At 70.5% G+C, this 56,924-nt stretch carries 52 protein-coding genes, 1 tRNA gene and 1 pseudogene (1 of these 54 running past the window's edge); 33 read left to right on the forward strand and 21 right to left on the reverse strand.

The window, feature by feature from the left end:
- The 6 genes from Sya03_RS28440 to Sya03_RS28465 all read left to right on the forward strand — a co-directional run.
- The coding region (locus tag Sya03_RS28440) for a tyrosine-type recombinase/integrase (protein WP_203941520.1) at positions 1–540 on the forward strand (540 nt) is incomplete at its 5' end.
- A gap of 171 nt (positions 541–711) precedes the next feature.
- Entirely contained in the window at positions 712–1,641 is a 930-nt protein-coding gene (locus tag Sya03_RS28445; protein WP_203941521.1) for a ParA family protein, read from the forward strand.
- Positions 1,642–1,648: 7 nt separating this feature from the next.
- Positions 1,649–2,320, forward strand: a complete 672-nt coding sequence (locus Sya03_RS28450) for a hypothetical protein (protein ID WP_203941522.1) — start codon at positions 1,649–1,651, stop codon at positions 2,318–2,320.
- A complete protein-coding gene (locus Sya03_RS28455; RefSeq protein WP_203941523.1) occupies positions 2,317–3,339 on the forward strand; it encodes a segregation and condensation protein A in 1,023 nt (340 codons plus the stop codon). Before Sya03_RS28450 ends, Sya03_RS28455 begins: the two co-directional genes overlap by 4 nt.
- Complete coding sequence (gene scpB, locus Sya03_RS28460) at positions 3,336–4,457, forward strand: SMC-Scp complex subunit ScpB (RefSeq protein WP_203941524.1); 1,122 nt, start codon at positions 3,336–3,338, stop codon at positions 4,455–4,457. Before Sya03_RS28455 ends, scpB begins: the two co-directional genes overlap by 4 nt.
- Positions 4,444–5,181 carry a pseudouridine synthase gene (locus Sya03_RS28465; RefSeq protein WP_203941525.1) on the forward strand — a complete coding sequence of 246 codons (738 nt, stop codon included), beginning with the start codon at positions 4,444–4,446 and terminating at the stop codon, positions 5,179–5,181. The genes scpB and Sya03_RS28465 overlap by 14 nt, the downstream gene beginning before the upstream one ends.
- On the opposite strand, the gene Sya03_RS28470 is transcribed toward Sya03_RS28465, so the two are convergent.
- Positions 5,178–6,101 (reverse strand): DMT family transporter, encoded by a 924-nt coding sequence (locus Sya03_RS28470; RefSeq protein WP_203941526.1) that lies wholly within the window; start codon positions 6,099–6,101, stop codon positions 5,178–5,180. The two genes, Sya03_RS28465 and Sya03_RS28470, sit on opposite strands and share 4 nt — an antisense overlap.
- Positions 6,102–6,927: 826 nt before the next feature.
- Here Sya03_RS28470 and cmk point away from each other — a divergent pair.
- The 3 genes from cmk (at position 6,928) to Sya03_RS28485 (ending at position 9,195) form a co-directional block, all read left to right on the forward strand.
- Positions 6,928–7,608 carry a (d)CMP kinase gene (gene cmk, locus Sya03_RS28475; protein ID WP_203941527.1) on the forward strand — a complete coding sequence of 227 codons (681 nt, stop codon included), beginning with the start codon at positions 6,928–6,930 and terminating at the stop codon, positions 7,606–7,608.
- Entirely contained in the window at positions 7,605–9,035 is a 1,431-nt protein-coding gene (gene der / locus Sya03_RS28480) for a ribosome biogenesis GTPase Der (RefSeq protein WP_203941528.1), read from the forward strand. The genes cmk and der overlap by 4 nt, the downstream gene beginning before the upstream one ends.
- A gap of 86 nt (positions 9,036–9,121) precedes the next feature.
- Positions 9,122–9,195: transfer RNA gene (locus Sya03_RS28485), tRNA-Pro, on the forward strand.
- A gap of 257 nt (positions 9,196–9,452) precedes the next feature.
- On the opposite strand, the gene Sya03_RS28490 is transcribed toward Sya03_RS28485, so the two are convergent.
- The 4 genes from Sya03_RS28490 to Sya03_RS28505 all read right to left on the reverse strand — a co-directional run bounded on the left by Sya03_RS28490 (position 9,453) and on the right by Sya03_RS28505 (position 11,572).
- On the reverse strand, positions 9,453–9,689 hold the full coding sequence (locus Sya03_RS28490) for a hypothetical protein (protein ID WP_203941529.1): 237 nt from the start codon (positions 9,687–9,689) through the stop codon (positions 9,453–9,455).
- Between the two features lie 4 nt (positions 9,690–9,693).
- A complete protein-coding gene (locus tag Sya03_RS28495) occupies positions 9,694–10,779 on the reverse strand; it encodes a hypothetical protein (RefSeq protein WP_203941530.1) in 1,086 nt (361 codons plus the stop codon).
- Positions 10,776–11,144, reverse strand: coding sequence for a hypothetical protein (locus tag Sya03_RS28500; RefSeq protein WP_203941531.1), 369 nt, complete (start codon positions 11,142–11,144; stop codon positions 10,776–10,778). The genes Sya03_RS28495 and Sya03_RS28500 overlap by 4 nt, the downstream gene beginning before the upstream one ends.
- Positions 11,145–11,374: 230 nt before the next feature.
- Complete coding sequence (locus Sya03_RS28505; RefSeq protein ID WP_203941532.1) at positions 11,375–11,572, reverse strand: hypothetical protein; 198 nt, start codon at positions 11,570–11,572, stop codon at positions 11,375–11,377.
- A 191-nt stretch (positions 11,573–11,763) separates the two neighbouring features.
- Between Sya03_RS28505 and Sya03_RS28510 the strand changes: the two genes are divergently transcribed.
- Positions 11,764–12,264, forward strand: a complete 501-nt coding sequence (locus Sya03_RS28510; protein WP_203941533.1) for a hypothetical protein — start codon at positions 11,764–11,766, stop codon at positions 12,262–12,264.
- Between the two features lie 342 nt (positions 12,265–12,606).
- Here Sya03_RS28510 and Sya03_RS28515 read toward each other — a convergent pair whose 3' ends face one another.
- A complete protein-coding gene (locus Sya03_RS28515; RefSeq protein ID WP_203941534.1) occupies positions 12,607–13,488 on the reverse strand; it encodes a helix-turn-helix transcriptional regulator in 882 nt (293 codons plus the stop codon).
- A gap of 136 nt (positions 13,489–13,624) precedes the next feature.
- On the opposite strand from Sya03_RS28515, the gene Sya03_RS28520 reads away from it, so the two are divergent.
- On the forward strand, positions 13,625–14,650 hold the full coding sequence (locus Sya03_RS28520) for a zinc-dependent alcohol dehydrogenase family protein (RefSeq protein WP_203941535.1): 1,026 nt from the start codon (positions 13,625–13,627) through the stop codon (positions 14,648–14,650).
- A gap of 713 nt (positions 14,651–15,363) precedes the next feature.
- Positions 15,364–15,873, forward strand: a pseudogene (locus Sya03_RS31925) (pentapeptide repeat-containing protein); the annotation flags it as partial.
- A gap of 165 nt (positions 15,874–16,038) precedes the next feature.
- Here the strand turns inward: Sya03_RS31925 and Sya03_RS28530 are convergent.
- Positions 16,039–17,328, reverse strand: coding sequence for a site-specific integrase (locus tag Sya03_RS28530; protein WP_203941536.1), 1,290 nt, complete (start codon positions 17,326–17,328; stop codon positions 16,039–16,041).
- A 101-nt stretch (positions 17,329–17,429) separates the two neighbouring features.
- Complete coding sequence (locus Sya03_RS28535) at positions 17,430–17,702, reverse strand: hypothetical protein (RefSeq protein ID WP_203941537.1); 273 nt, start codon at positions 17,700–17,702, stop codon at positions 17,430–17,432.
- 315 nt (positions 17,703–18,017) lie between these two features.
- On the opposite strand from Sya03_RS28535, the gene Sya03_RS28540 reads away from it, so the two are divergent.
- On the forward strand, positions 18,018–18,668 hold the full coding sequence (locus Sya03_RS28540) for a hypothetical protein (protein WP_203941538.1): 651 nt from the start codon (positions 18,018–18,020) through the stop codon (positions 18,666–18,668).
- Between the two features lie 390 nt (positions 18,669–19,058).
- Here the strand turns inward: Sya03_RS28540 and Sya03_RS28545 are convergent, their stop codons facing one another.
- Entirely contained in the window at positions 19,059–19,826 is a 768-nt protein-coding gene (locus Sya03_RS28545) for a hypothetical protein (protein ID WP_203941539.1), read from the reverse strand.
- Complete coding sequence (locus Sya03_RS28550) at positions 19,819–20,679, reverse strand: RNA polymerase sigma factor (RefSeq protein WP_203941540.1); 861 nt, start codon at positions 20,677–20,679, stop codon at positions 19,819–19,821. The genes Sya03_RS28545 and Sya03_RS28550 overlap by 8 nt, the downstream gene beginning before the upstream one ends.
- A 308-nt stretch (positions 20,680–20,987) precedes the next feature.
- On the opposite strand from Sya03_RS28550, the gene Sya03_RS28555 reads away from it, so the two are divergent.
- Complete coding sequence (locus tag Sya03_RS28555) at positions 20,988–21,179, forward strand: hypothetical protein (protein ID WP_203941541.1); 192 nt, start codon at positions 20,988–20,990, stop codon at positions 21,177–21,179.
- A 133-nt stretch (positions 21,180–21,312) separates the two neighbouring features.
- Here Sya03_RS28555 and Sya03_RS28560 read toward each other — a convergent pair whose 3' ends face one another.
- Entirely contained in the window at positions 21,313–22,110 is a 798-nt protein-coding gene (locus Sya03_RS28560; protein WP_203941542.1) for a hypothetical protein, read from the reverse strand.
- A gap of 306 nt (positions 22,111–22,416) precedes the next feature.
- Here Sya03_RS28560 and Sya03_RS28565 point away from each other — a divergent pair, with 306 nt between their 5' ends.
- The 3 genes from Sya03_RS28565 (at position 22,417) to Sya03_RS28575 (ending at position 23,387) form a co-directional block, all read left to right on the forward strand.
- Positions 22,417–22,596 carry a hypothetical protein gene (locus tag Sya03_RS28565; RefSeq protein WP_203941543.1) on the forward strand — a complete coding sequence of 60 codons (180 nt, stop codon included), beginning with the start codon at positions 22,417–22,419 and terminating at the stop codon, positions 22,594–22,596.
- Positions 22,597–22,687: 91 nt separating this feature from the next.
- Complete coding sequence (locus Sya03_RS28570; protein ID WP_203941544.1) at positions 22,688–22,987, forward strand: hypothetical protein; 300 nt, start codon at positions 22,688–22,690, stop codon at positions 22,985–22,987.
- 49 nt (positions 22,988–23,036) lie between these two features.
- A complete protein-coding gene (locus tag Sya03_RS28575) occupies positions 23,037–23,387 on the forward strand; it encodes a hypothetical protein (protein WP_203941545.1) in 351 nt (116 codons plus the stop codon).
- 131 nt (positions 23,388–23,518) lie between these two features.
- Here Sya03_RS28575 and Sya03_RS32005 read toward each other — a convergent pair whose 3' ends face one another.
- Genes Sya03_RS32005 through Sya03_RS28585 form a run of 3 tightly spaced genes read right to left on the reverse strand, consistent with a single transcriptional unit; the run spans position 23,519 to position 26,769 of the window.
- Positions 23,519–24,010, reverse strand: coding sequence for an ImuA'/RecA-like NTPase (locus Sya03_RS32005; RefSeq protein ID WP_503167692.1), 492 nt, complete (start codon positions 24,008–24,010; stop codon positions 23,519–23,521).
- Between the two features lie 6 nt (positions 24,011–24,016).
- Positions 24,017–24,568, reverse strand: a complete 552-nt coding sequence (locus Sya03_RS28580) for a hypothetical protein (RefSeq protein WP_203941546.1) — start codon at positions 24,566–24,568, stop codon at positions 24,017–24,019.
- 14 nt (positions 24,569–24,582) lie between these two features.
- Positions 24,583–26,769, reverse strand: coding sequence for a DNRLRE domain-containing protein (locus Sya03_RS28585; RefSeq protein WP_203941547.1), 2,187 nt, complete (start codon positions 26,767–26,769; stop codon positions 24,583–24,585).
- An 899-nt stretch (positions 26,770–27,668) separates the two neighbouring features.
- Between Sya03_RS28585 and Sya03_RS28590 the strand changes: the two genes are divergently transcribed.
- Positions 27,669–27,962 (forward strand): hypothetical protein, encoded by a 294-nt coding sequence (locus tag Sya03_RS28590; RefSeq protein ID WP_203941548.1) that lies wholly within the window; start codon positions 27,669–27,671, stop codon positions 27,960–27,962.
- A gap of 250 nt (positions 27,963–28,212) precedes the next feature.
- Positions 28,213–28,533: a DUF4253 domain-containing protein gene (locus tag Sya03_RS31930; RefSeq protein WP_203941549.1), complete on the forward strand. Its 321-nt coding sequence runs from the start codon at positions 28,213–28,215 to the stop codon at positions 28,531–28,533.
- A 5-nt stretch (positions 28,534–28,538) separates the two neighbouring features.
- Here the strand turns inward: Sya03_RS31930 and Sya03_RS28600 are convergent, their stop codons facing one another.
- Positions 28,539–29,654, reverse strand: a complete 1,116-nt coding sequence (locus Sya03_RS28600; RefSeq protein WP_203941550.1) for a M23 family metallopeptidase — start codon at positions 29,652–29,654, stop codon at positions 28,539–28,541.
- A gap of 393 nt (positions 29,655–30,047) precedes the next feature.
- Here Sya03_RS28600 and Sya03_RS28605 point away from each other — a divergent pair, with 393 nt between their 5' ends.
- The 9 genes from Sya03_RS28605 (at position 30,048) to Sya03_RS28645 (ending at position 39,459) form a co-directional block, all read left to right on the forward strand.
- A complete protein-coding gene (locus tag Sya03_RS28605) occupies positions 30,048–30,347 on the forward strand; it encodes a hypothetical protein (RefSeq protein WP_203941551.1) in 300 nt (99 codons plus the stop codon).
- Positions 30,348–30,429: 82 nt separating this feature from the next.
- A complete protein-coding gene (locus Sya03_RS28610; RefSeq protein WP_203941552.1) occupies positions 30,430–31,086 on the forward strand; it encodes a DUF8175 domain-containg protein in 657 nt (218 codons plus the stop codon).
- Positions 31,083–32,501, forward strand: a complete 1,419-nt coding sequence (locus tag Sya03_RS28615; protein WP_203941553.1) for a hypothetical protein — start codon at positions 31,083–31,085, stop codon at positions 32,499–32,501. The genes Sya03_RS28610 and Sya03_RS28615 overlap by 4 nt, the downstream gene beginning before the upstream one ends.
- A 2-nt stretch (positions 32,502–32,503) precedes the next feature.
- Complete coding sequence (locus Sya03_RS28620; protein ID WP_203941554.1) at positions 32,504–34,051, forward strand: SCO6880 family protein; 1,548 nt, start codon at positions 32,504–32,506, stop codon at positions 34,049–34,051.
- 4 nt (positions 34,052–34,055) lie between these two features.
- Positions 34,056–35,600 carry a putative type IV secretion/conjugal transfer ATPase gene (locus Sya03_RS28625; RefSeq protein WP_203941555.1) on the forward strand — a complete coding sequence of 515 codons (1,545 nt, stop codon included), beginning with the start codon at positions 34,056–34,058 and terminating at the stop codon, positions 35,598–35,600.
- Entirely contained in the window at positions 35,593–37,389 is a 1,797-nt protein-coding gene (locus Sya03_RS28630; protein WP_203941556.1) for a type IV secretory system conjugative DNA transfer family protein, read from the forward strand. The genes Sya03_RS28625 and Sya03_RS28630 overlap by 8 nt, the downstream gene beginning before the upstream one ends.
- A 148-nt stretch (positions 37,390–37,537) precedes the next feature.
- The gene (locus Sya03_RS28635) at positions 37,538–38,194 is read left to right on the forward strand and encodes a hypothetical protein (RefSeq protein WP_203941557.1); all 657 of its coding nucleotides are present in this window, start codon (positions 37,538–37,540) and stop codon (positions 38,192–38,194) included.
- Positions 38,194–39,183 carry a DnaB-like helicase N-terminal domain-containing protein gene (locus Sya03_RS28640; protein ID WP_203941558.1) on the forward strand — a complete coding sequence of 330 codons (990 nt, stop codon included), beginning with the start codon at positions 38,194–38,196 and terminating at the stop codon, positions 39,181–39,183. The genes Sya03_RS28635 and Sya03_RS28640 overlap by 1 nt, the downstream gene beginning before the upstream one ends.
- Before the next feature lie 15 nt (positions 39,184–39,198).
- On the forward strand, positions 39,199–39,459 hold the full coding sequence (locus tag Sya03_RS28645; RefSeq protein WP_203941559.1) for a hypothetical protein: 261 nt from the start codon (positions 39,199–39,201) through the stop codon (positions 39,457–39,459).
- A 176-nt stretch (positions 39,460–39,635) separates the two neighbouring features.
- Here Sya03_RS28645 and Sya03_RS28650 read toward each other — a convergent pair whose 3' ends face one another.
- The 3 genes from Sya03_RS28650 to Sya03_RS28660 all read right to left on the reverse strand — a co-directional run bounded on the left by Sya03_RS28650 (position 39,636) and on the right by Sya03_RS28660 (position 44,681).
- Complete coding sequence (locus Sya03_RS28650) at positions 39,636–41,363, reverse strand: ATP-dependent helicase (RefSeq protein ID WP_203941560.1); 1,728 nt, start codon at positions 41,361–41,363, stop codon at positions 39,636–39,638.
- 8 nt (positions 41,364–41,371) lie between these two features.
- Entirely contained in the window at positions 41,372–43,300 is a 1,929-nt protein-coding gene (locus Sya03_RS28655; RefSeq protein WP_203941561.1) for an ATP-dependent nuclease, read from the reverse strand.
- 610 nt (positions 43,301–43,910) lie between these two features.
- Entirely contained in the window at positions 43,911–44,681 is a 771-nt protein-coding gene (locus tag Sya03_RS28660) for a pentapeptide repeat-containing protein (protein WP_203941562.1), read from the reverse strand.
- Between the two features lie 92 nt (positions 44,682–44,773).
- Here Sya03_RS28660 and Sya03_RS28665 point away from each other — a divergent pair, with 92 nt between their 5' ends.
- From Sya03_RS28665 to Sya03_RS28675, 3 genes are all read left to right on the forward strand, one after another.
- Positions 44,774–45,055 (forward strand): hypothetical protein, encoded by a 282-nt coding sequence (locus Sya03_RS28665; RefSeq protein WP_203941563.1) that lies wholly within the window; start codon positions 44,774–44,776, stop codon positions 45,053–45,055.
- Complete coding sequence (locus Sya03_RS28670; protein WP_203941564.1) at positions 45,052–46,080, forward strand: hypothetical protein; 1,029 nt, start codon at positions 45,052–45,054, stop codon at positions 46,078–46,080. Before Sya03_RS28665 ends, Sya03_RS28670 begins: the two co-directional genes overlap by 4 nt.
- 401 nt (positions 46,081–46,481) lie before the next feature.
- A complete protein-coding gene (locus Sya03_RS28675; protein WP_239107924.1) occupies positions 46,482–48,227 on the forward strand; it encodes an alpha/beta hydrolase family protein in 1,746 nt (581 codons plus the stop codon).
- Here Sya03_RS28675 and Sya03_RS28680 read toward each other — a convergent pair.
- A complete protein-coding gene (locus tag Sya03_RS28680; RefSeq protein WP_203941565.1) occupies positions 48,224–49,564 on the reverse strand; it encodes a helix-turn-helix domain-containing protein in 1,341 nt (446 codons plus the stop codon). The two genes, Sya03_RS28675 and Sya03_RS28680, sit on opposite strands and share 4 nt — an antisense overlap.
- Positions 49,565–50,597: 1,033 nt before the next feature.
- Between Sya03_RS28680 and Sya03_RS28685 the strand changes: the two genes are divergently transcribed.
- Positions 50,598–50,981, forward strand: a complete 384-nt coding sequence (locus tag Sya03_RS28685) for a hypothetical protein (RefSeq protein ID WP_203941566.1) — start codon at positions 50,598–50,600, stop codon at positions 50,979–50,981.
- Between the two features lie 42 nt (positions 50,982–51,023).
- Here the strand turns inward: Sya03_RS28685 and mobF are convergent, their stop codons facing one another.
- Positions 51,024–55,787: a MobF family relaxase gene (gene mobF, locus Sya03_RS28690; RefSeq protein WP_203941567.1), complete on the reverse strand. Its 4,764-nt coding sequence runs from the start codon at positions 55,785–55,787 to the stop codon at positions 51,024–51,026.
- Between the two features lie 321 nt (positions 55,788–56,108).
- Between mobF and Sya03_RS28695 the strand changes: the two genes are divergently transcribed.
- The gene (locus Sya03_RS28695; RefSeq protein ID WP_203941568.1) at positions 56,109–56,663 is read left to right on the forward strand and encodes a hypothetical protein; all 555 of its coding nucleotides are present in this window, start codon (positions 56,109–56,111) and stop codon (positions 56,661–56,663) included.
- Positions 56,664–56,676: 13 nt separating this feature from the next.
- On the opposite strand, the gene Sya03_RS28700 is transcribed toward Sya03_RS28695, so the two are convergent.
- Positions 56,677–56,924, reverse strand: the final stretch of a protein-coding gene (locus Sya03_RS28700) for a bifunctional DNA primase/polymerase (protein ID WP_203941569.1). Its footprint extends 664 nt past the window's final position; the window shows 248 of its 912 coding nt (coding positions 665–912); its start codon lies beyond the right edge, outside the window; its stop codon occupies positions 56,677–56,679.

Genomic DNA, 56,924 nt, shown 5'->3' on the forward strand with positions numbered 1-56,924 from the left:
GGCGACCCCGGCGGCGCCGAGCCGCTGCCGCTGCGCGACCGGGCCCTGCTGGAGTTCCTGTACGGCACGGGCGCGCGCATCTCCGAGGCGGTCGGGCTGGCCGTCGACGACCTGGACCTGCGGCACGCCGACCCGGCGGTGACGCTGCGCGGCAAGGGCGGGCACACCCGGCTCGTCCCGGTCGGCGGGTACGCGATCGCGGCGGTCGACGCGTACCTGGTGCGCTCCCGGCCCGGCCTGGCCGCCCTCGGCCGGGGCACCCCGGCGGTGTTCCTCAACGCCCGCGGCGGCCCGCTGTCGCGGCAGAGCGCGTGGGCGATCCTGCGCCGGGCCGCCGAGAAGGCCGGCCTGCCCGCGGCGAGCCCGCACACCCTGCGCCACTCCTACGCCACCCACCTGCTCGACGGCGGCGCCGACGTGCGGGTCGTGCAGGAACTGCTCGGGCACGCCTCCGTCACCACGACGCAGGTGTACACGCTGGTCACCGTGGACCGCCTGCGCGAGGTGTACGCCACCGCGCACCCTCGCGCACGGCATTGAGGACCGTTCACGAAGGAGGGCGACACGCCGGGAGACTGAGCGCTGAGCGCGTGCAGCGTGGCGTACAGTCGGGCATCGGCGCTCGTCGGAAGGGCCGGGCTCGCCGGGGCCCGGACGGCGGTCCGCAGCGGGAGCCGGCGATCCGTTGGCGGGTCGGGAGGGGGCGTAGACATGGTGGGAAGCGAAGACCGTGCCGAGGCCTGGACCTCGGTGCTCCGCGAGCAGCAGAACTCCATCGGCCTCGGCGCCGACCTCGGTCCCGCCGACCCGACGGCGTACACGATGCGCCGCCCGATCCCCGAGCCCATGCCGACCGACCGGCACGGCCCCGCGCGGATCATCGCCCTCGCCAACCAGAAGGGCGGCGTCGGCAAGACCACCTCGACGATCAACCTGGGCGCCGCGCTGGCCGAGTACGGCCGCCGCGTCCTGCTCGTCGACTTCGACCCGCAGGGCGCGCTGTCCGTGGGCCTCGGCGTCAACCCGCACAACCTCGACCTGAGCATCTACAACCTGCTCATGCAGGACGACGTCGGCATCGAGGACGTCATCATCAAGACCGACGTGGCGGGCCTGCACCTGCTGCCGGCCAACATCGACCTGTCGGCCGCGGAGATCCAGCTGGTCAACGAGGTCGCGCGCGAGATGGCGCTGGCCCGGGCGCTGCGCCCGATCCGCCGCGAGTACGACTACATCCTCATCGACTGCCAGCCGTCGCTGGGCCTGCTCGCCATCAACGCGCTGACCGTCGCGCACGGCGTGCTCATCCCGCTGGAGTGCGAGTTCTTCAGCCTGCGCGGCGTCGCGCTGCTGCTGGACACCATCGACAAGGTGCGCGAGCGGCTCAACTTCGACCTGGAGCTCGAGGGCATCCTGGCGACCATGTACGACAGCCGCACCACGCACTGCCGCCAGGTGCTGCAGCGCGTGGTCGAGGCGTTCGGCGACAAGGTCTACCAGACGGTCATCACCAAGACCGTGAAGTTCCCCGAGTCCACGGTGGCGGGCGCGCCCATCACCACCCTGGACCCGGCCTCGTCGGGCGCCCGCAACTACCGGCAGCTGGCCCGCGAAGTGATCGCCGCTCAGGCCGAGCGCTGATCCCTCCGTGCTCTACGCTCTGGGCCAGCCCGCGTCCCTCGCGGGGCTTTTGGTCGGATTCCTCCTGGCTCTGACGGTCCGCGCCGTCGCCATCCGCGCCGTCACCCGCGGCCTGCGCCTCAGCTGGGACCGGGGGCCCTGGTTCAGCCCCCGCCACGACGTCGACCCGTTCGGCGCCGTCGGCGCGGCCGTCGGCCTCGGCTGGGGCCGGCCCACCGACGTGGGCGAGGTGTCCCGCCGCCGGGGCCGCGGCGCCGCCGCCCTCGTGTTCGCCGCCGGGCCGCTCGCCGCGCTCGCCCTCGCCCAGGCGCTGCTCGCGGTGTACGCGCTGACCTACGGCACCGACCGCGAAGCGTTCCTGGTCAACACCCCCGCCATCATCATGTACGGGGTGTACGACGTCGACTTCGGCGCGCAGTTCCTGCTGTCGCTGGCCGTCGCGCCGCTGTGCTTCGCCGTCCTCGCGCTGCTGCCCATGCCGCCCCTGGACGGCTTCGGCCTGCTCTGGTGCTGCTTCCGCGCGCCCGGCCCCGGCATCGGCAAGTACAAGCACTGGTTCGCCGACAACAACATCGGCATCGCCGTGCTGCTGGCCGTCATGCTCATCCCGTTCCTGGGAACTCCGTTCTTCCTCGTCATCGACGCGGTCGCCACTCCGTTGATGAGGGTGTGGACATGATCTCGGAAGCTGCGAACGACCTGGAAACGCCGGTGGTCTACGGTCAGCGGGTGCCCGAGCAGCTCCCCGACCAGCAGGAACCGGTCCCGACCACCGGTTTCCAGGTCAAGCTGAGCAACTTCGAGGGCCCGTTCGACCTGCTGCTGCAACTCATCGGCAAGCACAAGCTCGACGTCACCGAGATCGCCCTGCACAAGGTCACCGACGAGTTCATCGCCTACATCCGGGCCATGGGCGACGACTGGGACCTCGGCGAGACCAGCGAGTTCCTGCTGGTCGCGGCCACCCTGCTCGACCTCAAGGCGGCCCGGCTGCTGCCCGCCGCCGACGTCGAGGACGAGGAAGACCTCGCCCTGCTGGAGGCCCGCGACCTGCTGTTCGCGCGGCTGCTGCAGTACAAGGCGTTCAAGGAGGCCGCGGCGCACATCGCCGAGCTGGAGGGCGTGGGCGTGCGCCGCTACCCGCGCGCCGTCACGCTGGAGGAGCGCTACGCCGAGGCCCTGCCCGACCTGGTGCTCGGCATCGGCGCGGACCGCCTGCTCAAGCTGGCCCTCAAGGCGCTCACCCCGAAGCCCGGCCCGCCGCAGGTCTCCATCGCCCACATCCACCAGGTGCGGGTCAGCGTCCGCGAACACGCCGGCATCCTGCGCGACCGCCTGCAACGCGCCGGCGTCGCCACGTTCACCCTGCTCACGGCCGACTGCGAGAACACCCTCGAGGTCGTCGCCCGGTTCCTGGCGCTGCTCGAGCTCTACCGCGAGGGCCTCGTCGCCTTCGACCAGCCCGAGGCCCTGGGGGAGCTCACGGTCCGCTGGACCGGCGGCGAAGCCGCCGTGGACCTCGACATCGATGAGTACGCGGGCTCGCCGCCCCCGCCGGACACCGCCGCCACGCCGCCCGAGGCCGACGACGAGTTCCCGGACGACGACGAGTTCCCCGACGAGGAACCCGGCGACGACGAGCTCTCCGGCGACGACGAGCTCTCCGACGACGATCTGAGTGAGGAGCCGGCCCGGTGACCACCGACGAGCGCCCCGATTCCCTGGCCAGCGCGGCCGCCTCCTGGGTGCCGCCGTGGGAGCGCGCGCCCCGCGCCACCGCCGCCCCCGACCCCGAGCCGGACACCGACACCGAGCCGGAGACCGACGCCGCCGCCGACTCCGACCTCGACACCGAGCCCGACCTCGATCTCGACGCCGACCTCGACGCCGACCTCGACGCCGACCTCGACGCCGAGCCCGGCGATGAGCCCGACGGTGAGCCCGGCGGTGACATCCCCGACGAGCTGCCCGCCCTGCCGGGGGAGGCGCCCGGCGCGCCCACCGTCGACGCGCCGCAGCCCACCGGCGACCCCGACCCGCTCGAACCCGACATCCCGATCCCGGCCGCCTTCCCCGACCCCGCGGACGACCCCGTGGGCGAGCCGGGCGACGACGGCGACGGGGGCGTCGGCGTGCCGGTGGACGCGCCCACCCCGATCGGCGACCAGCTGCCCGCCGGCGCGGTGCCCGCGCAGGGCCGCGGGCGGAAGGACACCCGGTCGCTCGGGGTGGCCGCGGACCCCCGTACCCAGGAACTGCCGCCGCTGACCGACGACGCCGACCTGCGGGCCGCCCTCGAGGCGATCCTGCTGGTCGTGGACCAGCCGGTCGCGGAGATGCAGCTCGCCCAGATCGTCGAGCAGCCCACCGAACGCGTGGCGGGGCTGCTCGAGGCGGTGTCCGCGGAGTACACGGCGGCCGGCCGCGGCTTCGACCTGCGGCGGGTCGCGGGCGGCTGGCGGCTCTACACCCGCCCGGAGTACGCGCCGTACGTCGAGCGCTTCGTCCTGGACGGCCAGACCACCCGCCTCACGCAGGCCGCGCTGGAGACCCTCGCCGTCGTCGCGTACAAGCAGCCGGTGACCCGCTCGCGCATCTCGGCCATCCGCGGTGTGAACTGTGACGGCGTCATGCGTACGCTGGTGACCCGCGGCCTCGTCGAGGAGGTCGGCACGGAACCGGAGTCGGGCGCGTACCTGTACCGCACGACCACCCTGTTCCTCGAGAAACTCGGCCTCAACTCGGTCGACCAGCTGCCGGCGCTGGCCCCCTTCCTGCCGGACGACGTGGAAGAGGAGTTCGATGCGCAACGCTGATCCGGATACCGCCGAACGGCTGCAGAAGGTGCTCGCCGCCGCCGGCCTCGGATCGCGGCGCGCCTGCGAGGACCTGATCTTCCGCGGCCGCGTCAAGGTGAACGGCCGGATCGCCAAGCTCGGCGACAAGGTCGACCCCGCCACCGCCGAGATCTACGTCGACGCCGAGCGGATCATCACCGACACCAAGCTCGTCTACCTGGCGATGAACAAGCCCCGCGGCGTCGTCTCCACCATGGACGACGAGAAGGGCCGCACCGCGCTGGCCGACTTCCTCGGCCACGTGCCGGAGCGCGTCTTCCACGTCGGCCGCCTGGACGCCGACAGCGAGGGCCTGCTGCTGCTCACCAACGACGGCGACCTGGCCAACAAGCTCATGCACCCCAGCTACGGCGTCGCCAAGACGTACCTGGCCGAGGTGGCGGGCCCGCTGCCGCGCGCCGTCGGCCGCCAGCTGCTCGCCGGCGTCGAGCTGGAGGACGGCTTCACGAAGGTCGACTCGTTCAAGCTGGTCGACACGTTCGGCAAGAGCGCCCAGATCGAGCTGGTGCTGCACGAGGGCCGCAAGCACATCGTCCGCCGCCTGATGGACGCCGTCGGCCACCCCGTGTCGCGGCTGGTCCGCACCCAGATCGGCCCGATCCGCCTCGGCGACACCCGCCCGGGCCGCACCCGCCGCCTCACCAACTCGGAGATCGCGGGCCTGTTCAAGGCCGTCTCCTAGGCCACCGCCTCCGGATCCCGCGCGGGGGTCGGCGCCGCCGGCCCGTCGCCGGTGTTCGCCGACGCCGTCAGCGCCAGCCCCACCACCAGCAGCGCGGCCCCGCCGAGCAGCGCCCCGGTGACCGGCTCGTGCAGCACCAGCACCCCCAGCGTGGCGGCGGTCAACGGCTCGGTGAGCGTGAGCGTGGTGGCCACGGCGGGCGGCGTCGTCGCCATCCCGCGGATCCACACCAGGTACGGCACCACGGTCGCCACCACGGTGAGATACGCGACGACGAGCAGCCCACCCGGCTCCGCCAGCCACTCGCCGGTCTGCCGCCACGCGAACGGCAGGCTCAGCAGCGCCCCGCCCACGAACAACCCGGCCAGCAGCGGCACCCCCGCCACGCCCCGGTCGATGAGATGCCGGCTGGCCCACGTGTACAGCGCGTACGACGCCCCCGCCGCCAGCCCCGCGGCGACCCCGGCGGCGTCCAGCGACCCGCCGTCCCCGGGCGCCACGAGCAGCACCAGCCCGGCGATGGCGATGCCGGTGGCCAGCAACCACCGCCGGCTCGGCCGATGCCCGGTCGCCGCCGCGATCGCCCCGGCCACCAGCGGCGCCGACCCGATCGCGGTCAACGTCCCGACGGCCACCCCCGTCTCCCGGGTGGCCGTGAAGAACGACAACTGGTAGCCCGCCATGGCCGCGGCCCCGACCGCGAACCACCCGAGATGGTCCCGCACGAGCCGCCCCAGCCGCCCCCGCACCGTGACGATTGCCACGAGCCCGAGGATCAGCCCGGCCCCGGCGAGCCGCGCCGTGCCGAGCCCGACCGGCGACCCGGCTAAGGGACTGAGCGCCTGCGACGTGCCGGTGGTACCCCACAACACCCCGGCGGCCATGACAAGGAACGCGCCGGAGCGCACGGACTGGGACACCCGTCGGTCATACGCGCCCCGGCCCTCCCGGGTCAAACCGCTTCCCGCCCGCCCGCGGTTGCTGGCCTCGGCGCTTCGCTCGGATCCGGCGGCCTCACGCCCGCTCGCCCGTGAGCTGCCCCACCCTCCGACCGTCAGCGGCTCGCGGCCGGCTCGCCGCCCGCTGCTGCCTCCTGGCCCGCCGGCCGCGATCGGCTTGCCAGCTCCTGGCGCCGACCGCGGCCCGCTGGGCGTCGGCCGCGACCGCGTCGCCTTCCGCTTCGCGGCCGACGCCGGGTCTCCGCCCCTGCCGCACGTTCTCGTGCCGGGCCTCCGGCCGATCACCCGACGCGGCCAGGAGTGCCGTGTCAGGGCGACCGACGGCGTGCGTTCCGTGGGGGTGGCCTGAAGGCCGCGCGCCGTACCGACCTGGTCGGCATCGACCCGGTTGGGCGGCGGGACGCCGCCGCAGGCGTGCGCTGCCGATCCCCCGCGACGCAGTCGGTGCACGGCGGAGGGGCGATTCTCGCTGCCGTGGGCTCCGCGACCGACCCGAGCCGGGCGCGCGGGTGGGCGGGGTGCGGTACTCGGGGGCGGGGTTGGTTGTGGCTCGCGGACCCGGCAGGGGGGCGGGGGTCCGGGTGCGAGCGGAGCGAGTGGGCCGCCGCCCCCGGTGCGCGCGGGAGCGAGCGGTCCGGTGTGCGGCGGACGTGCGACATCCGGCTTTTGATCTTGGTTGGGGTGGGGCCGGGTGATGGCGGTCGGCGGTGGGTGCGGGGGACCGGGCAGAATGGGTGGGGTGCCGGGGCGGGAAGCTCGCGCCGGCGGATGGTCGAGGAGGAGAACGGTGGCGGAAGTTTCGCGGTCCGAGCGGTGCGTGGTGGCCGTCGACGGGCCGTCCGGGTCGGGCAAATCCACCGTTTCGCGGCGTCTCGCCAGTCGGCTGGGCGGCGTCTACCTCGACACCGGGGCCATGTACCGGTCGATCACGTGGGCCGTGCTGCGGTCCGGGGTCGACCCGCAGGACGCCGACGCCGTCGCGAAGGTGGCGGCCGAGACCGAGCTCGAGATCGGCACCGATCCGCTCGCGCCGCACTTCCGGGCCGACGGGATGGACGTGGACGCCGAGATCCGCGGGCCCGAGGTGACCGCGCACGTCTCCGCCGTCGCGGCCGTGCCCGCGGTGCGCAAGCAGCTCGTCGACCAGCAGCGGGCCATCATCGCGGCCGCCGGGCACATCGTGGTCGAGGGGCGCGACATCGGGTCCGTCGTGGCGCCCGACGCCACCCTCAAGGTCTACCTGACCGCGTCGGCCGCGGCGCGCGCGCAGCGGCGCAGCGCCGAGGTCGCCGCCGACGTCGACGCCACCGCCGCGGACCTCGCGCGCCGCGACCAGCTCGACTCGACGCGGGCCGCCAGCCCGCTGAAGCAGGCCGGCGACGCCGTCGAGCTCGACACCACGGGCATGAGCATCGACGAGGTCGTCACCGCACTGCACGATCTTCTCAAGACACGGGTGAACGCATGACCTCGCCGGAACTGTCGGACGCCGAGTTCGACGGCTGGACCGAATTCAACCTCGACGTCGACGACGAGGAGGCCGGTCAGCCGCACGCGCCGGCGCCCATCCTCGCCGTGGTGGGCCGGCCGAACGTCGGCAAGTCCACGCTGGTCAACCGCCTCATCGGCCGCCGCCAGGCCGTCGTCGAGGACGTGCCCGGCGTGACCCGCGACCGGGTGCCCTACGACGCGAACTGGAACGGGCGCCGGTTCACCGTCGTCGACACCGGCGGCTGGGAACCCGACGCCAAGGACCGCGCCGCCGCCATCGCCGCCCAGGCCGAGGCCGCCATCGCGACCGCCGACGCCGTCGTGTTCGTCGTCGACGCCACCGTCGGCGCCACCGACGTCGACGAGGCCGCCGTGAAGATGCTGCGGCGCAGCCACAAGCCCGTCATCCTGGTCGCCAACAAGGTCGACAACGCCGCCCTCGAGAACGAGGCGCACGGCCTCTGGTCGCTCGGCCTGGGCGAGCCGCACCCCATCTCCGCCCTGCACGGCCGCAACTCCGGCGACCTGCTCGACCTCATCCTCGCCGCCCTGCCCGAGCCGCCGCCGATCATCGAGGGCGGCCCGCGCGGCCCCCGCCGCGTCGCGCTCGTCGGCCGCCCCAACGTCGGCAAGTCGTCCCTGCTCAACCGCCTCGCCCGCGAGGAACGCGCCGTCGTCGACTCCGTCGCCGGCACCACCGTCGACCCCGTCGACAGCCTCGTCGAGATGGACGGCGAGGTCTGGCAGTTCGTCGACACCGCCGGCCTGCGCAAACGCGTCAACCAGGCCTCCGGCACCGAGTACTACGCCTCCCTGCGCACCGCCGGCGCCGTCGAGGCCGCCGAGGTCGCCGTCGTGCTGCTCGACTCCGGCGAGGTCATCTCCGAGCAGGACCAGCGCGTCCTCACCTCCGTCGTCGAAGCCGGCCGCGCCCTGGTCATCGCCTTCAACAAGTGGGATCTCGTCGACGCCGACCGCCGCTTCTACCTCGACAAGGAGATCGAACGCGAACTGCGCCGCATCCCCTGGGCGATCCGCGTCAACATCTCCGCCAAGACCGGCCGCGCCGTCGAGAAATTGGCACCGGCCCTGCGCCGCGCCCTCGCCTCGTGGGAGAAGCGCATCCCCACCGGCCAGCTCAACCAGTGGCTCACCGCCCTCGTCCAGGCCACCCCGCACCCGGTGCGCGGCGGCCGGGCGCCGCGGGTGCTGTTCGCCACGCAGGCCGGTGTCGCGCCGCCCCGGTTCGTGCTGTTCACGACCGGGCCGCTCGACGCCGGATACCAGCGGTTCGTGGAACGCAAGCTGCGCGAGGAGTTCGGCTTCGAGGGGTCGCCGATCGAGGTGTCCGTCCGGGCGCGCAAGAAGACCGGGCCCGGCGGGCGGGGCAAAGCTCACGGGTGACGGGTCGGTGGGGCGTGTGCGCGAGAGGTTGAGGTCTGCGCTACGCTGTACCGGCTGCCGCACGTTGGGGTTTGAGCGTGCGGCGACGGGACGTGGCGCAGTTTGGTAGCGCACTTGACTGGGGGTCAAGGGGTCGTCGGTTCAAATCCGGCCGTCCCGACAGAGAATTCGCAGCTCAGAGCCGGTTTCCTGAAGATCAGGAAACCGGCTCTTGATCATTTGACCCCCATTTGACCCCGGGACCAGACGTACCCAGCCGGACGCCGTCGGCATGGCCCCGACCTGCGCGATCGTCGTCGTCACCCCGGGCATCCCAGTCGTGTTCAAATCGATGTGGGGCCATGGCGGCAAAGCGGGCTGGAGACGGGGAGTGGCGGCGGCCCCTCGCGGGATCCGCCGCCACTCTCATGGACGGGGTCAGACCTTGAAGATGTAAAGGCCGTAGTCCCGGTCGCTGGCAAGCACGTACTGCTTTCCGCCGATCTTGTGGACCTCGACGCCCCAGAAGTTGTTGCCGCCCTTGTCGATGAAGGCGCCGACCTCCTTCAGGCCGCGCTCTGGATGCCGAGATCCATCGCCTGGTGGGCCAATCCGTGGATACGGAGCGGGGAGTTGACTTCGTGCCCCGGCCCGCACCGCCGCCGGTCGATGCACCCGGCTACGCCGGGGCATGGGTGGCGCTGTTCGCGCGCCCGCACCCATTCCGGCGCGAAGCCTGCATGCCTGTCGGCACCCCGTGGTGGCGCGGCGTGATGCGCCCGATGATTCCGCGCCGCGGCCGCCGGGACCGCTGCTGGTACCACGGCGGGGACTGGCACCGGGTCTCCGTGCTGGCGCATGGGCTAATGCGTGACACCGAAGCCATTCGCACGCCCTTCGAAGACATCGCGCGGTACGTCGACGACGGGGCGGACGAGCTTGACCTCAGCGGCTGGGAGCGCGAAACCCCCAACTGGCTGTTCAACGACCCGATCGTGCCGCATGGACGATTGATCGACGGGATAGCGGGGTGGACAACGGGCAGCACCGCGCGCAGGCCATGCTCGACGCCGATGTCCGGCGGACTGTTATCGAGCGATGCTGACCGGCCCTGCCAGCCGCTGGGTCGCTCCCGGAGGGAGCCGGAGGCGACGAGCGCGGCGACGGCGCCCCTGGTGGCGCCCCGGCGGGCGATGGCGTCAATGAACCAGCCAGCACTGTGACCGCGCGCCCGACACACGCTCATATTCAGCGTTGATGTGCCGATCTTTCTTCTGCTCCTCATGCGCTGTCTCATCCACACCGGACCACAGTCCGGCCTGCCTTTGCGCAGCTGAGCTTCCCCGCGCCGTGGAGAACGACATGATGGTCGTGATGACGTCTCGGCGACGGCGTCGTCCAGGCGCCACTGCTGCTCACCGAAGATGGCGGCGGGGCGGGTCATGGTGATCCGTCGTAGCTGGATCGGGATCCGCTCGGGCGCGGTACGCGGGCCGATGGGGATGCCGAGCGTCGCGGCCGCCTCGTGCAGGGCCTTCACGCTCCGAAAGCGAACAGTCAGGGCGGCGAGGACTTCGCCATGCATCTGCTGCCGGCGCTGCTCGATCGCGACGTCGGCCGCGTTCACTGCCTTCTCGAGCCGCTCGATGAAGGCGTCACGCGACTGCTTGAGGGACGCCTCGTTCATACTGGGGCCGAGGTCGGCGTCGGTGACAACGGCTTCCTCGACGAGGAAGGCGCCCTCCGGACCCGATCGGCGGTTCATGGCCACGGCACCGCGCCGCGTGCAGGGATGTCCCACCCGAACAGGATTTGGGGCGTCACGTGCTCCTCGCCGGGCCTGCCGCCCATCGGGGTCCGGAGCGGTCGCACGTGGTCGATGTGGCAGGTCACCGGCTTGGCGGCGAACTGCTCGACGATCCGTGCCATTCGGGCCCTGCCCGCAGGAGATCTTCGTCGGTGACAACGTGGGCGTGGCGCCAGCGCGATCTTCAGCCGGTCGTCGTATCGGGTCTCGAACTCGGTGAGCCCGACGGTGTGCCGGGTGAAGACCAGTTCGAGGGCGCCGGCATTGTCGCGCAGCTCGAGACCAGCATTGATGCGCAGACCACCACCATGGGGAGATTGCATTCCGGGATCGTACGGACACGCTCCGACAACAACGTTCCAGCTGCAGGACCCGACCGACGAGGCCGATGCCGTACTCCAGCGCGCCCGTCGGGGCGCTCCATCACCATCCAGACGGCGGCCGCCTGACCTCGGGCCGCACCGCACCGGAAGGGCGCCTCCCGCGGGAGGCGCCCTTCGGCGTACCGGGATCCCTGGAACCGGGCAGGGGCGCGGGCGTCGACTCGTGCGGCTCATTCCCCGGCGTTCGTGGCGAACCGGATGACGGAGAGCATCAGCCACATCGCGCCGGTGAACGAACCTGCGCCGGTGAGGATCGCCGCAGCCGGATTTAGCCCGCTGGTCCAGCCGAGCAGGCCGCCAGCACTGCCCACAAGGATGGCGACGAGGGTCGTGATCGCGAGCCAGAGCGCGCGGGTCGACGGTGTCATGCAGAAGTCCTTCACGTTGGGCTGCGCGGCACGGCAGTGCCGCCACCAACCATCGTGGAGGGCCAGAAAAGTGGTTGACCTGCATGGACTCTCTTCGTCACGGCAGGGCAACCGTTGTCAACAGGTTGACATACCGATGTGGATCCGTGTCGATAGTTGACAAAGCTTGCCGCGGTGTGACCATTCGAGTCATGCCGCAGCTGCTGAGGATGCCCACGAAGGCGGAGCTCCCAGAAGGGCCGCGCCGCGAGTTCGTCGAGGAACTGTTCACGCACTACCGCGAGGCCGGGCGGCCACCGCTACGCACCATCGCCAGATGGATCCAGGAGAACTGGGAGGCACGCAGCCTTCGCGGCACGGCAAGCACCGAGACCATCCGGCGAACACTCACCGGCACCGTCGTGCCGCGCAACTGGTCGACCGTCGAGGCAATCCTGGAAGCACTGTGCGGCCTGGCCGGCCGGGACCCGGGTGAAGATCGCTGGCCGGACGACAACTGGGTCAACTACTCGTTCAAGGACGAGCTGAAGAAGCGATGGAACTCGGTTCTGGATCACTACGAGACGGAGCTTCCCACCCTGCCCCCTCGTCCGAGCCCGCCTGCCCCGGCGCCGCGATCCAGCTTCGGTGACCCGTGGGCCACCGCACCTGCCCCCACATCGTCACGCTTCGACGACGAGCCACCCTTCTAGCTCAAGTGCAACTGCCCGACGCCGACGTCGAGCTGCTGGTGCGGGGCTGCTACTGGACATCGCTGCCCGCCGTGCGGGGCTGCAGGAGTTCTACGACACCCACGGCGATCACTGGCGCGGCGAACTGCACGACGGCCGCCTCGGCCGGCGCACCGCCCCCGGGGACGAGCCCCTGCGGACCCGGGCGCGGCTCGTGGCCCGGATCGTGACCACTGGGCTGGTGCTGCGCCAGGACCTCGCCATCACCGTCGGCCGCCCCGACCTCGCGGAACCCGTAGGCCCGTCCGCAGGTTTCCAGACCAAAACAACGCTAAGCAGTTGACGGCGGCCCACCACCGGGCGTCACCCGACTGGGCCCGTCCGCAGCGTGTCGGTGGCTGCCCAGCTGGTGAGGAGTTTGAGTTTGTCCTCGGAGTCACTGCCGGGCTGTGCGATGTAGCTGGTCAAGGTGTGCGCTGTGTGCACGGAGGTGGGCAGGACCAAGGGGTAGTAGGTGAGTTCGAGGGATCCGACGGCGTGGTGCCGGAAGCGTTTGACGCCGCCGTGGTGCAGGCGGACGTCGTGGGCGGCCCACCGTGTGCGGAACTCGGCGCTGACCGTGGACAGTTCGCCGACGAGTTCCCGGAGTGCCTTGTCGTTCGGGTACCGACCGGCTTCGGCGCGTAGCAGCGCGACGGTGGTGTCGGCGGCGGCGTCCCAGTCGGCGTAGAAGTCGCGGGCTGCCGGGTCGAGGAAGTTGTACCGCGCGATGTTGCCGGTGCCGCCGGCCGCGGCAGTAGGCCCGTTCAGCATTGCCGAGTAAAGCGCCCGGCCGAGCGGGTTGGCCGCCACCATGTCGAGGCGGCCGTTGGTGACGAACGCGGCGGACAGGGTCATGGAGTCCAGCAGCCACTGCACGCTTGTTGGGACGTCGACGGCCCGCCGGCGCCGTGGGCTCTTCGCGCTGGCCGCCCTGGCGAGGTCGAGCAGGTAGGCGGTCTCTTCCTCGTCGAGGCGCAGCGCCCGGGCGACGGCTTCTAGGACGTCGTCGGAGACGCCGCTGATGTGGCCCTTCTCCAGCCGCGTGTACCACTCGATGCTCACCCCGGCGAGCACAGCGACCTCCTCGCGGCGCAGCCCGGCCACCCGCCGCCTGCCGCCGCCGGTGGGCAGCCCGACCTGTTCGGGGGTGAGCCGGGCGCGGCGAGTGGCGAGGAAGTCGCGGATGTCGGAGCGGTTGTCCACCCCTTAACGGTAGGCCCGGCCACGGGCCGAGGGAGGTTGTGCTTCTGCCCCCCCATAACGTCAGCCTGCCGCGCACGCCCGGGAGAAGGTGACATGGATACGACACACCGAATTTCCCCTGATGAGGAGTACCTCCATGCGTGGAGTGGTCATGCACGCGCCCGGCGACGTCCGCGTCGAGCGACGCGAGGACCCGCAGATCATCGAACCCACCGACGCGATCATCCGGCTGTCGGCCAGCTGCATCTGCGGGTCGGACCTGTGGCCCTACCGCGGCGTCGAGAAGCTCGACGGACCCTCGCCGATGGGACACGAGTACGTCGGCGTGGTCGAGCAGGTCGGCGACCAGGTCAAGAACGTCAAGGTCGGCGACTTCGTGGTCGGCTCCTTCGTCATCTCGGACAACACCTGCGAAATCTGCCAGGCCGGGTTCCAGTCCAAGTGCGTGCACGCCGAATTCGTCGCCGCGACGATCGGCACCCAGGCGGAGAAGGCCCGCATCCCGCACGCCGACGGCACGCTGGTCGCGACACCGGGCCAGCCGGATCCGGAGCTGATCCCCTCGCTGCTGGCCGCCTCCGACGTCCTGGGCACGGGCTGGTTCGCCGCGGTGGCCGCCGAAGCCGGCCCGGGCAAGACCGTCGCGGTCGTCGGTGACGGCGCCGTCGGCCTGATGGCGATCCTCGCGGCCAAGCAGCTCGGCGCGGAACGGATCATCGCCATGTCGCGGCACGCGGACCGGCAGGCGCTGGCCCGCTTCTACGGCGCGACCGACATCGTCGAGGAACGCGGCGACGACGGCGTGGCGAAGATCAAGGAACTCACCGGGGGTCTCGGCGCGCACAGTGTGGTCGAGGCGGTCGGCACCCAGGAGGCGTTCATGCAGGCCGTTGGCGCCACCCGCGGCGGGGGGCACTTGGGCTACGTCGGGGTCAACTACGGCGTGACCATTCCCGGCTTCGACCTGTTCCTCGCCGGCATCCACACTCTCGGCGGTCCGGCGCCGGTACGCCGGTTCCTGCCCGACCTGATCCAGCTGATCTGGGACCGCAAGATCGACCCGGGCAAGGTCTTCGACCTCGAACTCCCGCTCGACCAGGCCGCCGAGGGCTACCAGGCCATGCACGAACGCCGTGCCACCAAGGTCCTGTTCACGGTCTAGTCGAGGTTCAGGTCGGTACGCGCAAGCGCCGGGCCGAGGGGTTCACGCACACGTACGCCGTCGCACGGCTGGACGGCTGGACCACCCCGCCCGGCGCTGGCCCGGCTGCGGAGCCGGAGCGGCGGGCGCCGTACCGGACGCGTGCGATCTGGTACAAGCGCCGCAAGTGATCAGGTCGTCGGCCCTGGCACGCCCGGGGGCCGACGCCTGCTGGGGCGGCCGCAGGTGACGGGGATGGCGGGTTCGGTCACGATGCTCGAGTGAGCGACCGATGGCAGCGCGTACTCCGGCGGGTCCGCGGGGCCCGCGGATGGCGGTGGGCGACCAGCCGGGCGGCCGCCGGCTGGCGGTACCTAGCGCGCGGCTGGCGGTGGCTGCGGGCCCACCCGCTGCTGCTGTGGACCGGAGCGGCGGTGCTGGTTCTGGTCGGCTACGGGGTGGCGGTGTGGGCGGCGCCGCGGCTGCTCGGGGTGCCGGAGCTGACCGGCACGCCGGGGCCGGGAGAGGTGCTGGCCGCCCGGCACAACGCCCGCCTGCTGGTGGTGTCCCTGGCCGGCGCCCTGGTGGTGGCCGTTGGTCTGCTCTACACCGCCCGCAACTACCGGCTGGCGCAGCGGGGGCAGGTCACCGACCGGTTCACCAAGGCCTTGGAGCGGCTCGGCTCGCCCGAGCTGTACGTGCGCATCGGCGGCATCCACGCCCTCGCCCACGTCATGCGCGACGCACCCGGCCACCACGGCGACATCGTCGAGGTCCTCGTCGCGTTCATCCGGCACCGCGCCCCCCGCGCTACCGCGGATTCGAACATCCGATCGCCGATCTACCCCCGGCCCGCGCTGCTGGCCGAGCCCGAGCCCGACGTGCAGGCAGCGTTGACCGCCCTAGCCCGGCGCCCGCACCGCCCGGGCGCCGAGTACCGGATCGACCTGCACGACCTGCACCTGCGTGGCGTGAACCTGGCTCAGGCGCAGCTGCAGGAGGCGAACCTGAACGGAGCGCAGCTGCAGGGGGCGAACCTGTTTAGGGCGCAGCTGCAGCGCGCGATCCTGGTCAGGGCGCAGCTGCAGCGCGCGAACCTGTTCGGGGCGCAGCTGCAGGGCGCGGTCCTCGGCGGGGCGCAGCTGCAGCACGCGGTCCTCGGCGGGGCGCAGCTGCAGCGGACGATCCTGGGCAGGGCGCAGCTGCAACGCGCGATCCTGCATGGAGCGCAGCTGCAGGGCGCCAACCTGGACGAGGCCCAGCTGCACGGCGCGGACCTGACCGAGGCGGTCCTGGTGGGCGACGCCGGGCGGTGCCGGGTGTCGGCGCAGCAGCTGGCGGTGGCCCGGTCGCTCGTGGGGGTGGTGTTGCCAGACGATCTGCGGGGCGAGCTGGTGGAGCTGGGGGTGTTAGAGGCCGACGCCGGTGAGCGGGTTGGCTTTCCACCGGTCGACGGTGTCGATGTAGCGGGCCAGGACGGGGGAGCCGTCGGTCCAGCCGGCGTGCCGGGCGATGCGCAGCGGGTCGGCGCCGGCCCGGTAGGTCTCGGTGGCGAACCCGCGCCGCAGCGAATGCCCCGAGTACAAGGTGGCGGCGTCCAGGCCGGCGCGGGTGGCGGCGCGGCGGATCAGGTGGGCGACGGCCTGGCCGGTGAGCCGGCCGTCGAGGCTGCCGAGGCCGTGCGGGGCCCGGCCGAGGGTGCCGTGGCGGTCGATGCGGCGGAACAGCGGCCCGCCGATGATGCCGCGCTCGGCGAGGGCGGTGGTCCACGCGCCGAGGGTGCGCACCGGGCAGGTGTCCGGGTGCGTTCCGTAGGGCAGCGCGCTGATGCGGCCGGCGGTGCCGGTGCGGGTGAAGGTGTCGGTCTTGGACCGGCGGATGGTCACCTGCAGGCCGGCGCCGGTGACCTCCAGGTCGGCCAGGTCGAGGGCGACGAGCTCGCTGCGCCGGGCGCCGAGGGCGAACCCGGCGACCAGCAGCGCCCGGTCCCGCAGCCCGGCCAGGGTTGACACGTCGCAGGTGTCGACCAGGGCGCGCAACACGCTTACGGTGACCGGCTTGGCGGTGCGGGTGCGGCGGCCGGCGTCGGCGGCCTCGCGGCGGTAGCCGCGCAGCACCCCCCGCGCCGCGTCGGTGGGCAGGGGCCCGGCGCCGGCGGTGCGGTGCGCCACCGCCAGGGCGGCCAGGGCCCGGTCGATCGTGGACGGCGCCCGGCCGGCGGTGGCGAGGGTGTCGACGTAGTCGGCCGCCAGGACCGCCATCTGCCCGGGCCCGGCCCGGTCCAGCACGGCGGCGAACCCCGCCGCGAGCACGGCGTCGCCGACCCGCCCGGCCGCCGGCGGCGCCAGCCCGGCGGGCAGCAGCCCACGGCCGGCCACCCAAACCAGGAACCGGCGCAGATCCCCCCGATACGCCACCCGGGTCGCCTCCGCCGTCGCCCGGCGCAACCGCGCCCGCGCCGACACCGACAGGCCGCCCTCCGGGCCGGAGATCGGGAACACCACGGCGGCCTCCGGCCGGGGGCCCGGCACCACCACGATCTCGGCGGGGGAGACGTCGGCGGCGCCGGCGGCCACCGGGCGGCCGGAGTCGTCGGCGGAGTCGTCGGCGGAGGCGTCGGCGGAGGCGTCGGCGGAGGCGTCGGAGACCTCGGCCGGGTGGTCCGCAGGGCCGGGGTCGGCGGGGGTGTTCTGATGCACGGGAAGGAAGCTTATCGGGAATCAGGGCTCGCGGTTTTCCGGGACGAAAGATGCTGAGATTCCTTTCGATGACGGTCGATGCCCGCGTGGAAGCCGGGGGCTCAGCGCAGCTTGTCGATCAAATCCGTCAGCGCCCCGATCCGCTTGACCGCGTCGGCGCCGTTCTTGTTGAACAGCGCGATCAGGCTCGCCGCCAGCACCGGCGTCCCGACGACGACCAGCTGGCCCGCCACGATGACGGCGGCCGCCACGGCGCCGGCCGTCGGGTGCCCGGCCAGCGCGCCACCGCCGGCGGCCGCGCCCGCACCGACGGTGGGCAGCACCCGGGCCGCGACGGCCCGACCCCGGCGGGCGGGGGAGGAATTCTTCAGCATCTCTCACCTCCCTTCAAGATCATTTCCTGGGCATCAAAAAAGCCCGGGCCGGGACGGCTCGGGCTTGGGCAGGTCAGAGGGCTCGTGTCGTGGCCGGCCGCCAGCAGTGCGGTGGAGCGGGTTGGCCGGTCGCGGACACAAAAAAGGCGGGCCCGGGTGGGTCCGCCAGATGACTTCCTATTTTTGGGTGCAATTGTAGCACCAACAACATCGTTGCAAGATCTTGGCGGGATGTCAAGGTGCCGACGTTTCCGCAGGTCAGTGAGTAGGGCAACCGCTTCGCCGCTTCTTGACAGCGACAACTACGGTTGTCGCGTGGCCGCCACGTCCAAAGGAATCCCGATAGACCGGCAGCTCGACGACCTGGTGACCGAGTTCGCGCTGCTGATCGCAGGCGCGCACCGGGCCCCTTCTGACGGCTCGGCGCCGCAGGACGACGTCCGGGCGTACACCTTGGCCGTCATCGAAGCCTGCACGTCCTTCACCCGGCTGCTGGATCAGCGAGCAGACGACGCGGCCCAGCACGCCCGCGACAGCCACGCCAGCTACGCCGAGATCGGCGCCCGGCGGGGCATCAGCCGTCAGGCCGCGCGCCAAGCCATCCTGCGTCATCGGCACCGCGCCCGCGAGCGCCACGATGCCTTGCGAGCGTCGCTCCCTGCGGATCCGGACGACGACCGGGACTTCCGCTACCAGCAGAACCTCTTCCTGGACGACATGGAGAGCCGGTGGCCGCCCCGCTCCTGGCAACACCGGGCGCCCACCGGCCTGCGCACGGTCCGCCTGCTCGACGGGCCCGCCGCCGATCACACCTTCCGACTACCGGCCGGCGACGACGCGTTCCCGTTCATCGACCACTACGAGGTCTTCGGCCGCCAGCACGACCGGTACGCCCGGTACACCGCAGTCTCTCCGGCGAGCGACCAGTACCGGTTCACCGGTGAATACTTCGTCCGCTGGTTGTAGCCCACAGACCTGTAGCCCCAACGTTGCCGTTGGTTACGGGCTAGCTGCGGCTGGGCCTGCTGGTGCCGCCTCGACGGCGGCAGCCCGTGCCGCGCCGACGTCCTGCTCCTGGTGGCCCCCGGCGCCGGCCCGCTCACCGCGTACGCCCGGCTGAGCCGGTGACAGGTCCTCGAGTCACTCGTAGACGAACCGGCCGGCCATGTTGCGGAGCAACCGGGCGGCGAAGCGCAGCCGCGACGGGCCGGGCTTCCGGGCGAGGGGGCCACCGGAGGCGTCACCAACGGGGCGTTGATACCGACCCCCGGGGTAGACGCGACGGACGGTACGGCGGGGTCGGTGCGGCCTTCGTGTTCTAATGCCGGGGAACGGTCCGTAGGTACTTCATCGCGCTCAACGCGTGGTCGTCTCGGCTGAGCCCGGCCACCCTTCATCGGCGTCGGGAACGGTTGGACACCAGGTGCCGCCGGAGTACAGCACGATCCGTTCGGACCACGTCGATGAGTCGACGGCGAGGTCCAGGCTGCGGCCTGGGGTGCGGTCTAGCCAGTGCCGCAGGCACGTCGACAAGTGGGTGACGCTGTCCGTGGTGTATCGGAACACCATCGTGATGATGATGGGCGGCTCGGCCATCGTGGCCGGAACGTCGTCGACCCGAGGCCGACACCGCACGGGCATCGCCCCGACCTGCTCGTGCAACTCGGTGAAGAGCAGGTGCAGTTCGTCACGCCACGACGGATCGTCACCGGCCAGGCGGTCGCTAGCCGGCGCAAGGGTAAGCGTGGCGATCCCCGTCTCCTTTTCGTCGCGTGACTGCCTCGTGCTGCCCTGCGGAGCGGATCGGGCAGAGTGCAGGAGCGCCACGGCCGCGAGGTTGGCGATCGCCCCTCCGTCGGCCGGGAACCACTCGTGAAGAACGTGGTCAGCCTGCCCGTAGTAGCCCAGCTTGACGAGGAGGTCGACCAGCTCGGCCGCCGCGGCGGCGACATCGTGGTCACCGCGAGGGTGCACGATGCTGTTGCGGAGGTGGGCGATGCGCCGGGCCGCCGCCACTTGCACGGCTGGGGTGCGCCGGCGTAGCCGCTGCGCGCCGGGTGTGCCGAGGGAGGACCGTTCGAGCAACTGGTCGATGCGTTCCACGTCTACGTTGCGCTCATCCATCGGACCCGCCTCCTGGCTGCTGGTTCTGCTCCTTCTGGCGCCACCGGTAGAGCACGCCCTCGATCGCACGCACGGAAACCTCGTCGAGCAGTTCGACGATCTCCTCCTGGGTGTAGCCGTCGATCGTCAACGCGAGGACCGCCCGGGTCCGGTCATCGACGCGGCCGAGGTCGTCACACACCCGCTGGTTGCCGACGGTGATCACGCACGGGTCATCGATCCGGCCTTCGGTCGGCGGCGGGGCGGTCCCCGGGTCGCCGCTGTCCTGCAGCCGCCACTTCTTGCGCTGTGCCCGGCGTTTGCGCACCTCGTTGGGGAACACGTACAGACAGGCGCCCATGAAGTAGGTGGAGAGGCTAGCCCCGCCTTCGAGCCGCCAGCCGCCGTTGACCAGGGCCTGCTCGCGGAACCGCGGCAACGCGAGCGCGACGGTCATGATGGCCAGCTCCTCGCGGGCGTCGGACTTTCGGAATAGCTCCTCCAGCTCGTCGCCGGACGGATTCAGGGAGAACCCGCGCGCCGCGGTGAGCTTGAAGATGAAGCCGGAGTGCATCCAGCCGCGCAGCACCGACATGGCGTACGCGGCGAGTTCGTTCTCGAACCGCTCGTAGGCGCGGCCGGTGAAGTTGCCGGCGGCGAGCTCGACCAGCAGCGCCTGGTCGGCCTCACGCCGCTGGAGGCTTTCCTGCAGGCGCCGGGCCTCCTTGGCGAACGCCGACGTCATGTTGGTCAGCACCTGGTCGACCGACACGGGCCGGCCGAGTTCGTCGCCGAGCCGGACGCCAGGTTGTACGACAGCAGCCGCGCGCGCCTGCCCCGCGGGCGTCTCGCCCGCCGCGCCGCCGCCGTCCACTCTCACTGTCCGCCCTTTCGGTCGTCGCCGAATTCGCCCCAAACCCGGGGGCGCCTTCGGCGCCTGGGACCACCTTCGGCGGCCCTGCCGTGCGGGTGGCTGATCAACCAAAATCTGCCTGTCAGTCACGACGCAAGCTCAAAACAACTGTCTTGTAAGTGCGCCGCCCGGACCCACCCCACGGACATTTCCGAACTTTTTCTGTGAGCTCTCCGGCTCAGATAAATGTGCAGGTCAGGCGTGGGGTGCCCCATCCTTCACGACTTACTAGCGGGTGTCCTTTTCACTACCCGACTGGAGGTTCTCCGGTGACACCGACACCCCCCGGCCCGCTACTGACCGTTCGCGCCGCCGTCGTCCTGCTGATCACCCTGATCCTCGGGGTGTTCGCTGGCTGTCTCGCGTACCTGGCCGACCATTCTGTCCCGGCGGCCGTGCTCTGGGGCGGCGGCGCCGCGGGCGGATCCCTGCTGCTGTTCCACACCATCATCGGACGGTGACGGGCGGCCACCTTCCGGCGCCGACCAGCAACGCCGGCGCCAGGAGGTGGCCGCCCGCCTGGGCGGTCCCACCCTCTCCCCATGCTGGACCCGCTCCTGCCGCTCGGCACCGGCACCGTGCCGTCGGCGACGCTCAGGCCGTGCGCGACGCCATGCGCCGCGTGTCGTACAGGTTGATGGCGTCCCGCAGCATCCCGCTCGCGAGACCGAACGACACCTGCGCAAGGCCCGCGGGTGTTTCGACGTGGAGGGTCACGACCCCGTCGACGTCGTCGCCGACGGGGGTGGAGAGCAGGATGTGGGAGGGCCACTCCTCGGCGTGGGAGAGTGCGCTGCACATGCGCCACTGGAACAGTTGAATGTCGCTCAACCGCGGGTGTTTGGTCGCCGCCTTGACGATGTCCGCCCAGCCCGGCAGCCGCTTGTCGATCTCGCGCCCGGGAATCCCGTGGGCCTCGCCGATCCCGCGCAGCCGCTCGAGAACTTCTGCCAGCGGGGCGGCCGCCGCCTGCTCATCGGGGCCGGCGTTCCTGAGCATGAGGGTGAGCGCGGTGTCGCGGTTCTTCGCGTTACCCGCTTCCAGCTGCAGCCGGCGCCGCACGCGCTCGGGTTGATCAGCCGGCTGAAGGAGCCAGCTGACCACCGCCGCGTTCTCCATGCCGGCGCGGATCAGCGTGAAGGTTGCGAACGTGGGCAGGGTCGCGGCGTCGACCAACAGCAGCTTGACCGCGTGAAGGTTGTCGATGGCGCTGTGGAGGCGGTGCTGCGCTGCGTGGCTCACGCGGTATGGATCGGCCCACCGGTCATCGCCGTGCAGCGCGGAGCCGGGCTCGACGGCCCAAGCACCGAGGTCGGTGCGCCGCTGACTCCACTTCACGACGTCGTCGAACAGCGCGAGCGGGATGCTGGTGGTCGGATCCGGCGCAGTCACGCCCAGGACAGTAAAAGCCGGGTCCGTCGCTCTCCACCTCATTACGCCTCCGCGCTGCGGCTAAGCCCCGTCTGGACTCTCGGAATTGTCGGAGGCCACCGGCATCATCTGGGCAATAACCTCCAAAGGAAGGATTCGGGCATGAGAGTCGTGCCGGACCCGGGTGGCCGGGCATTTCTGCAAGTTGACCCCGCCGATGCCGGCGATCCCCTACTGGCCTCCATCGAGGACTGTCTGCGCATCTGGACTCACGGCCACATGTGAACGACTCAGCCGTACGGCGGGTGCCGGTACTTCCGGCTGAACGTGCAGCTCAGCGAGGCCCACCGGCAGGAGTTGACCGCCGTGATCTCCACGTTCGGACAGAGCCAGGTCGAGCCCGGGGAGTACGTCCTGCGGCTCGGCGCCGACAGCCCCGAGCAGCGAGAGGCGGTGCGCCAGCTCCTCGATGCCGCGGCCGACCGCGCCGGCTACGCCCTGGGATGACGCGGGATGCCGCGCCGGCAACGCTGGATGCCGGCGCGGCCAGCACACCTGCGCTGGCCCTCGGCTGGCAGCCGGGCGTAGCGTGCGATCGGTGGAGGTGCTGGTCGAGGCAGCGATGCAGACCCCCGACGGCCGGTGGCGCGTTGAGGTGGTGCGGCGTCGCGGGCAGCGCAGTCAGTGGTACCGGGTGCTGCGCGACGACGAGGTGGTCCTCGACTGGCTGTCGATCACCGCGGTGGAACGGATCCTCGTCGAGGCCGGCGTCGACATGGCCGCCCTGGCGCCGGTCGTCGCCGACGCCGCGGCGCCGACCGACACCGCCGAGCCCGAGCGGATCCGGACGCCGCGGCGCCTCCGCGGTGGTCCCGACGCAGGTCACGGCGCGGCCTGACCCAGTTTCGGTCGTACCCACCCCGTACGGCCCGGGAGTGGTCCAGGGGATGCAGCCGGTCGACAACGCGGACGAGACGACGGCCGCGCACAACCTGGTCGCCCTCCTCGACGCGGCCCGCGACCGGGGCGCCGCCCCGGCGGGCGATCCGGAACGCGACCCGGCGGCCGACCGCGGCGGCCGGTTCGCCTGGAGCGTCCCGATGGCCGGCGAGTCGACGATCCGGATCCTCATGCCCGGCGTCGACCTCAAGCAGATCCGCGCGATGTCCGCCGACGCCCCCTGCCTGTTCCCCAACGCCGGCGGCGAGTCGCCGTCGCAGCGCGACGCATGGTGGTGGAACGACGCGGTCGGCGTCCTCGCGTCGTCGGCGCGGTGGTCGACGGACCCCGGCGAGTAGGCCCTTACCCCGCGGCGAAATCTGAACTACGGACGTGTAGTTCGTCGATGACTCTTGCCCTTGACCTGGGCGAATGCGAGCGTTGATCGAGTAGGGGAGCCTCGCCGGCGGCAGCAATGGACCTCTGAAGGTCATGTCCACCCATCGGCCGGGCTCCCCGCTTCGCGTTCGCGTGCGTCGCGCGCCTCCTGCTCCTCCAGCAGGGTGAGCCACCGCTCCACCGACGTCTGCCGGACGAAGGCCGGCGCCGTTCGCGGTCCGCGGTCCGCGCATGAGGGCGGGGCAGCGACGTGTCGATCTGCCGGGGCCGGGCAGCGCTGCCGCGGCCGGTCGCGCGCAGGGTGACGTCCTGACGGCGCAACCGCCCGCGCCCGTGCCCGAGGCCCACCCAGCGACGCTCGACCAGCTCGAGGCGCACGTCGCAGCCCGGCCAGGATCAGCACCGCACCCTTCTTGCGGGCACGCGCCGCCAGCGCGCGGGCGACGGCGGCGCTCGGCGTGGCCGGTGGCCTGACCACCACGACGTCGATGCCGTCGAGCAGGATCCCGGCCACCGTGGGCCAGTCCGGTGCCGTACTCGTCGGAGAGGACGACCGGTGTGCGGTGTCAGCTGCGGGAGGTATTCGCCGCTACCGGCTTTCAGACTTAGCGATTCTGGCCGCAATTAGGTCCACGATGCCGAACAAGTCGCCCGCGATTGGGTTGACCAATTCTGACCACTTGTAGTCGATGGAGTGGATTTTCCGGGCCGTGTCCAGTATGCCGACGGTCGCTCTCGTCTGGCCGTCAGTCTCCACGTGTGCGAATTGCAGTGGTCCGACATTAGGATTATATCCCACCAGGGCATCCGCGTTCGCCCCTAAGTCGTACAGAAGTTCAGAGTACATTTCGAAAGGTTCAGTTTCGGCCGGCGGCCGAACAGTCCGTTCCGTGTTCGCGCGCTGCTTACCTAAATCTGCTGCCAGGAGAGAGCCGATTTCATCGATTTGGCACGCGAAAGTCGAAGGCTCGCCGGAGCTGTTGAGTACATGCAGGGCAATCTGTCGATTAGTGTCGAACTCGACGCGTGCTGCATAAAGGCCAAAGGCGATGCTCTCGCGCTGCCATGCTGAGATGTGAACTAGAGCGCGGCCCTGACCGACAGCGATATTGAAAGCGTCGCGGTCGTCGGTCAGGGCCATCGTTCCTCCAGTGGTTACATCCGTCGGTTCTTCACCCAGTTCGGGCACTTCCCGTCGTAGCCCTTGCAGAATGCAGTGATGACGCCGAAGGACTTGTGGTCTGCTGGCCAGATTCGGAAGTCGTGCCCGAGGATGATTTCGGTGCGTGCCACATTCTTGCACTTCCGCGTGAAAAAGTTGCCGGTGCACTTTGTGCGGATGATCGGGTGGCTTGTGTAGTTGTACTTCTGGCCGGCGACGTGCTGTTTCAGCTTCGGAAATCGGGTTACGTTGCGCAGGTTCCGCTCGTCCAGGTTGTGCTTCTGGATCACCTTCGTCAACCCGAAACCGTTGTCTTGGCCGTTCGCGTGGGTCTGGTAGTAGCCGTAGCGAAGAACGATCCGCCCCCAGTTAACATCATCCCACATAGAGACGATATCATGCCGTCCGGTGCCACCCATGGCCGTCATTTGTTCTTCAGGGTTCTCGGCCTGGTACGGTGCCGAATTCTCGAACATGGATTGCGCCATTACGCCATCTGCGGGAGGCGGCGTGGTGCCCGGGTATGCCTCCGCCCATTCTTCCTCGAAGGTGTCGTCGTTCGCGAACTCCTGGGCGAGGTCAATTCCGTTCGGGGTTTCTGGTTCGTCGATCTCGCTAGCTGTTGCGGTGGCTCCGTCACCCGCGACGACGGAGGTGATCGCCTGCTCAGAGTACCCGGCCGCCTGCATTTTTGCCTTCAGATCCTGCGCGGAGATCTCGGTGTTGAGCGGCCAATCGATGCCGGTGATCGCAACGTCGGTGTCGACGGGGTCGGAGTAGTTGATCAGCGTGCGGGGAACCATGCTGGCAGGTGCGTTGCGGCTGCTGAACTTCTTGAAGCTCGCCCAAGCATTTTCGTTCGTGGCCCTGATCCCCATGAACGCCAAGCTCTGGCCGGCATCGGCGGCGCGTTGCCAGAAGCTGGTGGCGTCGACGGTGGCCCAGTTGTTGTCGCAGGCAGTGGTGGCGCCCCAGGTGGCGTCGGTGGTGGCTTCCTTGACGTACCAGACGGGCTGACTGGTCCAGGTGTGGAAGTTGTACCAGCGTTCGGTGGACCAGATCTCCCAGTTGGCCTTGGCGCAGGTCGGGGCGTTGATGTTGCCGCTCTCGTAGTTCCACAGGCTGACGGTGGCCGAGGAAATGTACTTGCCGGTAAGGGTGTGGCTGTTCCAGCCGATGAATGCGCGGCTGCGCTTGTTGTTGGCCGGGTTGTACCCGATCTGGATCCAGCCGGTGGAGTCATTGGCAGCGGTGCTGCCCTCCTCCATCCAGCGGCTGTAGTAGGTGTAGCTGCCGTTGAGCTGCGGATCGACCGTCACCGGGTACACGGTGTCGGGGCTGTTGAGGAAGTTCTGGTCCGGCGTCAGCGTCAGGGTCGCGCCGGCGCCGGCGAGCTCGGAGGTGGTGCTGGCGACGCGATCGGCCGTCGTCATGGTGATTGGCTTGATCGCGGCGGGGTCGCCGTCGGCGGTGGTGCGGGCGTCCCACATCAGCGGCGGCGGGGTCGAGGCGACCGCTTCGCCGCTGTCGTCGACGAGGGTGACGGTGCCGTCGGTCGAGCGCTGATGGTCAGCGATGTCGTCGCCGGCGATCGGAACGACCAGCTTGGCGACCTCGTCGGCGGCATCGCGGTTCTTCACCACGTAGAAGCTCTCGATGCCGGTGTAGGTGGCCTCGACAATCAAGTCAACACCGGGTTTGACCTCCCGGTACGTGGCCTTGGGTCCCTCGAGCTCGGGCTCAGGCAGCGGCCCCGTCCAGCCCATCGCGACCTCATCGTCGCCCGACCCAACCGCGGCGAGTTCGTTCTCCCCGGAGTGGCTGGTGGCACCGGAGAGGGTCACCCCCAGTGGGTGTGCCTTCGCGGCAACGGTGCCGTCCGCCTGCTCGGTCAGAGTCAGGTCGACCGGGACCCAGTCGTTGTCCTGCTTCACCCGCACCGGCAGCGCTTGGATCTCCTGCTGGAAACCGCCGGAAGGGAGCGCCCACACCAGCGTGGTCTCCGATGTCATGGCTGCAACACCGACCTTGCCGCCACACTTAAGCGCGGCCGCCGCCGCCTCGACCTCCGTTGGCAGCTCCGCCGGGCAGGGTGCCTGCCGCGACTGGCTCGGTTCCTGCGCAGCTACCGGCTGCGCCGTCACCTGCACCAGCCCGCCAGCCAGAACCGCCGTCAACACGCCGGCTACGCGTGTATTGCGGCGCCGCCATGCCGACCCGGCGGTCGGCCCTACCCGTGCTCGCACTGTGCCCTCCGTCTCGTTGAGTGAACCGAGGGCACCCTTCGACACGGCAGACTCCCAGGTAAGGGTTCCTAACGAAGCAGCAGATAATGGAGGTAACGCTGGCATGCAGCGAACAGGGCCTGCGGCGTGACCCGTCGCGCCAGGACATGGGCGCTAATGGCCCTTATGTCAACCTAGGTTGACACGGAGTTGGCCTGGCGGCGCTGGGCCTGCCGGTAGGCACGCTGCCGACAGGCGTTGCGGCAGAACGCCCGCTCGGGGCGGGCGTACGGAGGGAGCGGCCGCCCACACCCCCATCTCGCACACAGCCTCGGCAGCCACTCGACCTGGAAGGGAACTCGGAACTCCTGGCGATATGCGAGGGCCAGGTGCGCCGGCAACACCGGTTCCGGCAGGCGCCTCGCCAGCATGTCGACCAGGGTGTAGAGCCGCCCCAAGGCGAGCGAACGGGCGGGATCTGTCCTCCGGCGCCGCCGGCTGCGGTCGTACCGGCGTTGCCGACACCCGTTGGAGCAGAACTGGCGGTCGCTGCGGCTACCGGCTGGCAGTTGAGCTGGGCACATCCGGCAGTAGCGCTGCGCGTCAGTCACAGTGACTCATGGTATTTGCGTTACGCGGAAACCTTACGCCTGTGCACCCGCACATGATTTTGAGCAGCGGAAACGCCGCGACGTCCACTTTGATCAGCCTGGCATAAGTGCCCAGCGCCGTCCGCGGCGGCCCGCACCCTGTTGACGGAGTTCGGGGGCGACGCGAGGGCCTGACACTCGACGGCACCCGCATAGCTAGACGCCGCTTCGGGCTCCTGACGCGCGTTTCAAGATCAGGAAGGCATGGAGTCTGTGAAAGACGGGGTAACGCCGAAGATGATCAGCAGCTCGCGCTGGGCGGATGACGAGGCAGGCTCGCGAGCGCACAGCGGGCGTCAGCAGGCCCCAGCCGGACCAGCGAGCTACCGCCTTGTCGTTCTGGCGCTCCTGGTGCTCTTTGCACTGGTGGTAGGGCTCCTGGGTGGCGCGCTGTCAGCGCTGGCCGGCGTCCATCCCGCGCTCGCGGTCATGGCTGGCGCCGGATCGTTCGGCTCCACCATGCTGCTCGGCGTAGCCGTCTGGCAGGTGATGAAGTAGCGGCCCGCACCGCGTTTCACTCGTCGAGCGGCAGGACCAGGCGGCCGCCACCGTGGGCGCTACGTCCAGGAGTTCCCGGGTTCCGACATGGTCGCTCCGGCGATCGAGCAACTGGCCCCACCGACCACGTCGGCGGTCCTTCAGCGGTGGATGTACGACACGCTCCTGGCCGTGCCTGAGCTGGCTGCTCAAGCCTTCAGGGGGTCGGAGTATCTCGTCGGGCCCCGGCCGTTGGCGTACGTGGCCGGAAGTGCAGCTGGTCCTGCTGCCCACGACGTCGCAGTGGCTCGCTCCCGCCTGGGTGTCCTACTTCGGAGCAGCCCGAGAGAACGGCTATCCGGCGTGGGCTGCCGCGCTGCGCCAGTGGGATGAGCGGTGGGGTGCCGCTCTAGTTGCCGCCTGGGGAACGATGCTGCAATTCGTCACAGAACGCCGACCGGCGCCCGGGCCCCAGGCGTGGGACCTTGCCGGACAGTTGATGGCCATCGGCGGCAGCCTGCAGTGCGAACAATGGCAACTCGCTCTCGCCCTCACTCGCAGTGATGCTTGGTTCGTGCACGATCGGCCCTAGTGCTTTTACCCCTCGCCTTTCGACAGGTCGACGCCGCGCTGCGCCATGAAGATCACCGGATCCACCGCGCCCGCCGCACTTCGGTCTCCGGCGAGATGCACCTCGAAGTGGAGATGCGGTCCGCTGCTGTGGCCGGAGGATCCGACGTAGCCGATGATCTGTCCGGCGGCCACCCGCTGACCAACAGCGACCGTCGGCTGGACGAGCATATGGCAGTAGCGGGTGATGATGTCGTCGGTGTGTTCCACGTCGACGTACCACCCACACCCGGGCGTGGCGGGTGAGCCGTCGCGGTTGCACCCGTAGCTGGCGGGTTCGATGTCGCAGCGCACGATGATCACGCTGCCTGCTGAGGCGACACGGATCGGTGTGGCGCGGGCCGCACCCAGATCGACCCCGTCGTGGCCCGGCCGCGCAGACGTGCGGAACCCTGAGACGATGCCGGCCTGTACCGGAGCGACCCACTCGCATGTCGGTCGTGCTTCGTCGTCGCCGCTTGGTGGACACACGGGCTGGCACGCGCCAGTGAGGACGATCTTGCCGGTGGCGGCTGCTGCATCGGCGGCCAGTGCCGTCGCGAGCGGTTCCCACTTCGCATACGCCGCCGGGTATTTCGAGCGCTGCACCGCTTGCGCCGCCTCGGTCAGCGGCATCCGTTCCCAGCCGTTGACCGCGCGGAGGCGCCGGTAGAACGCTGTTGAGGCGTACACCGGGTCGAGGATCTGCGCCGCTGTGCCCCACCCCTGGCTCGGACGCTGCTGGAAGAGCCCCAGGCTGTCGTGGTCGGTGGCGACCGCCTTGTTGATCAGGCTCGACTCCTGCAACGCCGTCGCGATGGCGATCACCTCGCCCCGGTACGGGACGCCGAGCTGGACCCCGACCGTGTAGATCGCCCGCGCGTTGCTGCGCTTAACGGCGCTGAGTTGCTGAAGGCCCGGAGAGGACTCGCCGGAGGCGGTTGGCGGGACCGGTGAGCTGCACGTGCTCCGCTCCAGGGCGCCGGCCGCCGCGGCCGTCACCGCGATACCTGCCGTCATGACGGCGGGCAGCGTCAGGACGGCGAGGAGGACCGCTCGAAGCTTCACGCGGCGAAGCCCCCCTTCGTGGCGCGGCGAGGGCATGTGGAGGTATCCCGTGGCGTCGACGGGATGGTGGTCCCGGTGGACCGGGCGAGGTGTGGGATCGGCAGGGCGTGACCGAGATCGGGTCAGGCTACGCCCGGTCCACGCATCGTTGTCAACGGATGTACCCGCCGCAGTTTCGGCTGCTCACGGCTGCGTGGATCACGACTGCGGCCAGCCGTTCCGGTGATGTCGGCGTGCCGCATCGGCCCTGCGGAGATCCGCCGAACGGCTATATCGACGCAGAGCCATGAACCGATTGCTTGCTTTCCGTTGACTTCGACCGTCGTCTCGCTCTTACAGTGGCGATCTCGCGTGACGAGAAGCTGTTTCCGCAGCTCAACACGCATTTTCGTGCGCCTGCCGGGGCGTACGGGGAACAGGAGCCGATCCATGTCGTTGCTCACCGAGACCGCCATAATCCTGGCGGAAGTCCCAAATCCGGCACCGGTCGATCCCACGGGTGGGGCCAAGGGTGTCAGCCTGCTGATCTCGTACGCGAAGTGGGGCGTCGTCATCGTCTGCGCCGTGATCACGCTGGTGTCGTTCGGTTACATGGCGGCCGGGAACCTGCAGAACCGGCCGGAGGCCGCGGAGCGCGGCAAGCGCGCGTTCGTCTGGTCGTTGATCGCGACCGTCGGGGCCGCGCTGGCCATCCCGCTGGTCAATAACGTCTTCGGCGCGGCGTCCTGATCGGGGTCCGGTCGTGTCGGGGGACTTCCTGGCGGCACCGCGCGCCTCGGCGCGTTGGCGGCTGTCGGCCGTGGTCCTGGCGGTGGTCGTCGGCGCCGGGCTCGCGCTGTGGGTGACGGGTCGGGGCGACGATCGCGCGCCGGCGGCCTTGCCCAGCGTCGCGCCGAACTCCGGGACCGCGCCGCCACCGAGTGCCGTCCGGCCGACCGGTGAGCCGCTCCGGCTGGTGCGCGGCGGCAGGGTGGTCGACGGCCTCCACGTCGGGTTCCCGCGGTCGACTGCCGGCGCGGTGTCGGCGGCGGTCGAGTTCTGGACGCAGCTGGGGTCCACCCTGGACCCGGATCGGGCGCGGTCGATCGCCCGGCGGATCGCCGTGCGGTCGTGGAAGACGGCCGGCGAGGAGCTCGCCGCCGGAACGGTCAGCACGCGCCGGCAGCTCGCCCTGCCGGCCGCAGGCGACGTCCCGCCGGGTACCTCCGTGAGTCTCGGCCCGGTGGCGTACCAGCTGCGGGATCCCGGCGAGGACCGGGTGACCGTCCTGGTGCTCGCCTACCTCATCACGACGACGCCGACCGTCGGCACGCAGAGCAGGATCGGAGTGTTTCCGGCACCGCTGCGGTGGGACGACGGTGACTGGCGCATCGAGCGAGCGCAGGGGCGCAGCGACTATCGTGGCCTGCAGGCACAGCCGGGCAGCCCGGAGGCTGTCGCGGCCGGCTGGCTGGACTTCGTGTCATGAGCGCCCTGGCGGAGGCGCCGGCGGCTGAGCCGTGCGGCTGGGCCAACCCCTTGGCCTGCGCCGGGGACGTGGTCGGTGGCGTGGCGGGCGGCGTCGCGGGTTCCGCGTGGGAGGCGGTGTGCCGGTCCTTCGCCGACGCCGCGGTGAGCCTGCTGGAATTCTTCGCCAACGGATTCGTCACCATCGGCTCGGTCGACCTGCAGTCCCCGGGTGTGCGTGACGTGTACGCGACCAGTCTCGGCTTGGCGGCGCTCGTCGCCGTGTTCTTGCTGCTGGTGCAGATCGCGCGGACGGCGATGACGCACGAGGGATCCGCTCTCGCGTACGGGCTGGTCGGCCTGGGCAAGGCGGCTCTGGCGTTCATGGTGACGCTGACGGTCGGCGGTGTCGCCCTGGTCGCCGCGGACGAGGTGACCGCGTTCATCGTCAACCGCGCGTTCGGCAGCTCCGAGGGCCTGCGGGACAAGCTGGCCGGGTTGTTCGCGGTGGCCCCGACCACCTCGCCGTCGCTGCTGCTGATCCTGGCGATCGTCTGCATCCTGCTGGTCGTCGTGCTGTGGTTCGAGCTGCTGCTGCGCAACGCCGCGCTGGTGGCCCTGATCGCCACCTCGCCCATCGCCGCGGCCGGGCAGATCAGTGAGACCACCAAGGCGTGGTGGCCCAAGCTTGTCGGCGCGACGATCCAGCTGATCGTGCTCAAGCCGGTGATCGCGCTGGTGTTCGCCCTCGGCCTCAACGTCACCGGCGGCGCCCGGGACGTCGCCACGCTGCTGTCCGGGCTGGTCGTGTTGCTGCTGGCCGCCCTGGCGTGGCCGGCGATCGCCCGGTTCTTCACGTTCGCCAGCGTGCAGATGGGCGGCGGCATGGGCCTGGCCGGGCTGCTCGGCGCGGGCTCCAACGCGGCGAACGCCCGCAACGGCATGCCGGTCGGCGCGGACCCGAACCAGTTCTCGCAGACCGCCGAGGCCCGCACGATGGGCGCGCACGCGGGCCGCGCCGGGGGCGCGGCAGGGACGTCGTCCGGCGGGGTCGGCGGCGCGTCGGGCGGCGCGGCGGCCGGGGGAGCGGCAGCGGCTACGGGTGGGGCGGCCGTCGCGGTATTTGCCGCCAAGGCGGTGCTGGATACGGCGCAGAAGGGCGCGAACGCGCTCGTCGGCAAGTCGGAGCAGATGGCCGGGCACGCCGGTCTGGACCGTGCGAACCCGCACGCCAACCCGGCCGGATACCCCCGCCACGCGGCACCGGCGTGGCCCGCCCGGCACGGCGATCCGCCGCCACCGCCGGCCCACGAACCGGCCCACGGCGACGACGACGATCCACCACCACCGGTACCGCCGCCGACCGGGTCATCGCCGGTTCAGCACCAGCGCGCGCCGCAGGCGCAGGCGGTCGAGCAGGAACGGGAGCGTGATTGACGATGGGCCGACGCGACCGCGGCGACGTCGCGCACCGCGACTCGGGCGCGCGCACGTACTTCGGGTGGCAGCAGGAGCGGGTGGCGTTCCTGTTCGGCCTGTCCGGGCAGCGGGTGGCCATGCTCGCCGCGGCGGTCGTGGCCGGCGCGTGGCCGCTGTCCGCCTCCAGCATCGCCACCGCCGTGGTCGCCTGGCCGGTCGCCGGCGTCCTGGCTGTCCTGGCGTTCCTGCGGGTGGGCGGCCGGACCGTCGACGAGTGGGCCGTCGCGACTGTCTCGTACGGCGCCACCCGCGGTCGGGGGCAGCACAAGTTCATCTCCGGAGCCTTCAACCCGAGCGGCGGCAACGACGCGGCCAAGCCGATGGACCTGCCCGGCATCCTGGCCCCGGTGCGGATCCTCGACGCCCGGATGCCCGACGGGCAGCCCCTCGCCATCGCCCACCACGCGATCGATCGCACCTTCACCGCCGTCGCCTGCGTGCGGTTCCCCGGCATCGGCCTGGTCGATTCCGCCCGCCGTGACCAGCGGGTCGCCGGTTGGGGTGCCCTGCTCGCCGGGCTGTGCACCGAGGGCAACCCGATCACCCGGGTCCAGGCGCTGCAACGCCTTATCCCCGAATCCGGGGCGGCGCTGCGTCGCTGGCACGCCGACCATGTGCACCCGGACGCGCCCGCTGTAGCCGCGGATGTCACGGCCGGGCTGCTGGCTACCTCCACCCTGGCCACGTCGCAGCGCGAGGCGTACCTGGCGTTCACGATGGACGCACGCCGGCTGGCTCGGCAGATCAAGAACGCCGGCGGGGGCACGGTCGGCGCGGCCGCCGTGCTGACCCGGCAGTTGCGGGCGCTGGCCGCGGCGATCGGCACCGCGGACCTGCAGGTCGAACGGTGGCTGGCACCCCGGGACCTGGCCGAGGTGATCCGGACGGCGTACGACCCGGACATCACCCGGCACCTGGCCGACCGGCGCGCCGCCCACCAGCACACCGCAACCGGCACGCCGCCCGGCGTCGACCCGGGCGTCGCCGGCCCGGCCGCCGCCGAGTCCACGCCGGGCTGCTACCTCCACGACGGCGGCCGCTCCGTCACCTACTGGGTGCACGACTGGCCGCGCTCGCAGATCTACTCCACCGCGCTGGCGCCGCTGCTGGGCGAGGGGCAGCACCGCCGCGCGTTCTCGCTGCACGTCGAGCCGCTCGGCCCGCGGGAGGCGGAACGGGAGGTCATGCGGGAGCGCACCTCCCGCTCGGTGGCCGTGCGGATGCGGCAACGCACCGGCCAGATCGTCCCGGAGCACGAGCAGGCGGCCCTGGACCGGGCGACCGCGCAGGACGCCGAGCGCGCCGCCGGGCACGGCCTGGTCCGGTTCACCGCGTACGTCACGCTCACCGTCACCCGGCCCGACGAGCTCGAGGACGCCTGCGCCGCGCTGGAGGCCGACGCGGCAGCGGCGCGGATCGAGCTGCGCCGGATGTGGTTCGCGCAGGACGTCGGCTTCGCCATGTCCGCCCTTCCGCTGGGGTTCGGGCTGCCCCGCCGGCGGTGGTGATGTCATGTTCCGACGCCGCGCAGAACTCCCGGTCGCCGACCTCGGCGGCATCCTGGCACCCGCCGTCGCCGTACCGAAGGCGGGTAAGCCGCCGAAGCCGCCGCGGCAGCACGGTGATCAGCACCGAGTGCCGCCGCGGCGCGGGTACGCGCGCCCGTTCGCCGGCCGCGCCCCGATCCCGCCCGCGGTGCCGACCTTCCGTGGCAGCACCGGCCAGGTCCAGGGCCTTTACCCCTGGCTGTACGGGGCGTCGCTGCCGCCGGTCGGCGCCTACATCGGCGTCGACACCCTCTCCGGCGGCGCCTTCTCCTGCCACCCCCTCGAATGGCTGCACCGCGGCCTGATCACCAACCCGAACATGCTGATCACCGGCGTCCCCGGCGCCGGCAAGTCGGCGACCATCAAGGCGATCGGGCACCGGCTCATGGCGTACGGCGTGCGCATGTTCATCCCGGGCGACCTCAAGAACGAGTACGCCGACCTGGCCCGCGCCGTCGGCGTCGAGCCGGTCGAGATCGGCCCCGGCCTGCCCGCCAGGCTCAACCCCCTCGACGCCGGCCCGCTCGGCCGCAACCTGCCCGCCGACGAGCACCGGCTGCGGGAACGCCTCGACGAAGTCCACCGCCGCCGCCTCACCCTGCTCGCCGCGCTCCTCGTCGTCCGCCTCGACCGCAAGCTCACCCCCACCGAGGAAGCCGCCGTGTCACTGGCCGTCCACCACGCGGCGGGCGGGGGAGCCCGGTACCGGCAGCTGCGCGACCCGACCATCCCCGAGGTCTGGGCGCTGCTGCGCGACCCGACCGCGGACATGGCGCACGAGCTGCGCATCCGAGGCGACGACCCGCACGAGCTGCGCGAGATGATCCGTCCCGCCGCCGACGCGCTCGGCAACATGGTCCACGGCTCGCTGTCCGGCCTGTTCGACGGGCCCACCACCGTCCGGCTGGACTTCGACGCCCCGATCCAGACGGTGGACCTGTCCCGGCTGGAAGGCCGCGGCGACGACACCGTCGCCATGACCCTGGCCTGCGTGTCCTCCTGGGGGCAGGCGGCCGTCGACGAGCCCGACGGCCCGGTCCGCTTGGTGGTGCGCGACGAGCTGTGGCGGGCCATGCGGATCCCCGCGATGGTCCGCAAGATCGACTCCGATCTGCGGCTGTCCCGCGCCCAGGGCACGATCCAGGTCCTCGCCACCCACCGGCTCGCCGACTTCGAGGCCGTCGGCCCGGAAGGTTCGGCCGAGGTCGCCATCGCGCAGAACCTGATCGCCTCCTGCGACGTGCGGATCTGCCTGCACCAGGACACCAAGCCGCTGCAGATGACCCGCGACGCCATCGGCCTGACCGACACCGAATGCGCCCACATCGCCTCCTGGTCGGGCGAGCAGGTCGGCCGCGCGATCTGGAAGATCGGTCTGCGCGCGTCGCACGTCGTGCAGACCGTGCTGCACCCGGTCGAGCGCCGGCTGTTCTACACCAACGCCCGCATGACCATGCCGCCGACCGGCGGCGCCGCCCGATCCACGTCGGTGGAGGTCGGCCATGGCTGATCACACGATGGTCCGGCGGCCGCTGCTGCAGTCGCCGACCGACTACCTGTTCGCCGTCGCCCTCGCCGCCGCGGCGACGGCGCTGATCGGCGTGTGGACGGTCGGCCAGCTGGCGGGCCTGGTCTTCCGCGGAGCGTGGCCGCACACCCGCTTCGGTGACACCAGCGCCATCCTGGCCCGGCTGCCAGGGCACCTGGCCGATCCTCGCCAGGCGTGGCCCGTCGCTGCGCAGCCCGACCTGCCCGGGCCTGCCGGCTTCTACACCACCGCCGGCGTGATGCTGGTGCTCACGACGCTGGGCGCCATCGGTACATCGCGCTGGCTCGGCGACCGACGCCAGCACCGTGGCTTCGCCTCCCCGCGGCAGATCCGCCACGCCTTCGGCGAGAAACAGGTCCTCGCCCGCACCGCGACAATGCGGCCGTCCATCAGCATCTGCACGATCGGCGACGTCGCCGTCGACCTCGGCCGGGCCCTCGGTCGGCGGCTGTGGCTGCCCATTGCCACCAGCGTCCTGCTGCTCGCCGCACCGCGGCAGGGCAAGACTTCGCAGGTGATCATTCCGTGGCTGCGCGCCTGGCCTGGGGCCGCGCTCGTCACGTCGGTGCGCCGCGACGTCGTCCTGAACACGATGACCCTGCGCGCCGACCGCGGCCCGGTCGCCGTCATGGACCTGTCCGGCACCCGCTGGCCACACCCGCTGCGCTGGTCCCCGACCAGCGACTGCGAGCGTTTCGACAAGGCCCGCCTGCGCGCCGACGTCATGGTGCAGGTCGGCAAGCCCGAGATTGGGGGAGCGGACTCCACCAACGCCGGCTTCTTCGGCGCCACCGCCACGAACCTGCTCGCCGCGTGGCTGCACGCGGCCGCCCTGACCGGGCGGAGCATGTCCGACGTGCTGCGCTGGGCCCTCGACGAGTCCGACGACGAGCCGATTCGGCTGCTTGCCGCCGCACCGGGTGCGGCGCCCGGCGTCGCCGCGATGCTCGACACCATCTACCGCTCACCCGTCGAGACCCGCTCCAACATGTGGACGACCGTGCTGACCGCCGTCGCGCCGCTGCTCTCCGACGCCGCCCGCGACGTGTTCTGCCCCGAGCCGGGCGACAGCATCGACCTCGAAGACGTGCTGACCCGGCGGGGAACGATGTACCTGCTCGTCGACGAGAAACAGGCCGGCGACCTCGCCCCGCTCATCTCCGCCTTCGTCGACGAACTCACCGTCGTCGCCCGCCGATTCGCCGACCGCACCACCAGCGGACGCATCGACCCGCCTTTGGCACTGATCCTGGACGAGGTCGCGAACGTCGCCCCGCTGCCCAGCCTGCCCGCGCTCATGTCCTACGCGGCCGGGTCCGGCATCTTCGTCGTCGCCGTCCTGCAGGACATCGCCCAGGCCCGGCACCGCTGGGGCCGCGACGGCGCCGACATGCTCTGGGGCGCCGCCACCACCAAGATCGCCCTCGGCGGACTCTCCGGCGACGAACTCGCCGAGTTCTCCAAGCTGGCCGGGGAGTACCGCGAGACCGTCCACTCGTGGACCCACAACCACCGCCACGGCGTCACCGACCAGGCCAACCTCACCGACCGCAAGACCCTCGCCCCCGACCGCGTCCGCACCCTGTCCGAAGACCGCCGGCAGGCGCTCGTCGTGCACGCCACCACCCCCGCGGTCCTGGTGTCGATGGTCCGGCACTACGAATCCGAGAACGCCGCCGACTACGCCCGCAGCGTGGCCGACACCCAGACGGCGCTCACCGCCCACGCCGACGCAGCGCGCCGTGGCTGACTACGACACCACACCCGTCGCCCGGCTACGACCGGGCGGACGCGGCGCCGCCGGCCCGGCCCTCCGGACTCGCCGCCTGCCCAGCGGCCCCGCCGGCGCCGGCGGCAAGCCACGCGTTGCGGGCCCGCTGGTGCGCGAATGGCACGCCATGACGCCCACCGACCGCAAGGCGGCCTGGATCGAACTCGTCGAGTGGGTTATCTGGCTGCACGACCGCTACGAACTGGCCACCGAGCACCGCCTGCCCCAATGCTGGCCGTTGCACCCGGGCCTCATCGAGGAGCTCGCCGCACTCAAGGCCTGGCGCGGGGAGATCTATACCGCCGACCAGCCGGCCGGGCAGGCCGCCCGCTACTGGCACGCCGAACTGCGCCACGTCATCCACGCCGCCACGACGATCTACGCCGCCGGCTGCCGCGCCGGACACCGCACCCCGGCCGCCCTCGCCGCCGCGGACACCGACCTTTGCGCCCAGTGGCTGAGAGCTGACCCCCTCGCCGCCGTACCGGCGGCCCTGCTCGCGAGCACGGCCAAGCCGCGTGCCGGCGACCAGCGGATAGGAGACCCGATGATCCACGACGCCCTGCACCGCGGTGAAGCGCGACCTCTCGGCCAGCAGATCACCGACTACGTGCACTACCGCGACCAGTGGTGGACCGCCCACCCCGACGGTGGTTGGACCGTCGTGACGGATCCCGTGTTCACCGCCGAACTCGACTCCGCCGCCGACCGGATGGCGGTCGCCGACGCCGCGGTCGCGGCCGAACGCGCCCGCCGCGCCGCCCTGGAAGGGGGAACCAGCTGATGCATTCCCTGGCCGACCAGGCTGAACTGGCCCTCATCGGCGCCCTGCTCGCCGAGGAGCCGCCGCCGGCCGAGGTGAGCTACCTGCGCGCCGAGGACTTCGCCCACCGCGCCCACGGAACCCTGTTCGAAGTCATCACGAAGCTGCGGCACGATTACCCGGCGTTGTACGGCGACGCCTTGATCAATGTCGTCGCCCTGCGCGCCGACACCCGAGGCGTCGACGCGTCATGGCTCGCCGACGTGCGTAACGCCTGCCCCGAGCCCGCCCACGTCGCCGCCTACGCGCGAATGGTGCAAGCGGCCGGCTTCCGGCGCGACGTCGCGACGCACGCCGAGCGCATCGCCACCGCCGCCGCCCACACCGTCGACGTCGACGGCCAGGCCCACCTCGTCAAGCTCGCCGACGCGCTCGCACGCCAGGCCGAGGTGTACGCCGCGTTTCACACCTTCCAAGCCGCCGATCCCGACCATGTCGGCACCGGGCCCGTGGACCAGTGGCGGGTCGCCACGGAGGAGGAACTCCTGGCCGACCTGCTCCAGCACCCGGAGCAGGCGTCCGACATCGCGGTGTTCGTGCACCGCGACACGTTCACCAGCGAGCAACGACGGGAGGTCTTCGAGACGCTCGTACGGCTCGGCTACGACGGCGAGGACATCGACGAGGTCATCGTCTGCTGGGAGATGGCGCGGACGCGCGCCCTCACCCCGCGGGACCCGGATGGGGTTCGAGCGGACGCCCGTGAACCGGATGTGGCGCTGCTACACCGCCTCGCGACCACGCGAACCACGCGCAGTGCCATCGAGGCCGGTCGCGACCTCGTTGCCGATGACATCCAAAGGTCCCTGGCTACGCACCTCGGCGGGCTTGACTCGACCCGACCACGGACTGAGCCGGTAGCTGAGCGGACGGCGGGCCTCGATCCGCATCTGCACCCACCCGCGCCCCTGGCACCGCCGGCGTCGCCGATACCCCGCATCGAGCGATAGGCCGGAGGTCGAACCATGGCCGAGCCTGCTCGCCGGTTGAACGAGGACAGGGATGCCGGGTATCCGCTGGAGGTCACGTACGAGGAGATCCGCGCAGCGAGCGAGCGCGGCGACGTGGTGCCGCTGTCCGACATCATCACCGACATCGTCCGCTACCGCGACCACTGGTGGATCGCCCACACCCATACATGGCTGTTGATCACTGATCCGGCCACGATCGCAAAGCTGGATCGTCATGCCGACTGGGCGAATCCGAAGCTTCTGCAGGATCCGTAGGGCTCCGATCGGCGATCAGTCACCGCGCATCCTCAGCGGCATGTGAATGCTTGGCCCAGGTTGCGTGCTTGGCGCACGAGGGCGGCGACCGGACTCATTGAGAACGCCGTCGAATGGTTCGACGGCATCATCTCGTCTAGCCATCGAACCGAATCATCTGTGAATCCGGCTCAGCGTCATATCACCACGAAGGGCACGGTGTCCCGTTGAAGGCAGGATATTGCGGCGGCCGCCTGGGAGGCGGCGGTGACCAGAATGAGCAGGCGCTGTGCGCGGGATGCGCCGACGTACAGTACCCGTCGGCTCTCGCCAGGAACGCCCTCGCTCCAGAGCCCTACCCCGTCGGGCGTGGTGGCGCGCTTCGGTAGCGGCGGAATCGCGACAGCGGTAACCGTCGCTTGGAGCCCCTTGAAGCCGTGGATCGTCGACCAGTCGAGAGCGTCGGGTTCGTCGACCAATAGGACGGGCCAGGTGTCACCGCTCGGGGAGCGAAGGCCGCCAGTGTTGATCCAGGCGTCCCACCCCAACGCCTTAATGCCGTCGCGCATCTCGGCACGGAAGGCGCTTGGTGGGCCGTCGAAGGGTGCGGTTCTGCAGGCGAGCCGCAGGCAACCGTCCCGGAACGTGCGAGGGGTGAGCCCGACGGAGTCGAGGAATTCAGCGTCGGCGCGCACGCAATCGTCGTCTTGGCCGAGCCCGCGGAGGATCCCTTCGATCGTCTGCATGGCCGTTGTGCGGACTCGAGCGCTGGCGCGGAGATCTCGAAGGGTCGCTGCAGCTTGGGCAAGATGTACGAGTCGGCCGCCACCCTTATCACCCGGCGGGGAGGCTCCGGCGCATTCGCGGGCGTCCTTCTCGGCGTAGGCGAGCACCTTTATCTCCTCGGACGCGAAGCCCATCGACCCAGCGACCTTGATGATCTTTAGCCGCGCTTGGCCGAACCCGCTCACGGGGAGGAGCACCACGGGGGAGTGGTCGTCCTTCCATCTGCCGAGCGGGATGTCGGTGCCGTCGCTGGCGCGCAAGCTGTTGACGACGGCGCAAATCGCCGGAGAACTTCGATAGTTGCCGTCGAATCGCGTTCCTCTGGGGACCCTGCCAACGAGGCTCTTGACCGCCTCGATGGTAGAGCCGCGGAAGCCGTAGATGGACTGGTCGAGGTCGCCCACCATGACGGTCTCGATGCCGCAGTCGATCAGAAAGTTGATGAGGAAGATGTCGCTGCTGTCACAGTCCTGTACCTCATCTACGATGACGGATCCGAACCGGGCGCCCATTAAGCGACCCAGACGGGTCCGGTTGGTCGTATCGGTGAGGTAGTGCTCCATCAGCACCCGCGTCGCCGCACAGTCCATCACCCCGTTGGCGAGGAACCGGCGAGCGAGCCGTGAGGCACTGGCGCTGGCCTTCTTCACCTGCCAGTCGGGGAGGTTTGCCACGGTGCTGCGCTGCGCGTACGGGATCTTGTGGCTGACGAGCCGGGCGTTGGCGCCGTCGTGGTCGAACGCGAACCAGCCGAGCTGGAACTCCAGCGGCACCCCCACCACCCCGAACGCGGTGCCCTGGACGGAATGCCACGAGTCCTTGAACGTGGGGACCAAGCCCGTAAACGCCTTGTACAGCGGCGTGACGATGAACCGGTTGATAAAGCCGTCGATAGTGCCGACGAAGTTCGGTGACATGAGGAGGTCGGGCCGCTGGTCGCACCGTTGACGCGCCTCGCTGATGGCGGCGTTGGTGAACGACAACAGAGCGACGCCCTGTCGGGGTGGGACGCCAGGGCGTTGGATGAAGCGCTCGACGATGCTCTGAGTTTTCCCGGCTCCCGGACACGCCGGGACGAAGACGCTGCCCGGCTTGTCGATTAGGGCTCGCTGCGCGGGCGAAAACTCGATCTCCTCCATGGCCCCGCCTACCGCATCGCCGACTGTATGGCCTGCGTGAGGTAGTCGGGACAGTTGAACGTGCGGCCGCTCTGGATCAGCTCGGCGACGTCGTGGGCAAACTCACCCTTGCCGATGTACCGCTTGCTGGTGCGCAACTTGCGGTAGAAGACCTCAGCCGGGTTCGGGCTCGCCTTCAGCGTGCTCCAGAACTTGCCCGACCTTGGCTTCTGACGCTTGAACGCGATCTCCAACAGCGGTCCGTTTATAGGGAACGGGTTCATCAAATCGGCCTCGAGCGTGAACTCGGCGGCGAACACGGCGAGGATCGAGTCGGCGCCCAGCTGGGTGGCGATCTTCTCGAGCCGGTCGTGTCGGCTGAGCGTGACCGCCGGCTCCTCCTTCGCCGCCGCCTCGTCGGCCTTGGGCGCATCGTCTAGGTCGTCGTCTGGGTCGTCATCTAGGTCGACCTCGTCATCGACAACGTCGGGATCCCCGTCAGTGATGACCACCAGCCGGTCGACGAGCCGAACGCCGTTGACCTCCTGTAGGAGCAGTTTTAGGTAAGGGCCGAAGTCGACGCTGCCAATGTTAATGATCGACACAGCCCGAAATTCGCGGCACCTTGCCCCATAGTTAGCCGCCCTCTTGTCGAGGACGCAGTTGCGTGCGAGCGGCGGCAGGATGACGGCCTCGGAAACCCCCTCGACGAGGACCGCGCGCCGGGTGAATAGCAACTCGGCGCGGCTCACATCCAGGTACTGGTCGATCTTGCGACGTTCCTCGTCGGTCAGGTCGATGTCGCACAGAGCGATAGCGGCCGTGCCACGCTGAATGCCCGTCGGTGCCGCCTCGGCCTCCTTGTAGCCCTCAGCCGTCTCCTCGATGGCCGGGGCCTCCTCGGTGATTTCCTGGGTTGTCCGGATCTCCTGGGTGCGCAGGACCACAATGTTGCGGATGCCCACTGCGCTGGCCAGGTTCGGCGAGTGGGTCGTAGCGATGACTTGAATGCGGCCGGCCGGACCGTCGGTGTCGTCGCGCGGCGACTTGGCGGCTTGTTCCTGGAGGTAGTCCAGGAGCACGGCCTGCAGCTGCGGATGGAGGTGGGCCTCCGGCTCCTCCACGAGGAAGAGCGTGAGCTCAGCATCCTGCGCGTTCCGCAGCTCGATGATGACCGACGCCATATAGAGCAGGTTGGCGTAGCCAAGGCCCGAGTCCTCGATGTCGGCGAGGTCGACGCCGTGCTCGGCAATCTTCAGGCGCAGGCCACGGGCGAGCCGTTGCAGCCGGACGTCGCGAAAGCTGAGCCCGATCACCTGCGCCCGCACCGGGTCGGTGAGGTCGCTGACGTGTTCTTGCAGCCGCTTCTGAGTGCCGGTGATGACGTCGTGCTCTTCGAGCTTGCGCAGCCCGTCGATCGCCCGGTCGAGGAAGTCCGTACGGTCCGCTTCGCTCGTCAGGTATTTGATGATGAGCGCCATGCGGTTGCCCGTGGCGGAGTCCAGCTCACGCTTGGCGTCACGCAGCGGTGCCAGGTAGACGTGCCGGATCTGGTCGCGCTTCTCGGGTTCGGCGTCGGACCCGGCGGCCCGGCCGGCCAAATTCTCCACCCTGGAACGGCGAGGTGCGTCCACATCCGGCCGGAACCTGGTCATGTAGTGCGCCTTGTTGGTCCCGATGTCGAGTGCGCCGATGTATTGGCCCAGCTGGAACCGTGTCAGGCCATCAAAGACGCCTTCGATTTCGATAGGCCCGTTCGCGCCGGTGGAGACGTCGTCGATCTCCAGGTAGCGGACCCGCCGCCCGCTCAGCGGCGCGGTCAGCAGCCGCATCGCGTCCACGATGTTGGACTTGCCCGAGTTGTTGTCGCCGACGAGCAGCGTCAGGCCGGGCTGGATCTTGACCTCGACGTTGCGGCACGACCGGAAATTATTGAGTCGGAGGGAGGCCAGGTACATGCCGCTTCCCGTGGTCAGCGTGCTTAGAGGGCTCGGTGCCATGGACATGCTGGTGGGAACCTCCCGCCTGAATGCAGGAGGCTTATCTTGATCAGCCGCTCTGGACGCCGTCAATGATTCACATCCCACAAGCGGACAAGTTGGTGTAAAGGGGGCCAGGATTCACCCTTCTAGGTGACGGGCGCGTTAGCGACGGACTTGGCAAGCCGTTGGCCCGCTGGTCGGGGTCTCCAGCAACCGTGAGCGACCGACACCGAGCCCTGTTCTCAGATGCGCGATTGGCATCCGGAATGTCAGCCTGCCGGCTCTGCAATGGACCGGTAGATCGATCTAGACGGCGTCCGCTCATCGGCAGAACAGGACGCCGAGCAGCCGGAGTCGACCGTCACCGAGTGACAGGCGGCGGGATGAGTCCGCGTGCACGGGCGGCGGAAAATAGGATGTTGGCTGCATGGTTTGAGGGCGCTGGTCGTCGCCAGCGCCAATGGTGCTCTCGCCCATTTGTTCTGCCAACTCACCTGGCAGCTCACCGAACCCGCTACGACCGTCACCGGCTGAGAGGTGTATAGGGTTTCTGCCGGGGGCCCCGAGCAATCCGACTCTACGGCGGTTACAAGCACGTTGCTGTCCGCGACGGACCTGGCGAGCGGCTCCAAATCGGCGTCGAGGGAGCAGGGACGCTGGAAGTGGGCGACGCGGTCGGAGATGGCACTGCTGAGGTTGTTGGCGCCGGCGGAGACGGCTCACCCGAAGTAGCGTCACTTGGGAGCAATGCGCCGGCTACGTCGGCGTCGGTCAGTGTGACCCCGTCGAGGTTGGCGCCCGAGAAGTCTGCCCCTCTTAGGCAAGCCCTGGTGAAGTCAGCCCCGCGCAAGTCCGCGCCGCGGAAGATGGCCCTGCTCAGTTGGGCGTCGCGAAAAGACGTTCCCTGCGCGATGATGCCGGAGAAGTCGCGTCCGGTCAGCGTGAGCTTCTCCAAGCGGGCGCCCGATAGCTGGGCGCCGCGCAGGTCCGTCTCGCGTAGTTCGTGGATCTCCTTACCGCGCAGGTCCGCCCCCGCTTCGGGGACCTTTGGTAGAGCGTCGGCCCAGGCCAGTAAGCCTATGGCGACGACGAAGCCGGCGGCGATTCCCAGCAGACCGCGAACGCCGCCCGCCCGACCGGCGAAGAGTTGTTCACTGACCCGGACCGTGGCGACGGCGACGACTACCGCGATGATGACCAGGGCGCCGATCTTGCCGAATGCGGCACCCGCCAGCGCTGCCGCGACGACTGCCGCCGCGGTCCACGTCCACCACGACCTGGACAAGGAACTCTTGTCGGCGAGAATGATCAAGCGCTGCAGCCACGGCGACTCCGGGTCCGTGCGAGACTCGGTCAACCGGCTACTCCAAGGTCCACAATGGCGCCTTCCGTTCCGTCGGTAATGATCAGCCGACGGCGGTTACGATGCTCCTGACCGAAGGAGCAGTCATGCGAGCCGCTTCGACCCGCGCCACCTCCGCTGGCCTGATCTTCAGCGCTGCCCTTCTGGCCCTGGTGATACTCCACCTCATGACCCAAGGGCCGACCTTGCGACCCCCGGGCATCGATCCGCCCCGTGGAGGTGGTGGCGACCCGGGTAAGCGACACAATGTTGCGCGTTGCCGGCGCCTCTTGATCAAGAAGAACGGGCGGCTCTACTGCGAGGGACGCGACTGCAACTACTTCGTCCCAGAGGATGAAGTGATCGACAATGACCCGCTCGGCGCATGACTGGGTTATTGTCAGGCGCCCGCCAGGCGATCGGTCAATACTTCAGCCTGGTGAGCTTCCTTCCGTCACTCTTTCTGGTGACGTACTGCTCAGTGCTGATCAGCAGCGGAGGACTCACCGGCCCTCCCGACCACATTGGCATCCGCGACGCCGTCTCCGAGCTGGATCTTGGCGGAGCCGCAGCGCTGACCCTCGTGTCACTCGCCGTCAGCGTCGTCATGCATCCCTTGCAGTACATGATGGTGCAGTTAGCCGAGGGCTATTGGGGCCTGGGAGCGTTGTCGCGGCGCATGCGCTCCCTAGCGGTCGATCGCCACAGGCGGCGCCGGGCGGCCCTATACGAACTGCGGCGGGACGCGAAGCATGTACGGGGCGAGCTCGAGCGATTGCATAAGTCTGCGGGCGCAAACGCACACCAGGAGTTGCTTAGCCTGCACTTCGAGTCGTCAAGACTGAGTTCCGATTACCCAGATTCCGCTGACAATGTCATGCCGACGCGCCTAGGTAATGTCCTCCGCCGCTATGAGGTGGGTGCAGGCGAACCCTTTGGGTTGCCCGCCTCCGCGCTTCTACCGTTGGTCGGACTCGTAGCCCCTGACACCGAGCTGAACTATCTCAACGACCGACGCTCGGCGATGGACCTGGCCGTCCGAACCGCAGCCATCTTCGGGATCGCTTTTGTCCTCAACGTTGCCCTCTTTTGGGATGACGGGCTCTGGTTGCTGACTGCTCTCATCCCCTACACCTTCGCGTACGTATCCTACCGAGGTGCCATCGTGCAGGCGCACGACTACGGCAATGCGATGACCAATATCGTCGCTATGAACCGATTCACCGTATACGAACGTCTGCATCTCGAACTGCCGAACAACGTTTTGGAGGAGCGCGACCTCCACCAGAAGCTGCGCCCTATGTTCGATCTGCAGCCGTTAGAGGCACTGAGGTATCAGCATCCCGCGCCCCCGCCGTTTGCAGTCGGCCCCGCAATGAATGCGCCCGCCGGCGACCAGCCTGCGCCAGAATGACGAGCCTGGCACAGGCCGACCAGTGTGCTGGGGCGGCAAATCGTTAGCCGCGCATCATCAGCAGATGGGCCTCTAGCGCGATAACGATTTCGGAAGGCTCGCCCTGGCACGTTCACATCGGCATGTCAGGTCCATCACGTGAGGACGGGCACCCCTGGAGATTGATCAGTTGACGCCGTAATGAGGGGCAGCCAGGTCATCGACACGATGTATTACTGCCTGTACGAGCTGCCAGAGATCGAGACTGACGCGGTGGGGAGGCTCCGTCGCTCGATCCAACCGGCCGCGATGATGTCACTGTGAACCGAGCAGGAAGCGCGCCGTCAAGCGGGGGGAGGGCGATCCACGTGCAGGAGCCCTTGCAGCGCCCGGGCTTGGACGCTGCATGGGTCGCTCATGCGGTGGCGTCCTACGACGCCGTCAGCCTCGCTCGCGGTGCGGCGTGGTGGCTGCAATCGCTTCCTGGCGACGGGGGTCGTGTAGCCCTGATTCGGGCGGACCTAGTCAGCGGTGAGCTCGCCGAGGTGACGCCGCCGGGTGCTGACGTGGGTTCGACTATCCATGCGTATGGGGGTGGCGCCTATGCCGTGGACGGGTCGCGAGTTTGGTACGTCGACCGCAGTGACGGTCGAATCCATCTGCTCGACGTGGGTGCCGGCACTCAAGTGCTGCTCGACGGCGTGGCGGGCTTCGGCGATCTGACACCCGACCGCAATGGTCTCCTCGCTGTTGGTGAAACGGCGGACGGGGATTGCTTGGTCCATGTCGGGCCCGGCGCGTCGTCCCAGGTCCTGACGTGCACCGACGGCTTCCTGGCCGCTCCTCGTCCGTACGGTGACCGCCTCGCCTGGTTGCGTTGGGAGCGGGACCGCATGCCCTGGGACGCCACCGAGCTGTGGGCAGCGAACCGCCGGAACGGCGAGCTGGCTGAACCCGTGTTGGTCGCTGGCGGTGACGACGAGTCGGTCCTCGAGCCGCAGTGGAGCGCTTCACACGGGCTCACGTTCCTATCCGACCGCAGCGGCTGGTGGAGCCTCTACGCGTGGGACGGCACCGACGTTCGACCCATCGTGACGATGGACGCCGACATCGCGGCAGCGCCGTGGGAGCTGGGGTACTCCAGCTACGTGCACTTGGCCGGTGGGGGATTGGCCATGACGGTCCACGACGGCCCGCGCCAGCGCCTGCTCGTCCAGCAACCGGACGGTCGGCGGGAGCAGGTGGACCTGCCGTTCAGCGTGATCAAGCCGTATCTCGCAGCGGCCGGTAACCACGCGTACTGCATCGTGTCCTCGCCAACCGCCTTGTCCCGGGTCATCGAGATCGATCTTGACGCTGGCGAGGCGTGGCGCCGTTTGAGCCGACCGCCGAGCAAGGATTGGGCCAGTTTCCAACCGATCGCGCCGACGGAGCTCCGTGTCGACGGACCGGGCGGCCGGCTCAATGCCCTCGTGTATCCGCCGCATGGCGCCGCCGCGGACTGGGCGGCTCCCACGGTGGTGCGGGCTCATCCCGGGCCGACCGCCTCGATGACGCTGCGTCCTGATGCGCAGGTGCAGTTCCTGTGCAGCCATGGCTTCGCCGTGGTGGATGTCGACTACCGGGGCAGCACGGGCTACTCGCGCCGGTTCCGGCAGGAGCTGTACGGGCAGTGGGGTACGGCAGACGTCGACGATTGCGTTGCGACCGCTGAGCTCATGATCGCCGAGGGCCGCACCGCCCCCGGCCACGTCTTCATCACCGGGGCCAGCGCTGGGGGCTACACCGCTTTGCAGGCGGTGTCCCGCTCGGGTGTCTTCGCCGGCGCGGTAGCCCGCTCAGCAATCATCGACCCGGCGCGTTGGCAACAGACCGCACCACGTTGGCAACGGCCACACGCGGCCGCCCTTGCTGGCCCCGCTGGTCCGGTCCGCGCCGCGGCGGTCAAGCGGCCGGTCCTGCTGATTCACGGATCGGATGACCACGTGGCGCCGTTCTCCGACGTGGCACAGTTGGCCGATGCGCTGGCGGCTCATGGCAAGCCGCAGGAGCTGCTGGTGCTCGGTACCGCCGGCCACGAGCTCGGGGCCAAGGACGACACCACTCGCGCCCTCGAAGCCGAACTCGCCTTCTACCGACACCGGCTACGAGCGCTCGCGGGCGGCTAACCTGCGGCCGGCAGCACCTCGTGCAGGTAGTCGAAAAGGTCGACCACCTCGCGCTCGTGTTCGTACGGGGAGAGATCGAGGCGCAGCTGGGCGACCCGCTGCACGGTGCGCATGGAGGTCGTGCGCCGAGCGAGATCAGTGGCCTCCCGGCCCCGGGCGCACGCCTCGTCCACGCGGCCTGACCTGGCGAGCGTCGAAGCGAGCAGGGCGGTGTCGATCGCGAGTCGCCGTACCCGGCTCGCGCCGACGCCGGCGACCGCCTGGTCGATCTCACGACGGGCGGGCTCGTAGTGACCAAGGTCGAACAGGCAGTGGGCGACCTCGTCGGCCAGGTACGCGGGGCTCAGGTAGCGGACCCACGGCGGTTCGTCGTCCACGTCGGCTCGGGACAGGGACGCCTCCGCGACGGCTAACGCGTTGGAGCACTTACGCTCCTCGCCCAGACGCGCGTGTGCCCGGGCGAGCACGGCATGGAGTGCCGCGCCGACCAGAGGTGTGGTGGCCGGGCCGCCGCCTTGGATGGCTGTCTGGACCATGCGTAGTCCCCGGTGAGGGTGCCCGCAGTGCAGGGCGAGATGGCCAATGCTCACCGCCAGGAGGTAGGCACCGTACAGCCGATCGCCCTCCGCACCCGTCAGCGCGAGGGCACGCAGGTAGTGCTGCTGTGCCACACCGTCGGCGCCCAGGTCGACTGCCTGGTATCCGGCCAGCTCGAACGCGCCGAGAGCGACGGTGTGGGCCCGTCGGCCGATTGGTCCGTCTGCGGGACTGATGGCGACGAGGCGGCGCACGTCGGTCTGCAGGAAGCCCATGACGTCGGGGTAGGCGGCACCCGCACCAAGCTGGTGGTCACGGTCCCGCAGTGTCGCCAGCCGCCGCTCCGCTTCGACAACGAACGCCTCGTCGAGGCGACAGCCATCTCGAACCGGACGGCGGGGGTCCTCACCGACCAGCCAGTCCAGCGCGGGTCGGTCCAGAGCTGCCGGCAGGAACGGCACATAGGCAGCTGCTGGCCGTGATGGTTGCGGGAGTACGCGCCGATCGATCGACGGCATCGCGAACACGCTGGCTGCGGCGCGGTTCTCGGCAGCACGTAACTCCACAAGACTTCGGTACGCCCGCAGCAGTTCACCGTTCGCGGCGACCGCATCGTCCGCACGCTGCCAGAACGCCTCGACCGCGTTCTGCAGACCGACCTCCACGCTCGCCACGGTGCTTCGCCCGTAGTGCACCTTGTCGGCGAGTGCTTCCTGACTCAGACGGACGGCGCGGCGGAACGACGCGAGCCTGCGCCCAAGCGATCGCATGGCCTCCCGGACCTCCGCCGAGTCCGCCATCGCCACCACCTCCCGTAGGCGTGGAAGAACGCATTGTGTCAGATCCGCCGGACGGCAGACATGGTGCTTCGACCGTCCGAGCGAGACGGCGGCCGCCGATGTCGGCGATATGTCGGAGGCCGTCGGCAGACCTGTCCGACATCGCCGCGTCACCGGTTAGCTCAAGACGCGACGGCGCCCGAGCGCCGGAACCGGCGGCAGGGGGTGTGCAGTGGCGAGCGCAGGAAGGTCTCCGGTTGTCGGGCACGCCGACGCCGTCGTGCCACAGGCGGCTCCGGGGCGGACGCGCGATAGGTCCGTCCGCCTCGGAGCGTCCCTACGCCCGCTCTGCATGCACCAGGAGACGTTCGGCCCGAGCACTGTTGCCGCACCCCGACAGACAGTTGTGTGCGGGAGCCGGTGGCTTGATCGGATTCCACCTGGGTGGTGTTGTGGGCGTCCATCGATCATGCGGTGCCGAGCGAAGGACGGGCACCGATGACCATTCACACTGCCACCCGGCCGTGCTGGGATTGCTCGGCGTGCGAGGCGCCGTGGCCCTGTGCACCGGCCAAGGTAGATCTTGCGGTCGAATACGCCGGTCAGCCGACCAGTCTGCGCATCTACTTGGCGGTTTGCTTGGACGAGGCGGCTGAACCTCTAGCCGCCAAGGGGGCAACGCCGACCTGCCTGTACGAGCGCTTCATAGGCTGGTTGCCCGTCGACACTGACGCCGAACTTCGCTAGGAATGGCCATGTCAGGAGCGAATGGCTGGCTCGGGCGCGTGCCCGAGCATTTGCGCAAGCCATGATGGTGTGGAACGTCGCCGACCGTCGCTGCCGAAGCGCGGCCCGGACCCGTCCGTGGCGCACCGGTCGACAAGGGTGAAAAGACAGGCTCCGACGTCGTCGTTCGAAGGTTGCACGATGTACGTCCGTACCTCGCCGAGTACCGAACTGACCGGCACGTACGGCACCTGGACGCTGAGATCGCACAACTCAGCACGACGTGAGCCTGACAGCACGCAATGCCCGGACGACGAGAGGACGCCCTGTGTCGGTGGAGAACGGCCGCATCTTCCGCGAGGCATGGATTGCCGGGGTACGGCGGCACTATCCCGGTGACCCGAAGCCCGGCTATGTCGCCCCGTGGGAGGAGACACCGGACTGGGAGCGGCAGAGCGCGGCGGCCGTATACGACCTCGTGCGCGCGTTCGTGGCGGGCAGCGATGGCGCCACCCGGCACCTCACGCGTACCCAGAAGGGCCAGTTCGTGGCGCTGTGCTGGGTCGCACACATCTACCGCCACTTCCCGGACCCCAAGCCGTCCTACGTGGCCCCGTGGGACCAGCTGCCGGGCTGGCAACAGGAGACCGACGCTGACATCTTCGAGACGATCGAGCAGTCCGTCGTCGAGTCGATGAATAGCCAGCCATAGCGGCCCGGACTCGCTCGCGCCGCAGGTCCATGGCGCCTGCCTCTACAGCCGGTACCGCGGTCCAGGATCTTGCTGTACCGGCCGCGGCTCAGTGACGGGCGTCGGCCCGGAGCGGCCAGCAGGCTCCTGTCGCGGCACGGCACGAATGCGTTGACGGGGTCCGGCCGTGGTGGGTCTCCTGAGGCGGTTCATCCGGGATGGCCGGGCGTCTTCACCCCTGGCCCGCGTCGCCTCGACATGCGGCTTCGGATCGGGAGCCAGGTGTCCGTGGTCGCGTAGGGCGCGACTCAGGTGGAAGCGGTATACCGGCTGGGTGATCGCCTCATCCGGTGACGCAGTGTCGCCCTGCCACAGGATGCCGACCCTGCCGATGACGGTGGTCGCCACGGCTCGCCGGGCGGGCTCGGGAAGCGCCCAGTAGGTGTCCACGGCAACCCGGTGGGTGGCATTGTCGCTGGGAACCGAGCTGCCGGTGTGGGCTCTTGCCAGCGCGTCGACGGCGTGCCAGTAGGCGTGGTAGCCGGCGCGGCCCGGCTCGATGTATGGGCCGAGGGGGTGGCGCGGGTCGTCGTCGGCGGCGGCGTACTGGTCGCGGTACGCGGCGGCTATGCCGAGCTGGCGGCGCCAATGCGCCCGTTTCTGCGGGTCGTGCGGTTCGGCGCCGAAGGCGGTCGTCCAGGCCGGGCGGCGGGTCGCGGCGTCGTCAGCGAGCCGCGCAACGCGCGCCTCGATCGCCCGTTCGGAGTCGGTGAGGTAGCCGGTGTAGGCCGCGGACTTCCCGGCTCTTGAAGCGTCGGCCGGTGGTGTCCACGGCGGGACGGCACGGTGGTCCCGGCGGTCGAGCGCGGCCGCCTGGGCGGCCTCGGTGATGTGGGCGGCGAGGTCGTGCAGCGGTACGCCGCCCGGCGCGGCGGCCAGGAGGGTGTCCGGGTCGCCGCCCGCGCGCTCGTGGCCGGCGAGGATCCAGCCGATGGTGGCCCAGGTGCCGTTGTTCCGCTCCGCCGCCGCGGGGGTGGGCTGGGCGGCGAGGTAGCGGTTGAGCCGGCAGGCCAGTACCTGGGCGGTGTCGCCGGCGTCAAGCAGGCTGCGGGATCCCGCGACGGCGCTGAGGACCCGGCTGGCGTCGTGGTCGGCGTGGTGGGCTCGGGCGACGGCGGCGTGCAGGGCGGACCATCCGGGCTGCCGGCGTACGACGTCGGCGAGCCGGTCGCCGAGCGCGTCGGTGACGGCTTGATGGTGGCGCAGTGTCTCAGGCGGCCGTTGCTCGGCGCGCGCGACGCCGTTGGCCGCGAGATGCCGCCGATCCGCTTCGGTGATGGCCTCGAGCCGGGCGGGGTCGCCGGCGGAGGCGTTGTCGAGCGTGATGTGGTCGAGGTCGGCGGCGTCGACCGGCGTGTACCCGTCGTCAGGGGTGCGCCGCGCCGGGGTGCCGTTGTGCAGCGCCGGCGGCGTGCATTGCAGCGCGCCGACGGGTGGACGGGTGCCGGTGTGGTGCTCCAGCAGCGCCGCGTATCGGGCGGCCTGCGCGCGGTCGGGCGGGGCCAGCGGGGCGGGGACCGGGGTGTGGTCGGTGACGTCGGACAGCCGCCAGGCGAGCAGCTGCGCCGCGGAGCGGGCGTCGTCCATCGGTCCGTACCGGGTGGCGGCGGCCAGGAGTTGTTCGGGCTGCCAGCCCTGCTGGTGGGCAGTCATGAGCGTGTGGACGACGATCGGCCAGGCGGGATCGTGGGCGACGCGGGCGGCCATCGCGGGTCCGAACACCTGCTCGGTGAGGTGCCGGTAGTGCGGCTGGACGGCCTGTTCGGCGGCGTGGACCATGCGGGGCATGAGGGTCGCCAGGGAGGCCGCGTCGTGTTGGGCGGCGCGGATGGTTTCGGTGGCAGTCAGTTCGGCGGTGTCGGTGGCGAGGATGCCCTCAAGCACTTCGCGGGCGGCGCGGCCGTCGGGGTCGTAGCGGGTGCGGTCGAGGCGGCGGTCCTCGTCGAGGTCGAGCAGCTCGTGGGTGACGGTGTAGAGGTGGGTGCGTTCGCGGGCGCGGGTGGCGGCGACGTACAGGTTCTCGCGGGCGACTTCGCCGGTGACGAGGGCGTGGGTGGTGTCCACGGTGTCGCCCTGGGCGCGGTGCACGGTGGTGGCGTAGAGCAGTTCGACGTGGGCGGCGACGTAGTCGGCGGGCAGCCGGAGGGTGCCGCGGTGGCGTAGGTGCCGGACGGTGAGGGAGCCGTCGCGGTGGCGGGCGGTGACGGTCCAGCCGTCGCCGTTGCGGACGAAGTCCCGGCCGTTGTGGTGGGTGAGGCGCCGTTCGTTGCGGCGGGCGATGACCCAGTCGCCGCGTCCGGCGGTGTTGCCGTCGTGCAGGGCGACGCCGCCGGGTTCTACCCGGCCGAGCGTGACGCGGTCGAGGCGGGCTCGGGCGGCGAGGGCGGCGACATCCCGGTTGGCGGCCGCGCACATGATCGACACCTTCCCGGCGGCGATGTCGGCGTGCCAGCCGGTGTAGACGCCGTCGAGCATGGCGTGCCGGGATCCGCCCCGGATGCGGTTCCGCGTCTCGTAATGGTCGAGGGCGGTGCTGTCGCCGACGCGGAGTTTCGTGGTGGCGGCGGCCTCGGCGGGGTCGGTGAAGCGGTGCACGGTCTCCAGTTCGGCGGCGCCGACGTCGGTGGCGATCAGGCGCAGGACGCCGCCCGACTCGACGGCTGCCAGCTGACGGTGGTCGCCGAGCAGGCGGATGACCGCGCCGTGCCGGACGGCGACGACCCGGAGGCGGTCGAGGTTGAAGGTGCCGGCCATGCCGGCCTCGTCGACGAGGATGACGTCGCCGGGTCGGACCTCGAACGCTGCCGCACGAGGCGCGGGCTCGCCGGGGGGAGTGGTGGGGGCAGCGTGGCGGTGGTCGTGGAGGAACTTGTGCAGGTTCTCGGCCGGCACGCCGAGGTCCGCAGCCAGGACGGCGGCGGATGCGGCGGACGTGGCGAGGGGGACGACGCTGCGCCCGTGGGCGCGTGCGGTGTGCAGGTAGGCCCGCATGGCGGTGGTCTTGCCGGTGCCGGCGGCGCCGATGCCGACCGCGAGCAGCGCGTCGCTGGTGGCGAAGGCGGCCACCAACCGGCGCTGTCCCGGATCGAGTGGATGGCGGGTGCGTTGGTCGAAGTCGCGCAGGGCGGCGGTGACCGTGTCGGCCGGCATAGCGTGCTGGGTGGCGGTGCGGGCGGCCGTCAGGAGGCGCTGTTCGGCGTCGAGGACGGCCTGGCTGGTGTAGCGGGTGGCCCGGTGCTGAACAAAGACCGAGGTGCCGTCGGCGCGGCGCAGGGCGGCGGGTTCGTCGACCAGGCTGGGTGCCTCCACGCTGATGCTGGCGCCCGGTGCCAGCGCCGCCGCGACTACCCGCCCTACCAAGGCGGCGGCCGCCGCGGCAGTCGTGGCGGGCGTGACCGCCCGGACGAGGCGTTCGGCTTCGGCACGGACGTTCCACTCGGTCCAGGTCGCGCGGTGCTCGGCCACGGCGGCGAGGACACGACCCGCCAGCGTCGTGACGTCCGCGTCGGACGGAGCCGCGAAGGCACGCGGTGCCGCGTCCGGCGGTGGTACGGCTGCCATCACCCTCGCCACGGCGCCCGGCCCGAACGCGTCGCGCAGTTCCCCGGTCCACGCGGCGCGCATGGCGGCGAGCGACCGCGGCGGCTTCTTGCCGTGGCGGGTGTCGAGGGTGGCCTGGCGGGCGAGCCGGTGGCACACGGCGGCATCGGGGTCGTGGCCGTGCTCGCGCCGGTAGGCGGCCAGCAGCGTCTCGTACCGGGCGTAGAGCCGGTTGCGCCGCCGGGAGTAGTGCGCGATCAGTTCGGCCGGGATGCCGGTGATCTCGTGGATCGGGTCGTCCTTGCCGGGCACCGTCCGAGGCGTCCAGGCGACGCCGAGCCGTTCGGTGAGCGCGGCCTGGAAGGTGGTGTTGTAGTGCTCGGACGCCGCGACCGTGAGCCGGTACAGCGCCCGCCCGTCGAGGGCCCGCCACACGCCGTCGTCCCCGCAGATCTTGTTCGAAATGGCGACGTGGGTGTGCAGGTTGGGGTCGCCGTCGCGGGAGTCGTAGTGGTCGAACGCCACCGCCACCAGGCCGTGGGTGCCGATCTGTGCGATGCCGCCGGTGCCGGTGCGGGTGAACGCCGCGTGCTCCTCCAGCATGGTGAGGGTGTCGTCCTTCGCCGCGTGGTGGGCGTCCCAGACGGCCTGCCGGACGTGCGGGCGGGGATCGAGCGCCCAGAGCAGCGCGGCCGATTTCACGGGCGCGAAGACGACGTCGTAGCCGGCGACGCCGCCTCGGCCGCGGGCCGCCTCCTCCCGGCGGATTTTCGCCGCCTCGGCGTCGGTCGGCGCGCGCCCGGTCTCCGCGGTTATGACGGCGAGGCGCTCGTCGACGCGGTCCTCGAACGGGGCCAGGGCGGCGTAGACGGGAAACGCCCGGCCGAGGCGGGCCGCGCGGCGGGCGTCGACCGCGACGCGGGCGAGCTGCCTGTCCGTCGTGCCGGCGTGAATGTGGGCGGCCTGGTGCCGGGCGATGGCGGCGTCCGCGTCGGGGTGCATGCCGTGGCCGAACAGCGCCCGCATCTGCTCCTCGGTGACGTGGGTGCCGGCGAGGCCGAGCAGCGGAGCACCGCGGCCGATCCACGTGCCAGGCGGGTTGCCCTCGGCGGTGTAGTACGCGGCGGCGTCCTGACTACGGGTGCGGTCGACGTCGCCGCCGGCGATGTTGCGGGTGAGGTACGTGTACCCGTCGCCGGCGGAGAGCTTGTGGACGGTCATCACCATGGCCGATTCACCGCCGAGCTCCCAGCTGCGGCACGACGATTCATTGGACCACTGCGCCGTCTTTCGCGGCCGTTTCCTGCCATTGCCGGTCGCCTCCGGTCGTGCCAGTAGGAGCACCACGATGAACCACTTTCACTGGTAGTGCAAGAGGTGTCTCGGCATTGCTGAAGTGGATTCTACTGACGTGTCATGCCTGCTCAATGCGGCTCGCCCGATGCATTTCGATGCTTTACGTCGAAGTGATGAGCGGGGTTGACTGGGGTTGGCTGCGGTTGTCGGTGTTATTCGGCGAACGAATCGGCCGCCCTTACCGTTCGCGATATGACACGAATGAAGGGCTCGCGCCACGCCGCATTGCGCAAGGCGCAGCAGATGAAGCAGGAACGGGACGCGCGCCGCCTCCGGCGGGAGCGGCAGGTCGAGGCCGCGTTGGCGGACTTCTACGAGCACGGCGCTGCCGCGGCGGCGATCGTCGAGCAGGCGCAGCAGCGGGCGGCGCGGATCCTCGACGACGCCGAGCGGGTCGCTGCCTCGGAGCGGGCGCTGGCGGCGGTGGCGGTCCGGACGCTCGCCGAGCTGGGTGAGCAACGGTCCGCGATCGCGGAACTGACCGGGCTGTCGATCACTGCGGTGCGGGAGGCGCTGGCTGCGGCGGGGGAGCCGCGGGCGGTCGAGGCAGTGTCCGCGACGGTGGCGCCGCCCGAGAACGACGGTCCCGATGCGATCGGATGGTCGTACGCCGACGTTTGGCGCTCGGACGATCAGGTGGATACGCCGATGGAGGCACCGGAGCCGGCCGCGGCGGTGGTGGGGAGCGATGGATGGGCGGGGCTACCGGTGTGGGACAGATCGGCGGAGGATCCGTGGCCCCGATGAACCTCGGGGACGGTCACGACGGCCCGGTGTCCCGCGTTGCTGGGCTTCGGGCCGTTTCGTGTGGACCGCCGGCGGCCCGGACCCGGGGATGGCGTTTCCCGGCGGTGAGACCGGATGCGAGCGTGCGCCGTATCTCAGCTGGCGGTAGCGCGGTCAGGAGCGCCGCCTCGGTGAGCCGGGCCCGGACGGTATCCTCGTCGAGCAGGTCGGCGGCGACCAGCTGGCCGAGGTTGAACGCCGCGCGGTTGAGGCTGTCGTTGC

This window comes from Spirilliplanes yamanashiensis, from assembly GCF_016863475.1.
Taxonomy (GTDB): Bacteria; Actinomycetota; Actinomycetes; order Mycobacteriales; family Micromonosporaceae; genus Spirilliplanes; species Spirilliplanes yamanashiensis.

Excerpts from the sequence above, each read along its gene's own strand:
- Sya03_RS28445 (WP_203941521.1), top strand. The coding sequence starts at position 712 with ATGGTGGGAAGCGAAGACCGTGCCGAGGCCTGGACCTCGGTGCTCCGC.
- Sya03_RS28455 (WP_203941523.1), top strand. The coding sequence starts at position 2,317 with ATGATCTCGGAAGCTGCGAACGACCTGGAAACGCCGGTGGTCTACGGT.
- Sya03_RS28465 (WP_203941525.1), top strand. The coding sequence starts at position 4,444 with ATGCGCAACGCTGATCCGGATACCGCCGAACGGCTGCAGAAGGTGCTC.
- der (WP_203941528.1), top strand. The coding sequence starts at position 7,605 with ATGACCTCGCCGGAACTGTCGGACGCCGAGTTCGACGGCTGGACCGAA.
- Sya03_RS28495 (WP_203941530.1), bottom strand. The coding sequence starts at position 10,779 with ATGAACCGCCGATCGGGTCCGGAGGGCGCCTTCCTCGTCGAGGAAGCC.
- Sya03_RS28500 (WP_203941531.1), bottom strand. The coding sequence starts at position 11,144 with ATGCAATCTCCCCATGGTGGTGGTCTGCGCATCAATGCTGGTCTCGAG.
- Sya03_RS28505 (WP_203941532.1), bottom strand. The coding sequence starts at position 11,572 with ATGACACCGTCGACCCGCGCGCTCTGGCTCGCGATCACGACCCTCGTC.
- Sya03_RS28510 (WP_203941533.1), top strand. The coding sequence starts at position 11,764 with ATGCCGCAGCTGCTGAGGATGCCCACGAAGGCGGAGCTCCCAGAAGGG.
- Sya03_RS28520 (WP_203941535.1), top strand. The coding sequence starts at position 13,625 with ATGCGTGGAGTGGTCATGCACGCGCCCGGCGACGTCCGCGTCGAGCGA.
- Sya03_RS28535 (WP_203941537.1), bottom strand. The coding sequence starts at position 17,702 with ATGCTGAAGAATTCCTCCCCCGCCCGCCGGGGTCGGGCCGTCGCGGCC.
- Sya03_RS28545 (WP_203941539.1), bottom strand. The coding sequence starts at position 19,826 with ATGGATGAGCGCAACGTAGACGTGGAACGCATCGACCAGTTGCTCGAA.
- Sya03_RS28575 (WP_203941545.1), top strand. The coding sequence starts at position 23,037 with ATGCAGCCGGTCGACAACGCGGACGAGACGACGGCCGCGCACAACCTG.
- Sya03_RS28580 (WP_203941546.1), bottom strand. The coding sequence starts at position 24,568 with ATGGCCCTGACCGACGACCGCGACGCTTTCAATATCGCTGTCGGTCAG.
- Sya03_RS28590 (WP_203941548.1), top strand. The coding sequence starts at position 27,669 with ATGGAGTCTGTGAAAGACGGGGTAACGCCGAAGATGATCAGCAGCTCG.
- Sya03_RS28600 (WP_203941550.1), bottom strand. The coding sequence starts at position 29,654 with ATGCCCTCGCCGCGCCACGAAGGGGGGCTTCGCCGCGTGAAGCTTCGA.
- Sya03_RS28605 (WP_203941551.1), top strand. The coding sequence starts at position 30,048 with ATGTCGTTGCTCACCGAGACCGCCATAATCCTGGCGGAAGTCCCAAAT.
- Sya03_RS28615 (WP_203941553.1), top strand. The coding sequence starts at position 31,083 with ATGAGCGCCCTGGCGGAGGCGCCGGCGGCTGAGCCGTGCGGCTGGGCC.
- Sya03_RS28620 (WP_203941554.1), top strand. The coding sequence starts at position 32,504 with ATGGGCCGACGCGACCGCGGCGACGTCGCGCACCGCGACTCGGGCGCG.
- Sya03_RS28625 (WP_203941555.1), top strand. The coding sequence starts at position 34,056 with ATGTTCCGACGCCGCGCAGAACTCCCGGTCGCCGACCTCGGCGGCATC.
- Sya03_RS28630 (WP_203941556.1), top strand. The coding sequence starts at position 35,593 with ATGGCTGATCACACGATGGTCCGGCGGCCGCTGCTGCAGTCGCCGACC.
- Sya03_RS28635 (WP_203941557.1), top strand. The coding sequence starts at position 37,538 with ATGACGCCCACCGACCGCAAGGCGGCCTGGATCGAACTCGTCGAGTGG.
- Sya03_RS28640 (WP_203941558.1), top strand. The coding sequence starts at position 38,194 with ATGCATTCCCTGGCCGACCAGGCTGAACTGGCCCTCATCGGCGCCCTG.
- Sya03_RS28645 (WP_203941559.1), top strand. The coding sequence starts at position 39,199 with ATGGCCGAGCCTGCTCGCCGGTTGAACGAGGACAGGGATGCCGGGTAT.
- Sya03_RS28650 (WP_203941560.1), bottom strand. The coding sequence starts at position 41,363 with ATGGAGGAGATCGAGTTTTCGCCCGCGCAGCGAGCCCTAATCGACAAG.
- Sya03_RS28655 (WP_203941561.1), bottom strand. The coding sequence starts at position 43,300 with ATGTACCTGGCCTCCCTCCGACTCAATAATTTCCGGTCGTGCCGCAAC.
- Sya03_RS28665 (WP_203941563.1), top strand. The coding sequence starts at position 44,774 with ATGCGAGCCGCTTCGACCCGCGCCACCTCCGCTGGCCTGATCTTCAGC.
- Sya03_RS28670 (WP_203941564.1), top strand. The coding sequence starts at position 45,052 with ATGACTGGGTTATTGTCAGGCGCCCGCCAGGCGATCGGTCAATACTTC.
- Sya03_RS28680 (WP_203941565.1), bottom strand. The coding sequence starts at position 49,564 with ATGGCGGACTCGGCGGAGGTCCGGGAGGCCATGCGATCGCTTGGGCGC.
- mobF (WP_203941567.1), bottom strand. The coding sequence starts at position 55,787 with ATGGTGATGACCGTCCACAAGCTCTCCGCCGGCGACGGGTACACGTAC.
- Sya03_RS28695 (WP_203941568.1), top strand. The coding sequence starts at position 56,109 with ATGACACGAATGAAGGGCTCGCGCCACGCCGCATTGCGCAAGGCGCAG.